General features: G+C 72.0%; 51 protein-coding genes, 1 tRNA gene and 1 riboswitch (1 of these 53 cut by a window edge). Of the genes, 21 read left to right on the top strand and 31 right to left on the bottom strand.

The features are described 5' to 3' along the window. Positions 1–317, top strand: partial view of a glycosyl hydrolase gene (locus ACIPJI_RS17590; RefSeq protein WP_402247107.1) — the 3' portion only. Its footprint begins 742 nt before the window's first position; the window shows 317 of its 1,059 coding nt (coding positions 743–1,059); the start codon falls outside the window, past its left edge; the stop codon is at positions 315–317. Between the two features lie 13 nt (positions 318–330). Here the strand turns inward: ACIPJI_RS17590 and ACIPJI_RS17585 are convergent, their stop codons facing one another. From ACIPJI_RS17585 to ACIPJI_RS17570, 4 genes are all read right to left on the bottom strand, one after another. After that, positions 331–1,128: a polysaccharide deacetylase family protein gene (locus ACIPJI_RS17585; protein WP_402247105.1), complete on the bottom strand. Its 798-nt coding sequence runs from the start codon at positions 1,126–1,128 to the stop codon at positions 331–333. A gap of 1 nt (position 1,129) precedes the next feature. After that, the gene (locus tag ACIPJI_RS17580; RefSeq protein WP_402247186.1) at positions 1,130–2,437 is read right to left on the bottom strand and encodes a glycosyltransferase; all 1,308 of its coding nucleotides are present in this window, start codon (positions 2,435–2,437) and stop codon (positions 1,130–1,132) included. Between the two features lie 121 nt (positions 2,438–2,558). Continuing rightward, positions 2,559–3,638, bottom strand: a complete 1,080-nt coding sequence (locus ACIPJI_RS17575) for a GNAT family N-acetyltransferase (RefSeq protein WP_402247184.1) — start codon at positions 3,636–3,638, stop codon at positions 2,559–2,561. Between the two features lie 192 nt (positions 3,639–3,830). After that, on the bottom strand, positions 3,831–4,520 hold the full coding sequence (locus tag ACIPJI_RS17570; protein WP_402247103.1) for an aspartate/glutamate racemase family protein: 690 nt from the start codon (positions 4,518–4,520) through the stop codon (positions 3,831–3,833). A gap of 123 nt (positions 4,521–4,643) precedes the next feature. Between ACIPJI_RS17570 and ACIPJI_RS17565 the strand changes: the two genes are divergently transcribed. Next, the gene (locus tag ACIPJI_RS17565) at positions 4,644–5,525 is read left to right on the top strand and encodes an NmrA family NAD(P)-binding protein (protein ID WP_402247102.1); all 882 of its coding nucleotides are present in this window, start codon (positions 4,644–4,646) and stop codon (positions 5,523–5,525) included. Positions 5,526–5,582: 57 nt separating this feature from the next. Here ACIPJI_RS17565 and hutI read toward each other — a convergent pair whose 3' ends face one another. From hutI to hutU, 4 genes are all read right to left on the bottom strand, one after another. Further along, positions 5,583–6,830, bottom strand: coding sequence for an imidazolonepropionase (hutI, locus tag ACIPJI_RS17560; RefSeq protein ID WP_402247100.1), 1,248 nt, complete (start codon positions 6,828–6,830; stop codon positions 5,583–5,585). Positions 6,831–6,847: 17 nt separating this feature from the next. After that, positions 6,848–8,185: a formimidoylglutamate deiminase gene (locus ACIPJI_RS17555; protein ID WP_402247098.1), complete on the bottom strand. Its 1,338-nt coding sequence runs from the start codon at positions 8,183–8,185 to the stop codon at positions 6,848–6,850. Beyond that, positions 8,176–9,366: an allantoate amidohydrolase gene (locus tag ACIPJI_RS17550; protein ID WP_402247182.1), complete on the bottom strand. Its 1,191-nt coding sequence runs from the start codon at positions 9,364–9,366 to the stop codon at positions 8,176–8,178. Before ACIPJI_RS17550 ends, ACIPJI_RS17555 begins: the two co-directional genes overlap by 10 nt. Before the next feature lie 110 nt (positions 9,367–9,476). Then, complete coding sequence (gene hutU / locus ACIPJI_RS17545; protein ID WP_307706772.1) at positions 9,477–11,135, bottom strand: urocanate hydratase; 1,659 nt, start codon at positions 11,133–11,135, stop codon at positions 9,477–9,479. 109 nt (positions 11,136–11,244) lie between these two features. On the opposite strand from hutU, the gene ACIPJI_RS17540 reads away from it, so the two are divergent. The 6 genes from ACIPJI_RS17540 (at position 11,245) to ACIPJI_RS17515 (ending at position 15,411) form a co-directional block, all read left to right on the top strand. Next, entirely contained in the window at positions 11,245–12,561 is a 1,317-nt protein-coding gene (locus tag ACIPJI_RS17540; protein WP_402247097.1) for a diaminopimelate decarboxylase, read from the top strand. A 46-nt stretch (positions 12,562–12,607) separates the two neighbouring features. After that, the gene (locus ACIPJI_RS17535) at positions 12,608–13,072 is read left to right on the top strand and encodes an SRPBCC family protein (protein WP_402247096.1); all 465 of its coding nucleotides are present in this window, start codon (positions 12,608–12,610) and stop codon (positions 13,070–13,072) included. 218 nt (positions 13,073–13,290) lie between these two features. Then, a complete protein-coding gene (locus ACIPJI_RS17530; protein ID WP_307706775.1) occupies positions 13,291–13,692 on the top strand; it encodes a hypothetical protein in 402 nt (133 codons plus the stop codon). Next, entirely contained in the window at positions 13,689–14,462 is a 774-nt protein-coding gene (locus ACIPJI_RS17525; RefSeq protein ID WP_402247095.1) for a transcriptional regulator, read from the top strand. Before ACIPJI_RS17530 ends, ACIPJI_RS17525 begins: the two co-directional genes overlap by 4 nt. 79 nt (positions 14,463–14,541) lie before the next feature. After that, entirely contained in the window at positions 14,542–14,928 is a 387-nt protein-coding gene (locus ACIPJI_RS17520) for a roadblock/LC7 domain-containing protein (RefSeq protein ID WP_307706778.1), read from the top strand. A gap of 111 nt (positions 14,929–15,039) precedes the next feature. Beyond that, positions 15,040–15,411 (top strand): hypothetical protein, encoded by a 372-nt coding sequence (locus tag ACIPJI_RS17515; protein WP_307706779.1) that lies wholly within the window; start codon positions 15,040–15,042, stop codon positions 15,409–15,411. An 8-nt stretch (positions 15,412–15,419) separates the two neighbouring features. Here ACIPJI_RS17515 and ACIPJI_RS17510 read toward each other — a convergent pair whose 3' ends face one another. From ACIPJI_RS17510 to ACIPJI_RS17500, 3 genes are all read right to left on the bottom strand, one after another. Then, entirely contained in the window at positions 15,420–15,983 is a 564-nt protein-coding gene (locus tag ACIPJI_RS17510) for a hypothetical protein (RefSeq protein WP_402247094.1), read from the bottom strand. 101 nt (positions 15,984–16,084) lie between these two features. Continuing rightward, positions 16,085–16,921 carry a MurR/RpiR family transcriptional regulator gene (locus ACIPJI_RS17505; protein WP_356618350.1) on the bottom strand — a complete coding sequence of 279 codons (837 nt, stop codon included), beginning with the start codon at positions 16,919–16,921 and terminating at the stop codon, positions 16,085–16,087. A gap of 103 nt (positions 16,922–17,024) precedes the next feature. Next, complete coding sequence (locus tag ACIPJI_RS17500) at positions 17,025–17,429, bottom strand: glyoxalase (protein ID WP_402247093.1); 405 nt, start codon at positions 17,427–17,429, stop codon at positions 17,025–17,027. 151 nt (positions 17,430–17,580) lie between these two features. On the opposite strand from ACIPJI_RS17500, the gene ACIPJI_RS17495 reads away from it, so the two are divergent. Further along, on the top strand, positions 17,581–17,997 hold the full coding sequence (locus tag ACIPJI_RS17495; RefSeq protein WP_307706783.1) for a hypothetical protein: 417 nt from the start codon (positions 17,581–17,583) through the stop codon (positions 17,995–17,997). 355 nt (positions 17,998–18,352) lie between these two features. Here the strand turns inward: ACIPJI_RS17495 and ACIPJI_RS17490 are convergent, their stop codons facing one another. Then, positions 18,353–19,738: a cystathionine beta-synthase gene (locus ACIPJI_RS17490; protein ID WP_307706784.1), complete on the bottom strand. Its 1,386-nt coding sequence runs from the start codon at positions 19,736–19,738 to the stop codon at positions 18,353–18,355. A gap of 182 nt (positions 19,739–19,920) precedes the next feature. On the opposite strand from ACIPJI_RS17490, the gene ACIPJI_RS17485 reads away from it, so the two are divergent. The 3 genes from ACIPJI_RS17485 to ACIPJI_RS17475 all read left to right on the top strand — a co-directional run bounded on the left by ACIPJI_RS17485 (position 19,921) and on the right by ACIPJI_RS17475 (position 23,790). Beyond that, positions 19,921–20,937: an SGNH/GDSL hydrolase family protein gene (locus tag ACIPJI_RS17485; protein WP_307710382.1), complete on the top strand. Its 1,017-nt coding sequence runs from the start codon at positions 19,921–19,923 to the stop codon at positions 20,935–20,937. A gap of 316 nt (positions 20,938–21,253) precedes the next feature. Next, entirely contained in the window at positions 21,254–22,474 is a 1,221-nt protein-coding gene (locus ACIPJI_RS17480; RefSeq protein WP_307706785.1) for an acetyl-CoA C-acetyltransferase, read from the top strand. Between the two features lie 422 nt (positions 22,475–22,896). Continuing rightward, positions 22,897–23,790 carry a hypothetical protein gene (locus tag ACIPJI_RS17475; RefSeq protein ID WP_402247180.1) on the top strand — a complete coding sequence of 298 codons (894 nt, stop codon included), beginning with the start codon at positions 22,897–22,899 and terminating at the stop codon, positions 23,788–23,790. A gap of 52 nt (positions 23,791–23,842) precedes the next feature. Here ACIPJI_RS17475 and ACIPJI_RS17470 read toward each other — a convergent pair whose 3' ends face one another. Next, positions 23,843–24,166: a hypothetical protein gene (locus ACIPJI_RS17470; protein WP_307706786.1), complete on the bottom strand. Its 324-nt coding sequence runs from the start codon at positions 24,164–24,166 to the stop codon at positions 23,843–23,845. 98 nt (positions 24,167–24,264) lie between these two features. On the opposite strand from ACIPJI_RS17470, the gene ACIPJI_RS17465 reads away from it, so the two are divergent. After that, complete coding sequence (locus ACIPJI_RS17465) at positions 24,265–24,495, top strand: DUF4287 domain-containing protein (RefSeq protein WP_307706787.1); 231 nt, start codon at positions 24,265–24,267, stop codon at positions 24,493–24,495. Between the two features lie 87 nt (positions 24,496–24,582). On the opposite strand, the gene ACIPJI_RS17460 is transcribed toward ACIPJI_RS17465, so the two are convergent. Together ACIPJI_RS17460 and ACIPJI_RS17455 are read right to left on the bottom strand one after the other, a co-directional pair. Then, the gene (locus ACIPJI_RS17460) at positions 24,583–25,458 is read right to left on the bottom strand and encodes a Bax inhibitor-1/YccA family protein (protein ID WP_159691284.1); all 876 of its coding nucleotides are present in this window, start codon (positions 25,456–25,458) and stop codon (positions 24,583–24,585) included. Between the two features lie 166 nt (positions 25,459–25,624). Beyond that, positions 25,625–25,706 (bottom strand) — tRNA-Leu (locus ACIPJI_RS17455). A gap of 365 nt (positions 25,707–26,071) precedes the next feature. On the opposite strand from ACIPJI_RS17455, the gene ACIPJI_RS17450 reads away from it, so the two are divergent. Both ACIPJI_RS17450 and ACIPJI_RS17445 read left to right on the top strand, forming a co-directional pair. Continuing rightward, positions 26,072–26,842: an ABC transporter ATP-binding protein gene (locus tag ACIPJI_RS17450; RefSeq protein WP_307706788.1), complete on the top strand. Its 771-nt coding sequence runs from the start codon at positions 26,072–26,074 to the stop codon at positions 26,840–26,842. Positions 26,843–27,054: 212 nt separating this feature from the next. After that, positions 27,055–29,592 carry an ABC transporter permease gene (locus tag ACIPJI_RS17445; RefSeq protein WP_402247092.1) on the top strand — a complete coding sequence of 846 codons (2,538 nt, stop codon included), beginning with the start codon at positions 27,055–27,057 and terminating at the stop codon, positions 29,590–29,592. 86 nt (positions 29,593–29,678) lie between these two features. Here ACIPJI_RS17445 and ACIPJI_RS17440 read toward each other — a convergent pair whose 3' ends face one another. Together ACIPJI_RS17440 and ACIPJI_RS17435 are read right to left on the bottom strand one after the other, a co-directional pair. Then, positions 29,679–30,977 (bottom strand): cyclopropane-fatty-acyl-phospholipid synthase family protein, encoded by a 1,299-nt coding sequence (locus ACIPJI_RS17440; RefSeq protein ID WP_356618360.1) that lies wholly within the window; start codon positions 30,975–30,977, stop codon positions 29,679–29,681. A gap of 272 nt (positions 30,978–31,249) precedes the next feature. Then, entirely contained in the window at positions 31,250–32,629 is a 1,380-nt protein-coding gene (locus tag ACIPJI_RS17435) for an NAD(P)/FAD-dependent oxidoreductase (RefSeq protein WP_356618362.1), read from the bottom strand. 470 nt (positions 32,630–33,099) lie between these two features. Between ACIPJI_RS17435 and ACIPJI_RS17430 the strand changes: the two genes are divergently transcribed. After that, positions 33,100–33,900, top strand: coding sequence for a VOC family protein (locus tag ACIPJI_RS17430; RefSeq protein ID WP_356618364.1), 801 nt, complete (start codon positions 33,100–33,102; stop codon positions 33,898–33,900). A 7-nt stretch (positions 33,901–33,907) separates the two neighbouring features. On the opposite strand, the gene ACIPJI_RS17425 is transcribed toward ACIPJI_RS17430, so the two are convergent. From ACIPJI_RS17425 to ACIPJI_RS17385, 9 genes are all read right to left on the bottom strand, one after another. Continuing rightward, entirely contained in the window at positions 33,908–34,849 is a 942-nt protein-coding gene (locus ACIPJI_RS17425; protein WP_402247088.1) for an exopolyphosphatase, read from the bottom strand. 20 nt (positions 34,850–34,869) lie between these two features. After that, on the bottom strand, positions 34,870–35,400 hold the full coding sequence (locus ACIPJI_RS17420) for a DUF501 domain-containing protein (protein WP_307706793.1): 531 nt from the start codon (positions 35,398–35,400) through the stop codon (positions 34,870–34,872). Positions 35,401–35,419: 19 nt separating this feature from the next. Further along, positions 35,420–35,902 carry a septum formation initiator family protein gene (locus ACIPJI_RS17415; RefSeq protein ID WP_356618367.1) on the bottom strand — a complete coding sequence of 161 codons (483 nt, stop codon included), beginning with the start codon at positions 35,900–35,902 and terminating at the stop codon, positions 35,420–35,422. Positions 35,903–36,037: 135 nt separating this feature from the next. Then, entirely contained in the window at positions 36,038–37,333 is a 1,296-nt protein-coding gene (gene eno, locus ACIPJI_RS17410) for a phosphopyruvate hydratase (RefSeq protein ID WP_307706795.1), read from the bottom strand. A 309-nt stretch (positions 37,334–37,642) separates the two neighbouring features. Beyond that, positions 37,643–38,326: a transglycosylase family protein gene (locus ACIPJI_RS17405; protein WP_356618371.1), complete on the bottom strand. Its 684-nt coding sequence runs from the start codon at positions 38,324–38,326 to the stop codon at positions 37,643–37,645. 4 nt (positions 38,327–38,330) lie between these two features. Further along, a riboswitch (cyclic di-AMP (ydaO/yuaA leader) is annotated at positions 38,331–38,466 on the bottom strand. 351 nt (positions 38,467–38,817) lie between these two features. Next, a complete protein-coding gene (locus ACIPJI_RS17400) occupies positions 38,818–39,795 on the bottom strand; it encodes a transglycosylase family protein (protein WP_356618373.1) in 978 nt (325 codons plus the stop codon). A gap of 141 nt (positions 39,796–39,936) precedes the next feature. Further along, a complete protein-coding gene (locus ACIPJI_RS17395; protein WP_402247085.1) occupies positions 39,937–41,190 on the bottom strand; it encodes a cytochrome P450 in 1,254 nt (417 codons plus the stop codon). Next, on the bottom strand, positions 41,187–42,182 hold the full coding sequence (locus ACIPJI_RS17390) for a nucleoside triphosphate pyrophosphohydrolase (RefSeq protein ID WP_402247083.1): 996 nt from the start codon (positions 42,180–42,182) through the stop codon (positions 41,187–41,189). The genes ACIPJI_RS17395 and ACIPJI_RS17390 overlap by 4 nt, the downstream gene beginning before the upstream one ends. Before the next feature lie 22 nt (positions 42,183–42,204). Continuing rightward, positions 42,205–42,855, bottom strand: coding sequence for a SurA N-terminal domain-containing protein (locus ACIPJI_RS17385; RefSeq protein WP_402247082.1), 651 nt, complete (start codon positions 42,853–42,855; stop codon positions 42,205–42,207). A 273-nt stretch (positions 42,856–43,128) separates the two neighbouring features. Here ACIPJI_RS17385 and ACIPJI_RS17380 point away from each other — a divergent pair, with 273 nt between their 5' ends. Further along, on the top strand, positions 43,129–44,079 hold the full coding sequence (locus tag ACIPJI_RS17380; RefSeq protein ID WP_402247080.1) for a glycosyltransferase family 2 protein: 951 nt from the start codon (positions 43,129–43,131) through the stop codon (positions 44,077–44,079). Then, complete coding sequence (locus ACIPJI_RS17375) at positions 44,076–45,386, top strand: polysialyltransferase family glycosyltransferase (protein WP_402247078.1); 1,311 nt, start codon at positions 44,076–44,078, stop codon at positions 45,384–45,386. The genes ACIPJI_RS17380 and ACIPJI_RS17375 overlap by 4 nt, the downstream gene beginning before the upstream one ends. A 73-nt stretch (positions 45,387–45,459) precedes the next feature. Here ACIPJI_RS17375 and ACIPJI_RS17370 read toward each other — a convergent pair whose 3' ends face one another. Further along, positions 45,460–45,879, bottom strand: coding sequence for a GtrA family protein (locus tag ACIPJI_RS17370; RefSeq protein WP_356618380.1), 420 nt, complete (start codon positions 45,877–45,879; stop codon positions 45,460–45,462). Then, positions 45,876–46,865 (bottom strand): glycosyltransferase family 2 protein, encoded by a 990-nt coding sequence (locus ACIPJI_RS17365; RefSeq protein ID WP_402247076.1) that lies wholly within the window; start codon positions 46,863–46,865, stop codon positions 45,876–45,878. Before ACIPJI_RS17365 ends, ACIPJI_RS17370 begins: the two co-directional genes overlap by 4 nt. A gap of 124 nt (positions 46,866–46,989) precedes the next feature. Between ACIPJI_RS17365 and ACIPJI_RS17360 the strand changes: the two genes are divergently transcribed. Beyond that, complete coding sequence (locus tag ACIPJI_RS17360; RefSeq protein WP_402247074.1) at positions 46,990–49,503, top strand: YfhO family protein; 2,514 nt, start codon at positions 46,990–46,992, stop codon at positions 49,501–49,503. A 49-nt stretch (positions 49,504–49,552) separates the two neighbouring features. Then, positions 49,553–50,455, top strand: a complete 903-nt coding sequence (locus ACIPJI_RS17355; protein WP_402247072.1) for a class I SAM-dependent methyltransferase — start codon at positions 49,553–49,555, stop codon at positions 50,453–50,455. Positions 50,456–50,492: 37 nt separating this feature from the next. Here ACIPJI_RS17355 and ACIPJI_RS17350 read toward each other — a convergent pair whose 3' ends face one another. From ACIPJI_RS17350 to ACIPJI_RS17340, 3 genes are all read right to left on the bottom strand, one after another. After that, entirely contained in the window at positions 50,493–52,001 is a 1,509-nt protein-coding gene (locus ACIPJI_RS17350; protein WP_402247070.1) for a serine/threonine-protein kinase, read from the bottom strand. Continuing rightward, the gene (locus ACIPJI_RS17345) at positions 51,998–52,726 is read right to left on the bottom strand and encodes a hypothetical protein (RefSeq protein ID WP_402247068.1); all 729 of its coding nucleotides are present in this window, start codon (positions 52,724–52,726) and stop codon (positions 51,998–52,000) included. The genes ACIPJI_RS17350 and ACIPJI_RS17345 overlap by 4 nt, the downstream gene beginning before the upstream one ends. Before the next feature lie 100 nt (positions 52,727–52,826). Further along, positions 52,827–54,857, bottom strand: a complete 2,031-nt coding sequence (locus tag ACIPJI_RS17340; protein ID WP_402247178.1) for an N-6 DNA methylase — start codon at positions 54,855–54,857, stop codon at positions 52,827–52,829. A gap of 261 nt (positions 54,858–55,118) precedes the next feature. Between ACIPJI_RS17340 and ACIPJI_RS17335 the strand changes: the two genes are divergently transcribed. Beyond that, positions 55,119–55,919: a DUF4190 domain-containing protein gene (locus tag ACIPJI_RS17335; protein WP_307706808.1), complete on the top strand. Its 801-nt coding sequence runs from the start codon at positions 55,119–55,121 to the stop codon at positions 55,917–55,919. The last annotated feature ends 129 nt before the right edge of the window (positions 55,920–56,048 follow it).

Genomic DNA, 56,048 nt, shown 5'->3' with positions numbered 1-56,048 from the left:
CGTCCTGGAAGAGCTTCGAGGAGACGCAGACCGCGTCCCACCGGTGGATCAGGGAACACATCTCCCGCGACAAGCCCCTGATGCTCTCCGAGTTCGGCACGGCCGACGATCCGGCCCGCCCCGGCGCTCAGGCCGAGTGGTACGCCGCGGTCCCGGGCGTGGTGAAGGAACTGGACGGGGTGCGGGCCGCGCTCCAGTGGAACCATCGCGATCCCGGGCCCGCCTGCGACCTGTCGCTCGCGCGGGAGTCCTCTTGGCAGGGCCTGCGCCGCGCCGTGTCCGACCCGTACTTCGGCCAGCCCGTGCCTCGGGGCTGAGCCGCCCCTGGGGTCAGCCCGCGAACCGCCGCCCCCGCACCACCGCGCGGGCACGCCGGTACAGCCGCCAGCCCACCGTCGGCAGCCCGTCGCGGAACGGCGCGACGGGCACACCGCCCCCTGCGTCCATCCACGCCTCGACGTCCGCCACCGTGTGGGTGCGGCGCACGATGAGGCGGGCGATGCGGTACGCCTCGTCGGCCGGGGAGCTCAACGCGTGCCGCACGGCGGCGGCCGACGTGTAGCCCGCCGCGACCGCCGCCCTGCGAACGGCACGGCTGTTGTAGCCGTGCGGATAGGCGAGATGCGTCACCTCATGGCCCAGCACGTCCTCCAAGTCGTCCTTCGCCTCCCGCAGTTCCCGGTCGAGTTCGGCGGGCGGCAGGGTGTCGAGCTGCGGATGAGTGACGGTGTGCGCGCCCACTTCCATGCCGTACTGCTCCAGCAGCGGCGCCCGGGACAGGGTCATCATCGGCGCGGGCGGCAACAGGCTGGTCCGGCCGGGTGTGAGCGCACCGGTGGTGAGATACGCGGTGGCCGGCATGCAGCGGCCGGCGAGCGCTTCCGCGGTCGGCCCGGGCAGATCGGCGAAACCGTCGTCGAAGGTGAGGACGACGGGCCGCTCCGGCAGCGGGCCGCCGCCGGTGAGCGCGTCCACGAGCGTGCCGACGGTGACCGGGGTGCGGCCGCTCGCCGCGACGGCGTCGAGGTGCGCCCCGAACTGCGCCGGAGTGACGGTGAATTCGGCGATCCAGGCGGGGGGATCGTCCATGACGGCGTGGTAGAGCAGCACCGGGACGGCGTCCGGCATGTCAGTGCCTCCCCGCCGCGACGTCGGGCAGTTCGAAGCCGCGCAGCCGCAGCCGGGCCCGTAGGTATCCGAGCGGGCCGAGGAGCATCCCGCGGCGTTCCAGCCGGGACAGATGGCGCGGCCACGGATGCTCCGTGGCCCCGTGCAGCCCCGGCACCCCGCCCGTGCCGGCATCCCGGGATGCGGTGATCGCACGGGCGTGGGCGAGGCCGGCCGGCAATCTGCGCAGCAGTGCGGGCAGCAGCGACGGGCGGCGGACCAGCAGGGCGGTCAGGGCGGCGGTCAGTCCGGCGCCGTAGCCGTACGCCTGCCCGGCCAGGTCCCGCCACGTCTCACGGTGGTGGTGCCACACCAGCGCCTGCGGCGTGTAGCGCAGCCGGTGCCCCGCGGCGAGGACGGAGACGAACGCGTACAGGTCGTCGCCGCCGCGCGCGGGCGTGCCCGTGCCGGTGGCCGGGTCGAAGCCGCCCAGCCCGCGCAGCACGGCGGCCCGGAAGGCCATGTTGGCCCCCGACCCGAAGCTGCCCGCGGTGAACGGGAACAGCGGCTGGTCGGCGGGCGGGCGCAGCGGGTCGTACGTCCGCGGCGTGAACCCCTTGGCGAAGCCGCCGTGGCTCTCCAGCAGGATCTGCGCCGGGGTGCTCAGCCGGGCGGGAAGGATCAGGCCGGTCGTGCAGCCGAGCCGCGGGTCGTCGGCGAACGGCGCGGTGAGCGACGTGAGCCAGTGCGGGTCCGCGACCACGTCGTCGTCCGTGAACGCGAGCACCGCGCCGTCGGCGACGGCGACGCCCCGGTTGTGGGCGACGGCGAGGCCCGGCACGGGTTCGCTGACGTACCGGACGCGTACGGTCCGCAGGCCGCCGTACTTGTTCTCGACGAGCTCGCGGGTGGCGGTCGTGAGCGGGGCGTTGTCGACGACGACGATCTCGTACTCCGGGTGGTCCTGGGCGAGCAGCGAGTCGAGGGCGCGGGCGAGCCGCCCGGCGCCCTCGCGGGTGGCGACCACGACGCTGGTACGCGGCAGGTCGCCGTGCGGCGGCGCGGCCGGCGGCTCCCGGCCGGCGAGCCGCGCGCGGGCGGCGACGGCGACGGCGTCGACCGCCCTGCGCCCGGGCGGTACGCGGCACACCACGGTGGCGACGGGCCGCCCGCGGAGGCGGACCAGCGCGAAGACGTCGTCCGCCGCAGCGGACGCCGACTCGGCCTGGAGCGGGGTGCCCGGCAGTCCGCGAGCCTGCCCCGGCGGGGCCGGACCGAAGGCGAGGACCCGCCCGTCGGGGCCGTCGAGGTCCAGTTCCGCCACCCGCATCGGCGCCGGCGGCCGCGGCAGGCCGGGCGGGGCGGGCCGTAATGATCTGCTCAGCATGCGTGTCCCCCTGGTGTGCGTACGTGCGCTGCCGGGCCGTGCCCCTGGGGGGCCGCGTCCGGCGTCAGGGGGTCCCCCGCAGCCGGCCCACCCGGTTCAGCGTCCGCCTGACCTGCGCGGCGAGCGGCGGGTGGTCGCGGACGAATCCATGGGCCCGACGCACCGGTTCGCGGCCCAGCCAGTACAGCGCGGCTCGTGGCCCCGGCCGCAGGGTCGCACCCTCGTGGACGCGCAGTTCGCCGGTCTTCAGGGCGTCCTTGTACTCGGCGGCCCCCCGGCCGAGGTCCAGCAGCGCGATGCCCTCGCCGGCCGCCGCCTCCGCCATTCTCAGATGCAGGATCAGGCCGGGTGAGAACTTGGCGAACCCGGGCTCGTACGCCGGGAACCAGCAGGACAGCACGGTGCGCGACCGCAGCCCGAAGTGCGCGGCGACCGGCCGGTCACCGGCGTACAGCACCGAGAGCGTCCCCCGGCAGCCGGCCGCCCTCGACTCGTGCAGCTGCCGCACGAGGGTGCTGATCCACCGCTGCGAGAAGCGGTCCCTGCGGCCGGTCCTGCGGTACTGGGCGGACTTCCAGGACATCAGCGTCCGCAGCGCTCCCGGGTCCCGCTCGTCCAGGACGAACCGGAGCCCGCCCGCCTGCCGCCCGAGCCTGCGCTCCTTCGCGAGCGTGGTCCGCAGGAACTTGGGCGACCGCTTCCGGAGCTGCTCCTCGTACGCGGCGTATCCGGCGGCGACGTCGACGACGGGCGAGCCGAACGCGTCCGCCGCGTCCGGCTCGAACAGTTTCTGGCCCGCCTCGAGGTTGTCGAACTCCCAGGCCGCCAGGGAACACGCCCGCAGCAGCTCGCGCGGATCGATGCCCAGACCGGGCCGCAGGACCGCTCCTTGGCAGTCGGACACCCCGAGGCCGATGGCCCGGCCACGGCCCAACGGACCCCGCTCGTAAGGGAAGAAGCCGACCGGCTCCCCGCCTTGCCGCAGCACGGCCACTCTCGCCGGCGCCCGCACCCGGCCGACCGCGAGGGTGAACTCCGGCTCCATGAACGGGTTCGCGGGCGCTTCCGCATCCGCCCGCATCTGCCGCCACGCCTCCGTCTGGCTCGCGCCCAGCTCCCCCGGCGTCACGACACTGATCCGCACATCGCTCAACTCGACCCCCCCGCCCTTGCCCTTGAGCTTTCAACAAGCTCGCCCCCAGGAGAGCGACGGTACCGGCCGAAATACCGACACGGTAGGGAGCGTCACGCTTCTTCTGACGCGTGCCGGTTCGCCCGCGCGCCCCCGCGGTCCGTCGCCCGGAGCGGGGCCGGTCCTCCTGGCTCCCGTCCGGGATCAGGCCAGCGCGGCCTCGACGGCCGCCAGCGCGTGCAGCCTGGTCGTGGGGAACACCGGCACAGGGCTGTCGCCGGGGCCGATCAGCAGCTCGATCTCGGTGCAGCCGAGGACGACACCCTCCACTCCGGCGTCGACCAGCTCGCCGATGACCTTCTGGTAGCGGACGCGGGACTCGTCCCGTACGACGCCGAGGCACAACTCGTCGTAGATCACCCGGTGGACCAGCGCGCGCCCCTCGGCGTCCGGGGTGAGGACCTCGAGCCCGTGCCCGGCGAGGCGTTCTCGGTAGAAGTCCTGCTCCATCGTGAAGGCGGTGCCCAGCAGGCCGACGCGGGTGAGGCCACGGGCCCTGACGGCGTCCGCGGTGGCGTCGGCCAGGTGCAGCAGCGGCACCCGGACCGCTGCCTCGACCTGGCCGGCGACCTTGTGCATGGTGTTGGTGCAGATCAGCAGCAGGTCCGCGCCGGCGGCCTCGAGACCTCGGGCGGCCGCGGCGAGGATCTCGCCGGCACGCTCCCACTCACCGGCCGTCTGGAGCTCCTCGATCTCCGCGAAGTCGACGGAGTGGAGCACACATCGCGCCGAATGGAGCCCGCCGAGCCGGTCCCGTACGAGCTCGTTGAGCAGCCGGTAGTACTCCGCGCTGGATTCCCAGCTCATGCCGCCGATCAGCCCGATGGTTCGCATCCGCCCACTGTCGCATGTCGCGCACCAGCGGGCCGCCGGCGCCCGCGAGACTGGTGGGCACACCGGCCGGACCGCGCGTCACGGGCGGAGAGGCCGCGCATCCCAGCAGGAGAGGACACCGTCATGCTCCCAGTCATCGCAGTCACCGGAGCGAGCGGCCGCATCGGCGGCCGGGTGGCTCGCCGGCTCTCCGGCGCGGACGCCGCGACGCGGCTGATCGGCCGCGATCCCACCCGGCTGCCCGAACTGCCGGGCGCGACAGTGGCCCACCCCGCCTCCTACGGCGACGGCGAGGCGATGCGGCGCGCCCTCGACGGGGCGCAGACACTGTTCATGGTCTCCGCGCACGAGGCTCCGGACCGGGTGAAGGAGCACTGCACGGCGGTGGACGCGGCGGTCGCCGCGGGTGTCGAGCGGATCGTGTACGTGTCGTTCGTCGGCGCGGCGCCGGACGCGACGTTCACCTTCGCCCGCGACCACTGGCACACCGAGCAGTACATCCGCTCCTGCGGGGTGCGCCACACCTTCCTGCGGGACAACTTCTATCTGGCCGCGTTCCCTTCGATGACCGGCAAGGACGGGGTGCTGCGCGGTCCGGGCGGCCAGGGCCGGGTGGCCGCCGTCGCCCACGACGACATCGCCGACGCGGCGGCGGCCGTGCTGCTGGACGGGACCCGCACGCACGACAGGGTCGTGTACGACCTCACCGGCCCCGACGCCTTCACCCTCGCCGAGGCCGCGAAGACGCTGAGCGAGGTCACCGGCCGCACCGTCCGCTACCACCTCGAGTCCCACGACGAGGCGTACGCCTCCAGGGCCGGGTACGGCGCGGAGGACTGGGAGGTGACGGGCTGGGTCAGCTCGTACGAGGCGATCGCGCGGGGAGAGATGGCCACCGTCTCCGACGCGGTGCCCCGGCTGACGGGTCACCCCGCACAGGGGCTGCACGACTATCTGGTGGCGCACCCGGGCAGCTGGCGGCACCTTCTGCCCGGGGCGCACTGAGCCGGCCGGCCTCTGCCGCACCGGCCCACGCCTCGCGCGGGCCGGTCCGGTTGCGGCCTACGCGACGCGACGGCCGGCCCGCCACACCTCGCTCACCAGCGGAACGCCCGGCCGGTACGCCAGGTGCACATGGCTCGGCGCGTCCAGCAGCACGAGATCGGCGCGGGCGCCGACGCCGAGGCGGCCCACGTCCGTGCGGCGCAGGGCCGCCGCGCCGCCGGCCGTCGCCGACCAGAGCGCCTCGTCGGGCGTCATCCCCATGTCGCGTACGGCGAGCGCGACGCAGAACGCCATCGACGAGGTGAACGACGAGCCCGGGTTGCAGTCCGTCGACAGCGCGACCGTCGCGCCGGCGTCGATGAGCCGGCGGGCGTCCGGCCACTCGGCGCGGGTCGAGAACTCGGCGCCGGGCAGCAGCGTCGCGACCGTCGCGCTGTTGACGAGCGCGTCCACGTCCGCGTCGGTGAGGTGGGTGCAGTGGTCGGCGGACGCGGCCTCCAGCTCGACGGCGAGCTGCACGCCGGGACCGTAGGTGAGCTGATTCGCGTGCACGCGGGGAATCAGTCCCCGCGCCTTGCCCGCGGTGAGGACGGCCCGCGCCTGGTCCGCGTCGAACGCGCCCTTCTCGCAGAAGACGTCCACCCAGCGGGCGTACGGCGCGCAGGCGTCGAGCATCTCGCCGGTCACCAGGGCGACGTAGGCCGCCGGGTCGTCGGCGTAGTCCGGGGACACGATGTGCGCCCCGAGGTAGGTGACCTCGTCGGTGTGCGCGGCCGCGATCCGCAGGGCCCGCGCCTCGTCCTCGACGGTGAGCCCGTAACCGGACTTGGTCTCCATGACGGTGGTCCCCTGCCGGAGGGCCTCCGCGAGATAGCGGGCGACGTTGGCGTCCAACTGGGCGTCGCTCGCCGCCCGGGTCGCGGCGACGGTGGTCCGGATGCCGCCCGCGGCGTACGCCTGCCCGGACATCCGGGCGTTGAACTCGGCGGTGCGGTCACCGGCGAAGACGAGGTGCGAGTGCGAGTCGACGAAGCCGGGGACGACCGCCCGGCCGCCGGCGTCGAGCCGGTTGTCAGTGGCGGGTGCTTTGCTCTTCTCACCGATCCAGGCGATGCGGTCGCCGTCGATGACGACGGCCGCGTCCTGGATCAGTCCGAGGGGGGATCCGTCACCGAGGGAGGGGTCGTTGGTGACCAGGCTGGCGATGTTGGTGATGACGGTGGCCGTCGCCGCGACGGCGCTGTTCGTCGTCGCGGGGGCGGGCGTCGCCGGGGCGTTGTTCGTCGTCTCGTGGCCGCTGTTCATGATGCGAGGTGCCTCCTTCAGCCGTGCAGTGCGGCGATCGCGTCCGTCAGAGCTCGTGCCGCGTCGGGGACGGCGGCATGGACCCCGTCCCGTACGACATGGCGACCGCCGACGACCGTATGGCGCACATCCGCTGCCGACCCGGCGAATACCGCTGTCTCAGCTGCCAGACGCGGTGGCGGCCCCGCTGTCCTGACGGTGTCCAGCGCGACGGTCGTGAAGTCCGCGAGCGCGCCCGGCTCGAGGCGGCCCGCCTCGTGCCAGCCCAGTGCGGCGTGTCCGTCGGCGGTGGCGGCCCGCAGCAGCGCGGCCGCCGTCCAGTGGCCCCGTGTGCGCGAACGCAGGCGCTCGTTCAACTCCATGGCACGGGCCTCCTCGAACAGGTCGATCACCGCGTGGCTGTCGCTGCCGAGGGACAGCGGCGAGCCGGCCGCCTGGAGGGCGGGGGCGGGGCCGATGCCGTCCGCGAGGTCGCGTTCCGTCGTCGGGCACATGCAGGTGCCCGTCGTCGTGCCGCCGAGCAGCGCGATGTCGTCGTCGGTGAGGTGGGTGTTGTGGACGCCGGTGGTGCGGGCGCCGAGCACACCGTGGTCGGCCAGCAGCCGGGTCGGGGTGCGGCCGTGCGTGGCGAGGCAGGCGTCGTTCTCCGCCGTCTGCTCGGACAGGTGGACGTGCAGGGGCGCGTTGCGGGCGGCGGCCCAGGACGCGACCGTCGGCAGCTGCTCGGCGGGCACGGCCCGTACGGAGTGGATCGCGGCGCCGATCCGTACGTGTCCGCCGTCCTTCAGCGAGTCGGCCCGCTGGGCCCAGGCGTCCGCCGTGCCGTCGGAGAAGCGCAGCTGGTGGCTGGTGGGGGGCTCCCCGAAACCGGCGGACAGGTAGGCGGTGTCGAGCAGGGTGATCCGGATTCCGGCCTCGCCGGCCGCCGCGATCAGCGCCTCGCCCATCGCGTTGGGATCGGCGTACGGGACACCGCCCGGCGCGTGGTGCAGATAGTGGAACTCACCGACCGCGGTGATACCGGCCAGCGCCATCTCGGCGTAGACCGCGCGGGCCAGTGCGAAGTACGAGTCGGGGGTGAGGCGAACGGCCACGTCGTACATCACCTCCCGCCAGGTCCAGAAGGTCCCGGAGCCGACCTGCACCGTGCCGCGCAGCGCGCGGTGGAAGGCGTGCGAGTGGGCGTTCGCGAGGCCGGGAAGCGTGAAGCCGCGCAGCACCTCAGCGCCCGGCGGCGGCGTCTCGACCCCCTGCCGTACGGCGGTGATCCGGCCGTCCGTCACGTCGAGGGCCACGCCCGGCTCGGCGCGGGCGCCGAGCCAGGCGTGTTCCAGCCAGTACGTGGTCACCTGCACGCCAGGCCCTCCAGTACGTCGGCGAGTGCGAGAACCCCGGCCACGCAGTCGTCCTCGTCAGCCGACTCGGCCGGGGAGTGCGAGACACCGGTGGGGTTGCGTACGAACAGCATGGCGGTCGGGACGGACGTGGAGAGGATCCCCGCGTCGTGTCCCGCGCCTGTTCCGAGGACGGGGACGGCGCCCCCGAGGATCTTGTTCAGCTCGTCGCGCAAGGCGTGCTCGAACTCGATCACCGGCGTGAACGACTCCTGTACGACCGAGAGATCCACGCCGTCGCGCTCGGCGCGCTCCCGCGCCGCCTGCTCGACGGCGGCGACGACCGTGTCGAGGGTGGCCTGGTCGGGAGCGCGGGAGTCCAGCCAACCGCGCACCAGGGACGGGATGGCGTTGACGCCGTTCGGCTCGACGGAGATCTTTCCGAACGTGGCCACCGCGCCGGCGAGTTGCGCCTCCTGGCGCGCGGCGAGAACGGTCTGCGCGTACGTCAGCATCGGGTCGCGCCGGTCGGCGAGCCGGGTGGTGCCGGCGTGGTTGGCCTCACCGGCGAAGTCGAACCGCCAGCGGCCGTGCGGCCAGATGGCGGACGCGATACCGACGGCGTCACCGGACAGGTCCAGGGCACGGCCCTGCTCGACGTGCAGCTCCACGAACGCGCCGATCCGGGCGAGGCGTTCGGGGTCGGGGCCGATGGCGGCCGGGTCGTATCCGGCCGCCTCCATGGCCTGCGGAAGGCTGATGCCGTCCGCGTCACGGAGTTCGTACGCCTTCTCCCGTGTCAACTGCCCGGCACTCAGCCGGGAGCCGACGCAGGCGAGCCCGAACCGGGCGCCCTCCTCGTCACCGAAGTTGGTGACGGCGAGGGGCCGGGTGAACTCCACTCCCCTGCGGCGCAGCTCGTCGAGTGCGGCGAAGGAGGTCACGACGCCGAGGGGGCCGTCGAAGGCTCCGCCGTCCGGTACGGAGTCGAGGTGCGAACCGGTGACGACGGCGTCGCCCTGGGCGGGGTCGCCGAGCCAGGCCCACTGGTTGCCGTTGCGGTCGGTCTCGTAGGCGAGGCCGCGGGACTCGGCCTGCGCCCTGAACCACGACCGGCAGTCTGCGTCGGCGGCGGTCCAGGCGTACCTGCGGTACCCGCCGGTGGACGCGTCGCGGCCGATGGGGCGCAGGTCGCGCCACATCTCGTGGAACGACCCCGCGGCGGCGCCGCCGCCGGTCCCCGCGGCGCCTGTGCCCGACCCGGTGCCGGTCCCGGCGGCGGGACCGGACGGGCCCAGGCGGCCCTCGCTCGTCACGAGTCCTCCCGCATCGGCACACGGACGCCCTTGGCGTCGGCGACCGACTCGGCGCTCTCGTAGCCCGCGTCCACGTGGCGGATCACGCCCATCCCCGGGTCGTTGGTGAGCACGCGGCGGATCTTCTCGCCCGCCAGCTTCGTGCCGTCCGCCACCGACACCTGACCGGCGTGGATGGAACGGCCCATGCCGACCCCGCCGCCGTGGTGGAGGGAGACCCACGACGCACCCGACGCGACGTTCACCATCGCGTTCAGCAGCGGCCAGTCCGCGATGGCGTCGGAACCGTCGAGCATCGCCTCGGTCTCGCGGTACGGGGAGGCGACGGAACCGCAGTCGAGGTGGTCCCGGCCGATCGCCAGCGGGGCGGCCAGCTCGCCGCTCGCGACCATGTCGTTGAACCGCTCGCCCGCCCGGTCGCGCTCGCCGTAACCCAGCCAGCAGATGCGCGCCGGCAGGCCCTGGAAGTGGACCCGCTCGCCGGCCATCTTGATCCAGCGGTGCAGGGACTCGTTCTCGGGGAAGAGGTCGAGGATCGCCTTGTCGGTCTTGGCGATGTCGGACGCCTCGCCCGAGAGTGCCGCCCAGCGGAAGGGTCCCTTGCCCTCGCAGAACAGCGGCCGGATGTACGCGGGCACGAAGCCGGGGAAGGCGAACGCCCGGTCGTAGCCGGCGAGCTGGGCCTCGCCCCTGATCGAGTTGCCGTAGTCGAAGACCTCGGCGCCCGCGTCCATGAAGCCGACCATGGCCTCGACGTGGGTCGCCATCGACTCACGGGCACGGGTGGTGAAGCCGGCCGGGTCCTTCGCCGCGTACGAGGCCATGTCGTCGAAGTCGACGCCGACGGGCAGGTAGGACAGCGGGTCGTGGGCGGAGGTCTGGTCGGTGACGATGTCGATCGGCGCGCCCTCCGCGAGCATCCGCGGCAGCAGGTCGGCGGCGTTGCCGAGGAGGCCGATGGACAGCGGGCGGCGGGCGTCCCGTGCCTCGACGGCGAGCTGGAGTGCGTGCTCCAGGGAGTCGGCCCTGACGTCCAGGTAGCGGTGCTCGATGCGCCGCTCGATGGCGCGCGGGTCGCAGTCGACGCAGATCGCGACGCCGTCGTTCATGGTGACGGCGAGCGGCTGGGCGCCGCCCATGCCGCCGAGGCCGGCGGTGAGGGTGATCGTGCCCGCGAGCGTGCCGCCGAACTTCTTCGCGGCCACAGCGGCGAATGTCTCGTAGGTGCCCTGGAGGATGCCCTGGGTGCCGATGTAGATCCAGGAACCGGCGGTCATCTGGCCGTACATGGTCAGGCCCAGCTGCTCGAGGCGGCGGAACTCCTCCCAGTTCGCCCAGTCGCCGACCAGGTTGGAGTTGGCGATGAGCACGCGCGGCGCCCACTCGTGGGTCTGCATGACGCCGACCGGGCGGCCGGACTGGACGAGCATCGTCTCGTCCTGCTTCAGCGTCCGCAGCGTGCGGACCATCGCGTCGAAGGAACGCCAGTCACGCGCGGCCTTCCCCGTGCCGCCGTAGACGACGAGCTTGTCGGGGTGCTCGGCGACCTCGGGGTCGAGGTTGTTCTGCAGCATCCGCAGCGCGGCTTCCTGCTGCCATCCCAGGGCGCTCAGTTCGCTGCCGCGCGGTGCCCGTACGGGGCGGGGTCCTGACATGGCGTTGCCTCCTCGCGAAGATGTGTGGATTTTCTATTCACATACTTACTTCCTGAATAGATGTAGTCAACAGCTGCGGCGCGAACCGCCGGGTGATTGGCTGGCGCACATGACTGTCGACCGCCGGGACCGGGCCGTACGAGCGGCCGTGGAACAGGGACTTCTCTCCGAGGACCAGCCCGTGACCGCCCTGATCGACGTGGCGGGTATCCGCTCGTCGGTGGCGGCGCTGCGGGCCGCCTTCGCCGCCGTCACCGACGCGCCGGTGCTGCACGCCTTCGCCGTGAAGGCCGCCCCCTTGGTGCCGGTCCTCGCGCTGCTGCACGCCGAGGGCATGGGCGCGGAGGTCGCGAGCCCGGGCGAGCTGGCACTGGCCCGGGCCGCCGGAGTGCCGGCCGGCTCGATCGTGCTCGACTCCCCGGCCAAGACGGTCGCGGAGCTGCGGGAGGCCCTCGGCCTGGGCATCGCCGTCAACGCCGACAACTGGCAGGAACTGGCGCGCGTCGACGACCTCGTCGCCGCCGGGCACACCGTCCCGCCGCTGGGCCTGCGGGTGAACCCGCAGGTCGGCGGCGGCTCCATCGGCGCCCTGTCGACGGCGACACCGACGTCCAAGTTCGGCGTGACCCTGCGCGACGAGGGTTCACGGGAGCGGGTCGTCCGCGCCTGTCTCGAGCGGCCCTGGCTGACCCGGCTGCACACCCACTCCGGCTCCCAGGGCATGGCTCTGACCCGGATGACAGAGGGCGTCCTCGCGGTGTACGAACTCGCCGAGGAGATCAACGCGGCGGCAGGCCGTCGGCAGATCGACACCATCGACATCGGCGGCGGCCTGCCGGTCAACTTCGCGTCCGAGGAGCACACCCCCGCCTTCGCCGACTACACCGCGCTGCTGAGGGAGCGCGTCCCCGGCCTGCTCGACGGCCGGTACGGCCTGGTCACCGAGTTCGGCCGCTCCCTGCTCGCCAAGCACGGCACCGTCCTCGCCCGGGTCGAGTACGCCAAGTCCGCCGGTTCCCGGCCCATCGCCGTCACCCACGCGGGCGTCCAGGTCGCCACCCGTACCGTCTACGACCCGCTGTCCTGGCCGCTGCGGATCGCCGCGTACGACGCCAAGGGGCTCCCCAAGGCGGGGCCCGGTGTCGAGCAGGACGTCGCGGGGCCGGCGTGCTTCGCGGGTGATCTGCTCGCCGAGAAGCGGGCCCTGCCACTGCTGGAGTCGGGCGACGTGATCGCCGCCCTCGACACGGGCGCCTACTACTTCTCCAGCCATTACGGCTACAACAGCCTGCCCAGGACCGCCGTGCACGGCTTCACCGAAGCGGACGGCGAGGTGCGGTTCGCCACCGTGCGGACGGCCCAGAGCGTCGAATCCATCGTCGCGGAGGCCGGCGGGTCCCGGCGGGACGCGCTGCTCGGCCGATGACCGTGCAGCGGGGGCGGCTGCCGGACCCCGGTGGTTCCATGGACCCATGGCTACCAGCAGCGTCGTCGTCGAGCGTCTGATCCTCGCCCCGCCCGGTCCCGTGTGGCAGGCGCTGACCGACATCCGGGGCTGGGAGCGCACGCTCAGCGGCGTGGAGCGGGTCGAGGTGCTGAGCGAGGGCGACTTCGGAGTGGGCACCCGATGGCGGGAGACCCGGCGGATGCTGGGCAAGGAGGCCACAGAGGAGATGTACGTGACGGCCAGCGAGCCGCCCGAGCGCTACGTGGTGGAGGCCGATTCCCAAGGCACCCACTACGTCTCCGAGTTCAGACTGCTCACCGCGGGCCCGGAGGCGACGACCGTCCGGCTGACGTTCCGCGCCGAGCCGCCCGGCGGCTTCACGGGACTGCTCGCCAAGGTCTTCGGCAGGCTCGGCGCCAGGGCCGTCCGCAAGGCGATCGTGAGGGATCTGGACGACGTCGCCGCCGCGGTGGAGCACCGGACCCGCTGACGGGGCAGCACGGTCCGCCCGCCGGCCTCACCGTCATGACACCGCCCCCGTGCCGCCGCGCGGAGAACGACGACGGAGGGGAGAGAGCGGACTTTATCGGGCGCGCGCATGTTCCGCTGGAAAATGCCAGAAGTCACCCCAGCAGGTGGCACGTTGCGTAACCTCTCCGTCACTGCCGCGTTCGTGCGCGGCACACCGAGGCGGGGAGGGGAGTCCGCGTGCCCGGAATCGACGAGTGTCTGCTGCAGGCCATGGTGGTGCCCGGAGCCCGGGGGGCCGCGATCGTGGACTGGACCAGCGGTCTCGCCCTCGGCAGCATCGGGGAGACCCCCGGCGGTGACCACGAGGCGACCGCGGCGGAGACCGCCGAACTGGCCAGGATGGCCGCCGAGTACCCGACCTTCGCGCCCGAGGAGGAAACGGCACCGGACGGCGTCAAGGGCTTACCCGTCGAGGACCTCATCGTCACCACGCGCACCGGCTACCACGTGGTGCGCTTCGTGGAGACCACGTTCGACAGCAGTGTGTTCCTGCATCTCTGGCTCGACCGGGAGACCGGGAATCTGGCGCTCGCCCGGCTGCGCCTCGCGGACCTCGCAGAGCGGCTGGTCCTCGGATGACCGCAGCGCCCACGGCCGTCTCCCCCATGCTCGTCAGGCTGGCGGAGGAGCGGGCCACCGGCGTCCTGGTCCGTGACCACGGCGCCCTCTACCTCGTGGACGGGCAGGTCGTGCACGCGGAGAGCCCGGCCGCACCCGGCATCGAGGTGCTGCTGACCGCCGGCGGCCGACTGGCCCCCGAGGGCTGGCAGGAGGCCGTGGCGAGGGCCGGCGCCCGCCGCGAGGTCGCCCGCTTCCTCGTCGACAGCGGGCAGGTCGCCGGCGGGGAGATGGAGATCTGCCACCTCGGCGCCCTTCATGACGCGGCGTTCTTCGCCCTGGCGCCCGGCAGCGGGCCGACCCGCTTCCGCTACGGCGTCGCCCACTGGATCGGCGCCGTACGTCCCGTGCCCGCCGTGGCGGTCGCCCGGGAAGCACGCCGGCGGCGCGGTCTCCTCGACTCCGTGTGGCCGCACTCCGAGGTGGACACCGCGCCCCTGCGGTGCCGCCCGCCCGGCCACGGCGCGACGGCCACCCCTCGGCAGCGGGCGCTGCTGGAGCTCGCCGACGGTGTGCGCACCCCGTCGGCGATCGCCCGGGCGGTCGGGCGGCCCGCCTTCAACACCCTGCTCGAGGTACGGCGGATGGCCGCCGCGGGGCTCGTCGAGACACCGTCGGACCCCGCCGCACCCGATCCGGCCCCGCTGCCCGCCTGGGTCGCCGATTTCGCCGTCGACCCGGACATCGCCCTGCTACGCCGGCTCCGCGACGCTCTGGAGGCAAGCCTGTGACCCACCGCACGACCCACCGGGCCCTGTGCACACCGTCATGAGGCGCGCCCTGAGGCTGCGCGCCGAGAGGAGACAGCTCATGACGGCCGAGACCGAGGTGCTCGGTGAACTCAAGAGGCTGCGCGCCCGCGTGCCGCAGCTGACCGGCGGGCTCGCCGCGAGCGTCGACGGCCTGGTGCTGGCGGCGGACACGGCGGAGGCGGAGAGCGTCGCCGCGCTCACCGCCGCCGCGCTCGGAGTCGCGCTGCGGCTGACCGAGGCCACCGGGCAGGGCGGCTTCAAGGAGCTGCTCGTCCGGGGCGAGGCGGGCTACGTCGCCACCTACGCGGCCGGCTCGTCGGCCGTGCTCACCGTCCTGGCCGAGCCACGCATCAACGTGGGCCGGCTCCATCTCGAGGCCCGTCGTGCCGGCGCCCGTATCGGGGCGCTGGTGGACGCCGCCCTCGAACGACCGGAGAACGTCTGACACATGGCCGCCACCCCCGAAGAACCAGCACCCGCACGAGCACCTCGCACCCCCCGTTCCACCCGCACCACCGCGAGAACAACCAACCGACGGAAGGAAAGTGCGCCTGCCATGGCCAACACCGAAACAGCGCTGAAGGAAGCCATCACCATCGAGGGCGCCATCGGCGCCGCACTCGTCGACTACACCAGCGGCATGGCCCTGGGCACCATCGGTGGCGGCAAGGAACTCGACCTCACCGTCGCCGCCGCCGGGAACACGGACGTGGTCCGCTCCAAGGTCCGCACGATGGAGCACCTGGGACTCAAGGACGAGATCGAGGACATCCTCATCACCCTCGGCACGCAGTACCACCTGATCCGCCTGATGAAGGGCCGTGGCTCCAACGGTCTCTTCCTCTACCTGGCGCTGGACAAGGAGCGTTCGAACCTTGCGATGGCCCGCCACCAGCTGAAGAAGATCGAGGCCGAACTGGACATCTGAGCCGTCCCTCAGCGCCGGCGCCGCGCCCCTCCGGGCGCGGCGTCGCCGGCGGCGATGCCGGTGGTACGGAAGCCCTCGACCTGCTTGCCGACCGGTCCCTCGGCCAGCCGGTCCGTACGCAGCCACAGCAGCGTCTCCGTGGCGCGTTCGCGCCGGCCCAGCCACACGGCCTTGAGCCACAGGCCGGCTCCCGCACCGGCGAGCACCGCACCGCCCGCGGCGGGCAGCACCAGGGAACTCGCCACGGCGGCCAGGAAGGCGAGCAGCAGCCACCAGCGCCGGGCCCGCCGCACCACCCGCAGCGTCACCCGGCGGTCCTGGAGGACGTCGTGCCGGCCGGCACGGGTCGCGCAGTCCGCGAGATGCGTGTACCGGCCGCGGCGCACGAGGGCGACCACGGCGGCGGTGATCAGGAACAGCGCCGCCCCGGCCAGGACCCCGATGCGGCGTCCGGTGAGTCCGGGCAGCAGCAGCCCGGTCCCGGCGGCCAGGACCCCCAGCCACCACAGGGGCGCCGCCCCGGCTCTCACGACCACCGCCACCCGCGCCAGCGACTGCGTCCCGCGCCCCACGTCCGTGCTCCCTCCGGCAGATCCGATCCGTGGGCGCGGAGGTTAGCGGCCGTACATGAGTGTCGTCTGAGAAACACCGTCAGAAAGCGGCCAGGCCCGGCTCACTCCGCGAACAGACCGCGTTCCGCCGCCTGCACGTCGAAGTCCTCCAGGCGCGCCTGGGCGTCCGGCAGACCGTCGCACATGGCCTCCAGCAGGACCCTCCCGAGCAGCATCGGCGCACACGCGGTGTCGAAGGCCAGTCCGGTGCCGACGGCGGCCGGGATCAGCAGATCGCTGTGGGCGGCGACCGGGGCGAACGCCGAGTCGGCGACGGTCACCACCGTCAGACCCGCGGAGCGGGCGTACGCCAGCGCGTCCACGACCTCCTTGGGGTGGCGCGGCAGGGCGAAGCAGAGCAGCGCGCTCGCGCCCGCCCGCCGCGCCGCGTCGATCCGGTCGAGGAGCATCGAACCGCCCTCGTCGAGGAGCCGTACGTCCGGATGCACCTTGGCCGCGAAATAGGCGAAGCCCCTGGCCTGCGACGACGCGGCGCGCAGGCCCAGCACCGGCAGCGGCCGTGACGCCGCCAGCAGCCGGCCGGCCCGCTCCACGGGCGCCGGCTCCGCGAGCATGGCGGCCAGGTGCCGCAGATTCTCGATCTCGGCCTGCACGGCCTGCTGGTACTCGTTGTACGTGTCGCCGGTGTCGGGTGTCTCCGGCGGGACGACCTCGCGCAGATGCCTTCTCAGCGCGGGATAGCCGTCGAACCCGAGCGCGACGGCGAACCGGGTGACGGACGGCTGACTGACGCCGGCCAGCTCCGCGAGCTCCACGCTGGACAGGAACGGCACGTCCGCGGCACGGCGGACCATGCAGTGCGCGATGCGACGCTGGGTGGGGGTGAGCCGGTGCCCCTCGAACAGCTGCTGCAGTCGTGCGGCAGGGCTGTCGCTCATGCCATCCCCCTCGTCCGGCCCACTCGTCGGTTGTCCTATTCACTCACCATGAACTCTGCATGACGATATGCAGAGCGGGCAAGGCGAGGCGCACGACAGTCGTTCAGGACGCGGCCCGCGGCTCCATGAACTCCAGCCGGTTGCCGACGTCGTCGTGGGCGTAGAAGCGGTCGTGGCCGGGGAATTCACCGTCCCACGTCACCTCGTGTCCGCACTCCTCCAGCCGCTCGGCGAGGGCGCGCAGCGAACGGACGAGAATGCCGGGGTGCGCCTTGCGGGCGGGGGCGAAGTCCTGCTCGACACCGAGGTGGACCTCGAGACCGCCGCCGCGGAACCAGCAACCGCCGCGGGCGGCGAGCACCGGGGGCTTCTCCAGCTCGGTCATGCCCAGCACATCGCCCCAGAACCGGCGGCAGAGGTCCTCCGACCCCGGCGGGACGGCCAGCTGGACGTGGTGCAGGCCGCCGAGGACGTACTCGGCGGTCGGCGCGGTGCTCTCTGTGCTCATGGTCGCCTCCCCCTGCGAACCGGCCTGCGCCCCACGGCAGTCCGACCGCACATGGTGGCACAGCGCGACGGCCGGCTCCCGTTGTCCCCGGGGTGAAGAGGGGGGCTAACCCCAATGACCAGGCGACCCGCCCGGCCGTAGCTTCGGTCTCATGGAAGCCCGCGACCCTGAGCTCAAGAAGGAGCTCGACGCCACCCTCCACGCCCGGCGCGACCTGGGAGAGGAGTACGACTCCGCGCTCGTCGAATCCTTCCTGGAGAAGGTCGAGGAGCGGCTCGACACCACGGTCGACCGCCGTGTCAGGCGGCAGCTGGCCGAGCAGCGGACGACCGCCGCCCGCAGCCCCGGCCGGCAGCGCTCCGCGGACAACTTCTGGGAGCGTTTCGGCTTCGGCGTCATCACGATGGTTCTGGCCATCCCGCTCTCCGCGATCGGCGTCGCCAACGCCGACCTGCCCGGTCTGGTCGTCACCTGGCTCGGCATCGTCGGAGTGAACGTGGCCCACGCCGCCCACGGGTGGCCGTGGCAGCGCCGGGCGCGGAGCACCGGCTCCGACTGGGAGGACTGAGCGGCCGTCACCGCCACGGCACCGCTGTGCGCGGGCCGGCCCGCGCACAGGGCGCGAAGACTGTGCGCGGGGACCGCCGCACCCCCTGCCCGAGGGCCGGGGGCCGGGACGACGGCGGTCCCCGCGAGGGACACGGGCCGGGTCAGGACCGGTCTCCGTGTCCGGGGCGTCCTGGGAGTCCGGGAGCCGCTCCGGAAGTCCTGTGACGCCGCCAGTGGTGCCGGCCGGGTCACCTGCCCGGTCTCCCTGCCGACGTCCACCAATGTGCCGTACGCGTGTTAAGCGGGTGCTGCGCGTACGTGACGCGCTCGTACCGATTGCGCGACAGACGTCCGCAAACACCTTCCCCGTCGGGCTACTTGGCGCCCTTGGCGAGGAACGCGAGCAGGTCCTGACGGCTCACCACGCCGGTGGGCTTGCCCTCGACCAGCACGATCGCCGCGTCCGCCGTCCCGAGCACCGACATCAGGTCGCCGACCGGTTCGCCGGAGCCGACCTGCGGCAGCGGTGCGGACATGTGCTTCTCCAGCGGGTCGCCGAGCGACGCGCGCTGGGTGAACAGGGCGTCCAGCAGCTCGCGTTCGACGACGGAGCCGATGACCTCCGCGGCCATCACGTCGGGGTGGCCGGCACCCGGCTTGACGATCGGCATCTGGGAGACGCCGTACTCGCGCAGCACCTCGATGGCCTGGCCGACGGTCTCCTCGGGGTGCATGTGCACCAGGCTGGGGATGCCGCCGTGCTCCTTGTCGCGCAGCACGTCGCCGACGTTCGCGACGCCCTCGCCCTCCAGGAAGCCGTAGTCGGCCATCCACTCGTCGTTGAAGATCTTGCTCAGGTAGCCGCGGCCGCTGTCCGGCAGCAGGACGACGACGATGTCGTCGGGGCCGAGCCGCTCCGCGACGCGCAGCGCGGCGACGACCGCCATGCCGCACGAGCCGCCCACCAGGAGGCCCTCCTCCTTGGCGAGCCGGCGCGTCATCTGGAAGGAGTCCTTGTCGGACACGGCGACGATCTCGTCGGTCACGGTCCGGTCGTACGCGGAGGGCCAGAAGTCCTCGCCGACGCCCTCGACGAGATAAGGACGGCCGGAGCCACCGGAGTAGACGGAACCCTCGGGGTCCGCTCCGATGATCTTGACCTTGCCGTCACTGACCTCCTTCAGGTACCGCCCGGTGCCGGAGATCGTGCCGCCGGTGCCGACGCCCGCGACGAAGTGCGTGATCCGCCCGTCCGTCTGGTCCCACAGCTCGGGCCCGGTGGTCTCGTAGTGGGAGCGCGGGTTGTTGGGGTTGGAGTACTGGTCCGGCTTCCAGGCGCCCGGCGTCTCACGCACCAGCCGGTCGGAGACGTTGTAGTACGAGTCCGGATGCTCGGGGTCGACGGCCGTGGGGCAGACGACGACCTCGGCGCCGTAGGCACGCAGCACATTGATCTTGTCCGTGGACACCTTGTCGGGGCAGACGAAGATGCACTTGTAGCCCTTCTGCTGGGCCACGATGGCAAGTCCGACGCCGGTGTTGCCGCTGGTCGGCTCGACGATCGTGCCGCCGGGCTTGAGCGCGCCGCTCTCCTCCGCCGCCTCGATCATCCGCAGCGCGATCCGGTCCTTCACCGACCCGCCGGGGTTGAAGTACTCGACCTTGGCCAGGACGGTCGCCGAAATGCCTTCGGTCACGCTGTTCAGCTTCACCAGCGGGGTGTCGCCGACGAGGCTGATCATCGAATTGTGGATACGCACAATGTTCTCCGGGGTCTCCGTGATGGTTCGCCCAGCGTAAGCGGGCGGCCGCGGGATTGGGCGACGGTCGCTACGGGGCAGTTAGCTCTTGGACGGCAACGACGCCTGCGAGGGCCGCAGCACACGAGGCTGCGGCCCCGGTGGGTTGCGAGGAGGTGGCACGGACTGTGTCGAGAGCGAGGGTGGCACGGCGCATCGCGGCCGGCGCCGCGTACGGCGGGGGCAGCATCGGGCTGCTCGGGGCGGCGGCGGTGGGCCTGGTGCTGGCCGAGGTCCAGCTGGCCAAACGCACGGTCGGCGGGGGCCGGGCACCCATCCCTCCGCGCGGCGACGGTCTCTACGGGCTGGCCTTCGGCCGGGAGAACCCACTTCACCTCGGCGTCCTCGGCGACTCGACCGCGGCCGGCCAGGGTGTGCGCAGGGCGGGCCAGACTCCGGGGGCGCTGCTGGCGTCCGGGCTTGCGGCGGTGGCGGAGCGGCCGGTGGAGGTCCGCAACATCGCGCTGCCGGGGGCACGGTCCGACGACCTCGAGCGGCAGGTGACGCAGCTGCTCGCGGACCGGTCGCGTACCCCGGACGTGTGCGTGATCATGATCGGCGCCAACGACGTCACCCACCGGATGCCTCCCACCGAGTCCGTGCGCTACCTGGCCGCCGCCGTCCGCAGACTGCGGACGGCGGGCGCGGAGGTGGTCGTCGGCACCTGCCCCGACCTCGGGACGATCGAGCCGGTCTACCAGCCGCTCCGCTGGATGGCCCGCCGCGTGAGCCGCCAGCTTGCCGCGGCCCAGACGATCGTGGTGGTCGAGCAGGGCGGGCGGACGGTCTCGCTGGGTGATCTGCTCGGCCCCGAGTTCGCGGCGAACCCGCGGGAGATGTTCGGGGTGGACAGCTACCACCCGTCGGCGGAGGGCTACGCGACGGCGGCCATGGCGATGCTGCCGACGTTGTGCGCGGTGCTCGGCCTGTGGCCGGAGACCGACGTGCTGGACGCGGACCGGGACGAGGACATGCTGCCGGTGGCCCGGGCGGCCGCGACGGCCGCTTCCGAGGCGGGCACGGAGGTCACGGGCGCCCGCGCGCCCTGGGCCCTGCTCAAGCACCGCCGTCGCCGCCGCCTGCCTCCTGCCGCGGAGACCGTGTCCCCCGCCACCACGCACGCGGAGCCCGCCAGGGGCCACGCGGGCCCCACGCACTGACGCTCCGGCGCCAGGACCTGCCGTACGCGCTGCCTCAGCGGTGTACGGCAGGTCCTGGCGTACGCGCGCGTGCTGCCTGTCGCCAGGCCCCGCGGCGGCCGGGCCGACGGGGCTGAGAGCGGGCCGAGGGGTCGGGAATCCGGGCGTAGCACTGGTTTCAGGGCCGCCCCGGGTGGGGAAGGGCAAGCCGGGAGGGAGCATAAGCAAGCGCCCGCTTAGAAAAGAGGCCCGCATCACACCATCCGCGCAGTGACCCGCGCGGTACGTACGGGTAACTTCCCAACCAGCCCTTCCGTCTTCCCCTCATGGAGCCGTGATGCCCGAAGCCGTGATCGTCTCTGCCGCCCGTTCCCCGATCGGCCGGGCCTTCAAGGGCTCGCTCAAGGACGTCCGCCCCGACGACCTGACCGCCGAGATCATCAAGGCGGCGCTCGCCAAGGTGCCCGAGCTCGACCCGCGTGACATCGACGACCTGATGCTCGGCTGCGGCCTCCCCGGCGGCGAGCAGGGCAACAACCTGGGCCGCATCGTGGCCGTGCAGATGGGGATGGACCACCTCCCTGGCTGTACCGTCACCCGCTACTGCTCCTCCTCGCTCCAGACCTCCCGGATGGCGCTGCACGCCATCAAGGCCGGCGAGGGCGACGTCTTCATCTCGGCGGGTGTCGAGATGGTGTCCCGCTTCGTGAAGGGCAACTCCGACAGCCTGCCGGACACGCACAACCCGTTCTTCGCCGAGGCCGAGGCCCGCACGGCCGCCGTGGCGGAGTCCGAGGGCTCCACGTGGCACGACCCGCGCGAGGACGGCCTGGTGCCGGACGCGTACATCGCGATGGGGCAGACCGCGGAGAACCTGGCCCGTCTCAAGGGCATCACCCGCCAGGACATGGACGAGTTCGGTGTCCGCTCGCAGAACCTCGCCGAGGAAGCCATCAAGAACGGCTTCTGGGAGCGCGAGATCACGCCGGTGACCACCCCCGACGGCACGGTCGTCAGCAAGGACGACGGTCCGCGCGCCGGAGTCACCCTCGAGGGCGTCCAGGGCCTCAAGCCCGTCTTCCGCCCCGACGGTCTGGTCACCGCCGCCAACTGCTGCCCGCTGAACGACGGCGCCGCCGCGCTCGTCATCATGAGCGACACCAAGGCCCGCGAGCTCGGCCTCACGCCGCTCGCCCGGATCGTCTCCACCGGCGTCTCCGGCCTCTCCCCCGAGATCATGGGCCTCGGCCCGGTCGAGGCGTCCAAGCAGGCGCTGCGGCGCGCCGGCCTGACCACCTCGGACATCGACCTGGTCGAGATCAACGAGGCGTTCGCCGCGCAGGTCATCCCCTCGTACCGCGACCTCGGCTTCGACCTGGACAAGGTCAACGTCAACGGCGGCGCGATCGCGGTCGGCCACCCGTTCGGCATGACCGGCGCGCGGATCACGGGCACGCTGATCAACAGCCTCCAGTTCCACGACAAGCAGTTCGGCCTCGAGACGATGTGCGTGGGCGGCGGCCAGGGCATGGCGATGGTCATCGAGCGGCTGAGCTGAGCCGTAGCGGAGGGTAGGGGTCGCCCGAGGAACGAGGGCGGCACCTGCCCGCAGCGGTGGCGAAGCGAACGCGACCCGACACCGCGAGCGGCTGAGCTGAGCCGTAGCGGAGGGTAGGGGGCGCCCGAGGAACGAGGGCGGCACCTGCCCGCAGCGGTGGCGAAGCGAACGCGACCCGACAACGCGAGCCGCTGAGCTGAGCCGTCGCGGATCTCAGTTCGTGACTGAATCTCCCCCAGGATGTGACCTATCTCCTGGGGGAGACCCCTTTTTGCAGGTCAGGGCCGATCCGCCGGTAAACGCCGGGCTCAAAGTCCTGTCCAATTGGTGACGTAATGCACTGACAGAGTGCGCGGGTTCATCGCAAGCTGATGTAGAAGTCGGGGGATCCGATTGAAACCGGGAGTAAGTCAGTGAGCGCCATGTCTCTTGCCCTGCTGCTGACCACGGCCGCCGCCACGGCCGTGGGCGCCGCTGCCCTGCACGCCGCCCACGGGCTCCGTAAGCAGGTGGCCGCCCTGCGCAGCGAGCTCGCCGAGGCGTCCGGGCCCGCCCGCACCGCCTCCGTGCCCCAGGCCCGCACCAGCGACGCCGCCGAGATACGCGCGGCCGTCGCCGAGGCGCTCGCCGAGGAACGGGAGCGTGAGCTGGCCGAGGCGCGGGCCTTCTGGGCCGCGCAGGAGGCGCGTGACGCCGCGGACGCCTCCGCCCGCTACTCCGGCGACGGCTCCGGTTCCGGTTCCGCGTCGGGGTCCGGCCTCGGCGGCCTGTCGGGCATCGGCGACGAGATCCCGCCGTTCTACGTCCCGCGCCAGGCCGACTTCGTGGGCCTGGAGTCCATGGGCCTCGAGTCGACGGACCTGGAGTCGCTGGATCTGGACGGTGTCGACGGGTTCGACGAGATGGCCGACCTGCCCGAGGTCACCGAGTTCGCGGAGGACTCCCCCGAGCTGGCCGCCGCCCGCCGCCGGCACCCTTCCCACCCCGACTTCGTGCCGGTCCAGACGCCTGTCGTCACCGACCATGAGCGCACCGTGTCGAAGCTCGAGGAGCTGGCGGAGACCGGCACCGAGCTGGCCGACGTCCGTCCCGGCCCGCTGGGCACCCTGGACGTGTACGTCTTCGCCGACGGCACGACCCTGTGCATGACCCCGGGCCACCGGGAGACCGCGGAGCGCCTCGCTGACGCGCTGCGCGCGGGCACCGCGCCGGTGCTGCTGGGCGGTTCCGGTGTGTCGGGCGCGTACGCCCTGACGTTCTCCTGCGGAGACGAGAGCGTGTACATCCTCGCCGACCGCGTGATCGCCTCCCACTGAGCCCGGCCGCTCGGCCTGCCCGCCCCCGGATTCCGGGGGCGCCGCCCGGGGGCTACAGCCCCGAGCGGTCAGCGGCGGACCGCACCAGCGCGGTCGCCTCGTCCATTTCCTTCGACGCGTCCGGCGTCGGCCGAAGCGCTTCGGCCAGATCGTGAGCGGCGACCATCAGCTGGTCCGCGACCGCGAACACCCCGGCGTCGGGCATGGTCCTCGGCTCCCGTCCGGGCTCCTCGATCCGTTGCGCCCTTTTCGCGAGTTCCCTGGCCAGAGCCAGTGCCTCGGCCGCCGCACCCCGCTGGAGCCGGCTCTGCGGCGCGGCCCGCAGACGGTCCGCGAAGCGGTCCGCCGCGGCGATCAGTCCCGTCGTATCAAGCACGCCGCGACCCTACGCGCCCTCCCGGGACTGTTGCCAATACGCGCACGCTCAGGCACGGTGGCGTGAAGAGCACACGCGCAATGCGTCCGGAGGCGCCGATGTCCCAAGTCTTCTCCGAAGAGACCCACCGAAATCTGCTCTCCCGAATCCCCGAGTGCACCGGTCGTGAGATCTCCGACTGGCTCCGCACCGTCGACGAAGGACCGTCTCTCTTCAATTTCGAGGAGAAGGTCAGCTGGCTCAGGGGCGAACACAACCTCGCGTACGGCCATGCGAAAGCGATCATCCACGAGTACGACCTGAGGCGGGCCGCGCGCAAGCTGCTCTAGTGGCCTCAGGTGCCGCACACGAGGAAGGGCCCGCAGGCAGTGCCTGCGGGCCCTTCGTGCGACCGGTGGTCCCGGCCGCCGCGCCGACTAGTCGTCGCCGCTGAAGATGGCCACGAGACGCAGCATCTCCAGGTAGATCCACACCAGCGTCACGGTCAGGCCGAAGGCGGCCAGCCAGGACTCCTGGCGCGGCGCGCCGTAGGTGATGCCGTCCTCGATCTCCTTGAAGTTCAGGGTGAGGAAGAAGCAGCCGATCAGGATGGCCAGGATGCCGACGATCGCACCGAGCGGACCGAAGCTGCGCAGGCCGCCGTCCTCGGCGACACCGAAGACCACGAGCAGCAGGTTCACCGCCATCACGGCGATGAAGGCGATCGCGATGGTCATACCGATGCGGGCGTACCGCGCGGTGACCCGGATCCAGCGCTGCTTGTACACGAACAGCATGGCGCCGGTGACGGCCATGGTGCCGAGCACCGCCTGGAAGGGCGCGCCGTCCCAGCGGCTGTTGTACATCTCGCTGATCACGCCGAGGAAGATGCCCTCGAAAGCCGCGTAGCTCAGGATCAGCGCGGGTGACGGGGTGCGCTTGAAGGACTGGACGATCGCCAGGACGAAGGCCACGAGGGCCGAGCCGATGGCGATGCCGTAGCTGCTGGGGGAAACCGGCAGGACGGCCCAGGCGAGGACCGCGCCGAGAACCACGGTGCCCAGCGTCATGCCGGTACGCGTGACGACGTCGTCCATCGTCATGGCGTCCGTGCGGACGGGCGCCGGGGCGCCGTACTGGGTGTCCGCGGGGGCGTAGGGGTTGGTCGCGTAAGGGTTGCCGGCGCCCTGTGCGTAGGGGTTGGTTCCTACGGCGGGGCCCCCGGCCTGCGGCTGCTGCTGCGCGTTGAAGCCGGCGTAGCCGTTGTCGCGGCTGAACCCCCGTCGCGAGAAGACCGGGTTGCTGCTCCTCATCTCACTCCTCCTTGGCCACCGTGCGCGGCCTAGAAGTCAAGAGTAATGCGGAAGCAAAGCGAACACTCTAGTGCTCGGGGAGGATCTTTCCGGGATCGTGACGATGGAGCACGGCACGGGGCTCCCGCAGAGGGTGGGTCGCGTGCCGGGCGGTGGGGCGTCGAGGTGCCCGGAGCCGGACTTGAACCGGCACGCCCCGAGGGGCAGCGAGGTTTAAGCTCGCCGTGTCTGCATTCCACCACCCGGGCGTGGCGCGAGGGCTCCGCGTTGGCACCCGAGCCTATCGGTGCAGATCGACTCGCCATCGGGGCGATGGCCCGATCTTGTCTGGTTCCATTGGCTCCTGAGGGAGCGTCAGGCCAGGTAGGTGGGTGTTCGCACCCCCCTCGTACCGCCCTCGGCCACTGCCCCGAGCCTCCGGGAATGACGGAAAAGCGCCCTCTGCGGTCCCCCTCGTCCCTCAGGGGCGCCGTCATACCCAAGGAGGAGGAGCGGGCGGCCCGGTCCGACCGGAGAGGGCCCCGGGAACGGGCACCGGGACTGACGATTCCCGGCGCGGGCGCGGACAGGATGGTGGAGTCAGCACGGCACACCCCCGACAGGAGCTCCCCTCGTGACCACCACCCCCATCGCTCACCGCGCCACCGCAGTGGCCGCCCGCGCCACGGACCTGTCCAAGGTGTACGGACAGGGCGAGACCCAGGTGGTCGCGCTGAACCATGTGAGCGTCGACTTCCGGCAGGCCGAGTTCACCGCGATCATGGGCCCGTCCGGCTCCGGCAAGTCGACGCTGATGCACTGCGTCGCCGGTCTGGACTCCTTCAGCTCCGGCTCGGTGCGCATCGGCGAGACCGAGCTCGGCAGCCTGAAGGACAAGCAGCTGACGCAGCTGCGCCGCGACAAGATCGGCTTCATCTTCCAGGCCTTCAACCTGCTGCCGACGCTGACCGCGATGGAGAACATCACGCTGCCCATGGACATCGCGGGCCGTAAGCCCGACCGGGAGTGGCTGGAGCGGGTCATCGACATGGTGGGCCTGCGTGACCGGCTCGGTCACCGGCCGACCCAGCTCTCGGGCGGCCAGCAGCAGCGCGTCGCCGTCGCCCGCGCCCTGGCCTCCCGGCCGGAGATCATCTTCGGTGACGAGCCGACCGGAAACCTCGACTCGCGGTCCGGCGCCGAGGTGCTCGGCTTCCTGCGCAACTCGGTGCGCGAGCTCGGCCAGACCGTGGTCATGGTGACCCACGACCCGGTGGCCGCCTCCTACGCCGACCGGGTGATCTTCCTGGCGGACGGCGCGATCGTCGACGAGATGCTCAGCCCCACCGCCGACGGCGTCCTCGACCGGATGAAGGCCTTCGACGCCAAGGGCCGCACGAGCTGACGTCTGCGGGCCCGTCCCGGCCCGTTCCTCGCCCAGGGCCGGCGCGCCCGCCCCGGGCGCTTCCGCGGCACGACCCGGCGCCCCGGGCGGCCGCGCAGCACGCGCCCCTGCCCCGCGCGCCCCCTCAAGACCTCACCTGTCACCGCCCGGCCCACGGCCGGCCCCGCCGGGCCGCCCGCGAGGACGCCGGTGCCCGTTCCCAGGACACCCACATGTTCCGTACCGCCCTGCGCAATGTGCTCGCGCACAAGGCCAGGCTGCTGATGACCGTGCTCGCCGTGATGCTCGGCGTGGCCTTCGTCTCCGGCACCCTGGTCTTCACCGACACCCTCGGCAACGCCTACCGCAACCAGTCCGCCAAGAGCTACGACAAGGTCGCGGTCGCCGTGACGAGCTACATCGACCCGAGCGAGGCCACGAAGGACGCCGGCATCGACGAGAAGACCCTGGAGAAGATCCGGGGCATCGACGGCGTGGCCTCCGCGGCCGGCCGGGTCTCCGGCTTCGCCGGCGTCGCCGACCAGGACGGCAAGCTCATCGGCAACGGCTGGTCCAACACCGGTGCGAACTTCGCCCCGGGCAAGGACGGCAAGGACGCCGCGTACACCTTCACCGCCGGCGAGGGGCCGCGTGAGGACGGCGAGATCGCCCTCGACAAGGACTCCGCGGCCAAGGGCGGGTACAAGGTCGGCGACACCGTGCGAGTGGCCACCAACGGCCCGGTGAAGGAGTACACCCTCGCCGGTGTCTTCACCACCGAGGACGGAGCGGTCAACGCGGGCGGCAGCCTGGTCCTGTTCGACACCGCCGTGGCCCAGCAGCTCTACCTCCGGCCCGGGTACTTCTCCGACGTCACCGTGACCTCCGAGGCCGGCGCCTCCGACACGAAGATCCTCGCGGCCGTGAAGCCGCTGCTGCCCAAGGACTCCGAGGCACGGACCGGCAAGGAGCTGGCCGACGAGCAGGCGAAGCAGATCGAGAGCGGTCTGTCGAACATGAACACGATGCTGCTCGCGTTCGCGGCCATCGCCCTGTTCGTCGGCGTCTTCCTGATCGCCAACACCTTCACCATGCTGGTCGCCCAGCGCACCAAGGAGCTGGCACTGCTGCGTGCCGTCGGCGCCTCCCGCCGGCAGGTCAAGCGCTCGGTGATCCTCGAGGCGCTGGTCGTCGGGGCCGTCGCCTCGGTGGTCGGCTTCGTGCTGGGCCTCGGTCTGGCGACGGGCCTGCGCTCGGCGATGAGCACCTTCGGCGCCAAGGTGCCCGCGGGACCGCTGGTCGTCTCGCCCACCGCGGTGGCCGCCGCCCTGGGCGTCGGTGTGCTGATCACGGTGCTGGCGGCATGGCTGCCCGCCCGCCGGGCCGCGAAGATCCCGCCGGTGGCGGCGATGAGCAGCGTGCACGCGGTCGCGACCACCAAGTCACTGGTGCTGCGGAACACCATCGGCGGTGTGCTCACCCTGCTCGGCGCGGCCGCGATCGTCGCCGGTGCCGCGGCCGGCTCCGACGGCCGGATGATCATCGGCGGCGGCGCGTTCCTGGCGCTGGTCGGCATCATCGTCCTGATCCCGCTGCTGTCCCGCCCGGTGATCGCTCTGGTGCGGCCGCTGCTGCACCGTCTCTTCGGGGTGTCGGGCAAGCTCGCCGGGCAGAACGCGGTGCGCAACCCGCGCCGTACGGGCGCCACCGCCTCCGCGCTGGCGATCGGCCTCACGCTGGTCACCGGGATCTCGGTGCTCGGCGCCACGATGGGCCGTGCCGTCGACCAGATGACCACGGACAACATCAGGGCCGACTACATGGTCACGATGGCCGGCGGCGGCGCGCTGGACAAGTCGGCGCTCGACGCGATCGAGAAGGCCGAGGGCGTCAGCGCCGTCTCCCCGCAGCAGGCGTCCTCGCTGGAGATCAAGGGCAACTGGCACTCGGCGTCCGCGGTCACCCCGGGCGACGTGGAGAAGGTCTTCGACCTGGAGACGGTCTCCGGCTCGCTCGCCACGCTCGGCAAGGGGCAGATCGCGGTCGACGACGACACCGCGAAGTCGAACGGCTGGAAGACCGGTGACACCCTGCCCGCCGAGTTCGGCCCGGAGGGCAAGAAGGAGACCAAGAACCTGACGGTCGGCGCCGTCTACAAGGGCAACGAGTTCCTCTCCCCGATCCTGGTCGCCACCGACGTCGTCGCCCCGTACGAGCCGAAGCCGTACATCCCCGAGATCTGGGTGACGATGGACGGCGGCGCGAGCGCGGCGAACGAGCAGGCGCTGGTCGACGCGCTGGGCGACAACCCGGCGATGAGCGTCATGGACCAGCAGGACATCCGGAACATGTTCGGCGGGTTCATCAACACGGCCCTGAACATCATGTACGGGCTGCTGGCGATGGCCCTGATCATCGCGGTGCTCGGCGTCATCAACACCCTGGCGATGTCCGTCTTCGAGCGTCAGCAGGAGATCGGCATGCTGCGGGCGATCGGCCTCGACCGCGGCAAGGTGAAGCGGATGATCCGGCTGGAGGCCGTGGTGATCTCGGTCTTCGGCGCGGTGGTCGGCATCGGTCTCGGCTCGTTCCTCGCCTGGGCGATCGGCGAGACGATCCGCAAGGAGATCCCCGGCTATGTGCTGGTCATGCCGTGGGACCGGATCGGGATCTTCCTGCTGCTGGCCGGTGTGGTCGGTGTGCTGGCGGCGCTGTGGCCGGCCCGGAGCGCGGCGAAGCTGAACATGCTGACGGCGATCAAGACCGAGTAGACGTTCCCTGGGGCGGGGCCCCGTGGGCGCGTGCACAGCACACGCCCACGGGGCCCCGCGTCGTTCGTAGGCCCGGCGCCGGTCGCTCAGCGCCAGTCGCGGCTCCGCAGCGGCACTCCCGAACTGCCGCTGTCGGGGGTCCGCACGGCGAGGACCTGGTTGACGCCGATCCTGTTGCGCTCGAACGAGAGCGCGGAGGCGGCCATGTAGAGCCGCCACACCCGGGCCCGGCCGGCCGACGTGGACCGCGCTGCCTCGGGCCACGCCTTCTCGAGGTTGGTGACCCAGGCGCGCAGGGTGCGGCCGTAGTGCTCGCGGATCGCGTGGACGTCCCGGACCTCGAAGCCCGCGTCCTCCAGGGTGGCGACGGTACGACCGAGGGGCGCGAGCTCGCCGTCCGGGAAGACGTAGCGGTCGATGAACTCGTCGACCCGGTAGGCCGATTCGTTCCTCTCGGGGCGACGGGCGATCTGGTGGTTGAGCAACCTGCCACCCGGCACGAGGAGCGAGAACAACTGGTCGGCGTACTCGCGGTAGCGGACCCGGCCGACGTGTTCCGCCATGCCGATGGACGAAATGGCGTCGTACGGACCGTCCCTGACGTCCCGATAGTCCTGGACCCGGATCTCGATCCGGTCGGTGAGACCCTCGTCGGCGATGCGCTTGCGGGCGTAGACGGCCTGCTCGCGGGAGAGTGTCACGCCGGTGACCCGGGCGCCGTACTCGCGGGCGGCGTGTACGGCCATGGAACCCCAGCCGCAGCCCACGTCGAGGAGCCGGTCGCCCTCCTTCAGCCCGAGCTTGCGGCAGACCAGGTCGAGCTTGTCGCGCTGGGCCTCCTCCAGGGTGCCCGCCTCGTCCCAGTAGGCGCACGAGTAGACCATGGACGGCCCGAGCACGAGCTCGTAGAAGTCGTTGCCGACGTCGTAGTGGTGGCTGATGGCTTCCTTGTCGCGCCGCTTGGTGTGCAGCGGGCCGGTACGGCGACGCACCTCCTCGGCGGGCGGGGGCGGCGGGGGCAGCGGCCCGCCGAGCTTCAGCAGACCGAGAGCGGCCGCCCGCAGCCTCGGGTCACGCGCGGCGCGTACCGCACGTACGGCGCTCTCCCGCTCGTCGCCGCGCTCCCAGAAGATCCCGGAGAGCAGATCCAGGGCCTCGTACAGGTCGCCGTCGACATCGACCTCCCCGGCGACCCAGGCCCGAGCAAGCCCCAGCTCGCCCGGCCGCCACAACAGCCGCCGCAGGGCGCGCCGGTGCCGTACGACGAGGGTGGGCGCGCCCGGCGGCCCGGCTTCGCTGCCGTCCCAGGCGCGGATGCGGACCGGGAGCGGTGCCCCCAGCAGTTCCTCGGCGAGAGTGGTCAGCCGCAGTGCGGCGTCGGCCATGGCGCACACCTCCGTGACGGTGGTTCCCACGAACGCCCCGCCAGTCCCGCGCCGCGGGACTGCACGGTTTCATTCCCTCAACAACGTGACCACCGTGTGTGCTTCCCCGCACTACGCAATGCACAGGCAAAAAGGCCGGAAACGGCACCTGGTCGGAGTCAACCCGCCCGTGGCCGGGCGAGCCCTCGGCCACGCCGAAGGGTCCTGGGGAACGCCGAAGGGGCCGCCCGCACCACGGATGGCGGGCGGCCCCTTCGGGGACAGCGGTACCGCTAGGAGGCCTTGGCCTTCTCGGCCTCCGGCTTGGAGACGGCCGGAGCCGGCTTGGCGGCCTCGTAGAACTCCTCGCGGGGGCTCTCCATCGCGCCGAGGGAGACGACCTCGCGCTTGAGGAACATCGCCAGCGTCCAGTCGGCGAACACCCGGATCTTGCGGTTCCAGGTCGGCATGGCCATGCCGTGGTAGCCACGGTGCATGTACCAGGCGAGCCGGCCCTTGAGCTTGATCTTCATCTTGCCCATGACGATCATCGCGACGCCCTTGTGCAGGCCGAGACCGGCGACCGCACCCTTGTTCGCGTGCTCGTAGTCCTTCTGCGGGAAGCCGCGCATCCCGGAGATCACGTTGTCGCCGAGGACCTTGGCCTGGCGCAGCGCGTGCTGGGCGTTCGGCGGGCACCAGGCGTTCTCGACACCCGCCTTGCGGGCGGCCATGTCCGGGACCTGGGCGTTGTCGCCGGCGGCCCAGATGTAGTCGGTGCCCTGGACCTGGAGCTTCTCGCTGCAGTCCACGTGGCCGCGGGGGCCGAGCGGCAGGCCGTAGCGGGCCAGCGCCGGGTTCGGCTTCACACCGGCGGTCCACACGATCGTGTTGGAGTCGACCTCGAGGCCGTTCTTCAGCACCACGTGGCCGTCGACGCACGAGTCCATGGAGGTGGAGAGGTAGATCTCGACCCCACGGCCCTCGAGGTGCTCCTTGCCGTACTTGCCCAGCTTCGGGCCGACCTCGGGAAGGATCTTGTCAGCGGCGTCGACGAGGATGAACCGCATGTCCTCGCGCTTGACGTTGCTGTAGTACTTCGCCGCGTCACGGGCCAGGTCCTCGACCTCGCCTATGGTCTCGGCGCCGGCGAAGCCACCGCCGACGAAGACGAAGGTCAGCGCCTTGCGGCGGACGTCCTCGTCCGTGGTCGAGTCGGCCTTGTCCAGCTGCTCGAGCACGTGGTTGCGCAGGCCGATGGCCTCTTCGATGCCCTTCATGCCGATGCCCTGCTCGGCGAGGCCGGGGATCGGGAAGGTACGGGAGATCGCGCCGAGGGCGATCACCAGGTAATCGAAGGGCAGCTCGTACGCCTCGCCGACGAGCGGCGAGACCGTCGCGACCTTGCGGTCCTGGTCGATGGTCGTGACCCGACCGGTGAGAACCTCAGCCTTGGGCAGCACGCGTCGCAGCGGGACGACGACATGCCGAGGCGAGATGCTGCCGGCAGCAGCTTCGGGGAGGAAGGGCTGGTACGTCATGTACGACCGCGGGTCGACGACCGTGACGGTCGCCTCGCCGTAGCGCATCTTCTTGAGAATGCGCCGAGCCGCGTACAGGCCTACGTACCCACCGCCTACAACGAGGATCCTGGGACGCTCCGTGGTGCTCATGCCATCGAGTATCCACCCCCCTCGGAGGGGACGCTCGTGAGCCCCTTCACAAGGTGTTGCCGCCACTCTGCTACACTCCGCCGCCCACGTGACCCAGGTCATGGTTCCCAGGGGGAACCACAGGGTGTCCGGGGACGTTGATCACCCCTCTGAGCTGGCCCCTAGGGCTGCGGGGCCGTTGGACCGCCCTTCCTTCCCCTCTGGGGGCGCGGTCCGCCGACCGCCTTCGAATGTGCCCGTCCGGGCCCAACAGGCGCGCACAAAGGGCCTCCAGGAGCCTCCACGGGCCCGTCAGGGCGCTTTTCCTTGTGAAGAACTTCACGAACTTTCTCGCGAGCACCCCTCCAGGTCGGTCCGGCGGGCCCTTCGGACGGCGGCCGGAGCGTCGTCGGGCGGGGGCCGACGCTCGGTGCCAGGCTGAAGCGCAGACCCCGGGAGAGACCGGGGAAGTCCCGGAGAAAGGGAATCGCGTGATCACCACTGACTTCGTGCCCGGCTCCCCCTGCTGGCTCGATCTCGGCGCCCCCGACATCGACGCGGCGGCCGCCTTCTACGGCGCCGTGTTCGGCTGGCAGGCCCAGTCGTTCGACCAGGAGACGAGCGGCTACAAGTCGTTCCGGCTCGACGGCAAGGTGGTGGGAGCCGTCGGGCAGCTCACCGAGGAAGGCGCCCGCCCCGCCTGGATGGTCTACTTCCACACTCCCGACATCGACTCCACCGTCAAGGCTGTCGAGCAGGCCGGCGGCTCGGTGCGCACCCCGCCCTCCGAGGTGTCGGACGAAGGGCGGTTCGCCCAGCTCACCGACCCGCAGGGGGCCCAGTTCGCGGTCTGGCAGCCGGGCTCGTACCCGGGGATCCAACTGGCCGACGCCCCCGGCAGCCTCGGCTGGGTGGAGCTCTACACCACCGACTCGACCGCCGCGCAGACCTTCTACGGCACCGTCTTCGGCTGGTCCGGCCAGGACATGGAGCTCCCCGGCGACGGTGGCACGTACACGATGGTCACGCCGAAGGACCAGCCGGCCGAGCGGATGTTCGGCGGCATCATGGCCGTCCCCCAGATGTTCTCGTCGGGCGAGAACCGGCCGTACTGGCACCCCGTCTTCGGCACCGCGGACTGCGACGCCACGGTCGCCCTCGTACGGGAGAAAGGCGGATCGGTCTCGATGGGCCCCGAGGACGCGGAGGGCGTGGGCCGGCTGGCGGTCTGCAACGACCCGGCCGGGGCGGAGTTCGTCGTGCTCACCCCGTCCCCGGCACCGACGTCCTGACGCGGACTCAGTCGCTCGTCCCGGCGGCGACGCTGTACGCGATGCCGTCAAGGATGTCGTGCTCGCTGACGACCACCTCGCGGGCCCCGGTCCGCCGCATGACCGTGAGCAGGACGAGCGCCCCGGCCGCGATCACGTCGACGCGGCCGGGGTGCATCACGCCGATCGCCGCGCGCTCGTCGTGCGTCGAGTTCAGCAGCATGGTGGTGACCTCCTCGACCTGCTCGTAGGAGATCCGCGAGTGGTGGATGGCCTGGGAGTCGTACTCCTCGAGGCCGAGCGCGATGCCCGCGACCGTGGTCACGGAGCCGGCGAGCCCGACCAGGGTGTGCGCCTGCCGGATGGGCACGGTCTTCTCGACGTCGTCGAGCGCCGCCTCGATGTCCGCGGTGATCGCGGCGATCTGCTCCGGCGTCGCCGGACTGCTCGGCGCGTGCCGTTCGGTCATCCGTACGCAGCCGATGTCGACGGACCGGGCGGCCCGGGCGTGCTCCTCGCCCACCACGAACTCGGTGGAGCCGCCGCCGATGTCGACGACCAGATAGGGGCGGCCGAGGTCGGAGCGGCCGTCGAGCGAGTTCGTGGCGCCGGTGAAGGAGAACTCGGCCTCCTGGTCACCGGTGATCACCTCCGGCTCCACGCCGAGGATGTCGAGCACGCCGGCGACGAACTCGTCGCGGTTCTCCGCGTCGCGCGACGCGGAGGTGGCGACGAAGCGGACGCGGCGGGCGCCGTGTTCCTCGATGGCGGCGGCGTACTCACGGCAGGCGTCGAACGTCCGCTTCAGCGCCTGGGGCGCGAGCCGCCCGGTGCGGTCGACGTCCTGGCCCAGCCGGACGATGGTCATCCGGCGGTCGAGGTCGACGAGCTTCCCGGTGGCCGGGTCGACGTCCGCGACCAGGAGCCGGATGGAGTTGGTGCCGCAGTCGATCGCGGCGACGCGGGTCATGTCGGCGGTCTCCTCGGTGCTCAGGCTTCGGGCGTCACGCAGGGCGTCACGCACGGTCCCTTGGCCCACCACTCCGGCAGCATCGCGATCGCCTCGTCGCCCAGGGGGTTCACGCCGGGGCCGGCCGCCAGCGAGTGGCCGACCAGCACGTGCAGGCACTTCACCCGGTCCGGCATGCCGCCGGCGCTGGGGAAGCCCTCCAGCACCTCGATGGCGTCACGGCGCCGGATGTAGTCCTCGTGGGCCGCCCGGTAGGCGGCGGCGAGGTCGGGATCGGTCGCCAGGCGCTCGGTCATCTCCTTCATGACGCCGTTCGCCTCGAGCGTGCCGATCGCGGAAGCCGCCCGCGGGCACGTCAGGTAGTACAGCGTCGGGAAGGGGGTGCCGTCGGGGAGCCGCGGGGCGGTCTCGACGACATCGGGCTGCCCGCAGGGGCAGCGGTGCGCGATCGCGCGCAGACCGCGCGGGGGCCGGCCGAGCTGATCCTTGAACGCGGCGATGTCCGCGTCGGTGGGCTCGGTGGGTTCGGTGGTGGGAGGAGGGGTTTCCATGCCTGCCTTGTTCGCTGACTTAACCGTGCTGCGGGCCATCGGCGCTGTCCACGCCGTTCCATACGTTCGAGTACCAGGGCCGGTCGGCCGCACCGCCCTCTTCGTGCTGCTGCTCGGCGGCCTCCGGGTCGATCATGGTGTATCCGGTCTCCCCCGGCAGGACGTAGTGCAGATGCTCGCGGGCCAGGCGCCGGATGTACATGTCGTCCTTGAGCCGCGCTTTCTCGTCCTTGAGCTGCTCGACGCTCGTACGGGCCTCTTCCATCAGCCGTTCCTGCTCGGCGATCTCGGCCCGCTGCGAGACGTACTGGCGCATCGGGTAGGCGAGTGCGACGACGAGCGAGCAGACGACGAGGGCGAGGAAGGCCGCACGTCCGGTGAGGCGGGAGCGGCGGGCCTGGCGGCGGTTCTGGGACCGGTAGACACGGGCGGCGGTCTGCTCGCCGAGCAGCCGCAGCCTGGTCGCGGTGGAGAACCGGTCCGCCTCCGGCGTGCGTGCCATTCCTCTCGCCTCCCCTTCACACGCGTACGTCCCCGGACACGGTACGGGACCGCGGCCGGGGACGTACGGACGACAGGGCGTCAGCCGGTGATCGGGCGACGATCAGGCGAAGGTCGGCCCTCGTACTCGCTGTGCTTACTGGTCCGCGAAGCGGAACCGCGGGAACGCGCTGCGGCCCGCGTACACCGCCGCGTCGTCGAGGATCTCCTCGATGCGCAGCAGCTGGTTGTACTTGGCGACGCGCTCGGAGCGGGCCGGGGCGCCGGTCTTGATCTGACCGCAGTTGGTGGCGACGGCCAGGTCGGCGATGGTGACGTCCTCGGTCTCGCCGGAGCGGTGGGACATCATGCACTTGAAGCCGTTGCGCTGGGCGAGCTCGACGGCGTCGAGGGTCTCGGTCAGCGAACCGATCTGGTTGACCTTCACGAGCAGGGCGTTCGCGGCGTTCTCCTCGATGCCGCGGGCCAGGCGCTCCGGGTTGGTGACGAACAGGTCGTCGCCGACGAGCTGCACCTTGGCGCCGAGCTTCTCGGTGATGGCCTGCCAGCCGGCCCAGTCGTCCTCGAACAGCGGGTCCTCGATGGAGACCAGCGGGTAGGAGTCGACGAGCTCCGCGTAGTACTCGGTCATCTCGGCGGCCGAGCGGGACTTGCCCTCGAACTCGTACGAGCCGTCCTTGTAGAACTCGGACGCGGCGACGTCGAGCGCGAGCGCGATGTCCTTGCCCGGGGCGTAACCGGCCTCCTTGATGGCCTCGAGGATGAGGTCCAGGGCGGCGCGGTTGGAGTCGAGGTTCGGCGCGAAGCCGCCCTCGTCGCCGAGACCGGTGGACAGGCCCTTCTGCTTCAGGACCTTCTTGAGGGTGTGGTAGACCTCGGTGCCCCAGCGAAGAGCCTCGGAGAAGGACTCCGCGCCGATCGGCGCGATCATGAACTCCTGGATGTCCACGTTGGAGTCGGCGTGCGAACCGCCGTTCAGGATGTTCATCATCGGAACGGGCAGCAGGTGCGCGTTCGGACCGCCCAGGTAGCGGAAGAGCGGCAGGTCCGAGGCCTCGGAGGCGGCGTGCGCCACGGCGAGGGAGACGCCGAGGATGGCGTTGGCGCCGAGGGAGGACTTGTCCGGGGTGGCGTCCAGGTCGAACATCGCCTGGTCGATCAGCCGCTGCTCGGTGGCGTCGTAACCGACGAGCTCCGGGCCGATCTGCTCGATGACGGCGAGGACGGCCTTCTCGACACCCTTGCCCTGGTAGCGGTTCTGGTCACCGTCGCGAAGCTCGAGAGCCTCGAACGCACCGGTGGAGGCGCCGGACGGAACTGCAGCACGACCCGTGCTGCCGTCGTCGAGGCCAACCTCGACCTCGACCGTGGGGTTACCTCGGGAGTCCAGGATTTCCCGGGCTACGACGACGTCGATGGACGGCACGAGCATCTCCTTCTGGGATGTGACGCGAGAAAAAGTGCAGAGGTCTGCTTGGCCTTGCGGCAAGAGCCTAACCGCCTCGGGGGCAAAGGCCGGCCGATGCCCGCCCCCTGGGACGAAAAAGGGCATCAAGACCCTTGAGGCCGGACAAACAGGGCGGTATCTACCTGCGAGTAACCGGCATTCGGGTCCCGACCCCTCGACGGACCGAACCCCGGCCCGGCGCGTACGGGGGAAGGTGCGCCGGACCGGGGTGCTCGGGTCCCGTTCGAAAGACGGGTGGCCTCCCACGACCGCCGGACCGTGGGAGGGGGAGGGTCAGCTCAGATGGAGCTGCTGACCCGGGTGGATCACGTCGGCGTCCTCGACGATGTCCTTGTTCAGCTCGAAGAGCTTCTCCCAGCCGCCCTTGACCTTCTCGGCCTCGGCGATCTTGCTCAGGGTGTCGCCGGCCTTGACCTTGTACTCGCCGTCGCCCTTCTTGAAGGCCTTGGCCTCGGGAGCGGCGGCGGGCTTCTCGGCCTTCTTGGCCGGGGCCTCGGCGCGCTCGGAGCGCGTGGTGGGGGCCTCGGCGCGCTCCTGGGCCGGCTGCGTGGGCTCGGCCTCGGCGGAGCCGCCGTCGTAGGAGGCGCTGGACAGGCCGACGCCGCAGCTCGGCCAGGCACCCTTGCCCTGGCCGGCCAGGACCTTCTCGGCTATCTCGATCTGCTGGGACTTGGACGCCTGGTCGGCGGTCGCGGCGTACGCGGTGCCGCCGTACGCGGCCCAGGTGGAGGCGGAGAACTGCAGGCCGCCGTAGTAGCCGTTGCCGGTGTTGATGGACCAGTTGCCGCCGGACTCGCACTGGGCGACTGCGTCCCACTCGGAAGCGGTGGCGGCGGAGGCGGTGCCCGCGCCGAGCAGCGGGGCGGCGACGGCCGCACCGGTGATGCCGACGAAGGCGGCGATACGGGTCGCCCTGGAAGCGCGGCGGTGCTTGGCGTTGCCGGAAGAACGCAGCATGGAGCTATCTCCTCACCGACGCCTGCGAGGTGAGCTGTCGGGTTCGGGCCTGTGAGTTGCCCGGCCGCACGTCACTGACGCGCGGACTTCACCCCCAGCCGGCTCCGTCCGCCGGTCTCACGGTCCGGCCGACCTCGACGTACGGTCGGCCTCTCGCGATCTCGACTCACGGGCCCGGCACTTACCTGGGTCCCCCGCTCCTGCCTTCGGCGCTCTGAGCGACGACTGTTCCCCCCGACCGACGGCAGGATTCGGCGTATCGGTCGACGGTGCCCGCGATGGCGAACGGTTCCGACGGTAGACACACGACTCCCCGATGTTCAAAGTCGAACATCGGGGAGAAATCGCCCGAACCGGCCGCCTGCACGTGTCCGTTTTCGCAGGTGAGGGGCGGAGTGGGCGAATTAGCGGGGACTTTGCTCCAGTTGCAGCAAAGAGACCCTTGTCTCACTCGCACACAACGGACATAAGCCCGCGAAAGCCTACGCGAACTAGCCCCGGTTCAGGCCCAGATCGAGGCTCTGACCGGGCAGGATGAGGTCCGGGTCGGCCCCGACGGTCTCCTCGTTCGCCTCGTAGAGCGCCGGCCACCCGCCGGGCACGTCCTTCTCGGCGGCGATGTCGCACAGACTGTCGCCGGGCTGAACGGTGTAGGTGCCAGGGCCGGTTGCCTCGTCGACCCCGTTACGGCCTGAACTGTCACCGCGTGAGGCATGACGGCCGCTTTCGCGACCCTCTTCCGTATTGCCCGTTTCCGCCTCGTCGTCGGCGGGGGCGCCGCGGTGCTTGCCGCCGCCGCTCGTCGCATCGTCGGAGGGAGCCGCACCCGCGGCTCCGTCGGCCGCGTCGGGAGCGGTGGTGGCCTCGTCCGTGGGGTCCGGTGCGCCGTCGGCCTCACGGGTCGGCTCTGAGGTGTCAGCGCCGTCCGACGCTCCGGTCCTGCCCGAACCGCCGGAAGAGTCCTCCAGGGTTTCGCTGTCCCTGGGGTCGGTCGGCGCGTCCTCGCCGGAGGCGTCCTCGGACGGCTCGGCGGCCGGCGCTTCGCTCTGCTGCGGCAGCGGCAGGATGCCGGGGTCGACGCCGGTGTCCGTGCCGTCGTCGACGAGCCCCGCGAGCGGACCACAGGCGGGCCACGCCTGCGGCCCCTCGGCGGCGAGCACCTTCTCGGCGACCGCTATCTGCTGCGAACGGCTGGCGAGGTCGGCGCTCGGCGCGTACGCGGTGCCGCCGTACGCGGCCCAGGTCTCCTCCGAGAACTGGAGTCCGCCGTAGAAGCCGTTACCGAAGTCGGCACTCCAGGCGCCGCCGCTCTCGCACTCCGCGACACGGTCCCACGTGCTCGCGTCCGCGGCGGAGGCCGAGCCCGCGCCGAGCAGCGGAATGGCGATGGCCGAACCGGTCACGCCTGCCGCGACGATGAGGGCCGGAGCCTGGCGGGGTCGGCGGTGTCGTCCGTTCCCGGAGAGCATGCGGTTGCCTTTCGCGTGACAGCTGGGAAGCCTGCGGCCTGCTGTTGCATGCCGAGTCGACGGTGAACGTAGCCGTATTCGAACGCGAGTCACAAGTCGATGCAGCGGAGATCACGTGAAAGTCACAGAATTGACGGAACGTCAGTTTGTTTGCGGCGTGAACTCAACGGGCAGAGTGCGCAATCCACGCATGATGAGTCCCCCACGCCACCGCAAATCGGCCGGATCTCCCGCAAGCCGCAAGTCAGGCATTCTGCGGAGCAGCGTGCCGAGCGCGGTCTGCCCCTCGAGCCGGGCGAGCGGCGCGCCGAGGCAGTAATGGATGCCGTGCCCGTACCCCAGATGCTGGTTGTCACGCCGGGACAGGTCGAGCGTGTCCGGCGCGTCGAAGCGTTCGGGGTCGCGGTCGGCGGCCGCGAGCACGACGAGTACGGGGTCGCCGGCCGCGATCCGCTGCCCGCCGACGGTGAGCGGTTCGGTGGCGAACCGCCATGTCGCGAGCTCCACCGGCCCGTCGTAGCGCAGCAGTTCCTCGACCCCGGTGGCCAGCAGTTCGCTCTCGCCCGCGGCGAGCGAGGCCTGGAGGCGCTCACGCTGGCCGGGGTTGCGCAGCAGGGCGTACACACCGTTGCCGATGAGGTTCACGGTGGTCTCGAAGCCGGCGAAGAGCAGGATGAAGGCCATCGCCGCGGCCTCGTTCTCGGTGAGGTGCTCGCCGTGGTCGGACGCCTTGATGAGCCCGGAGATGAGGTCGTCCCCCGGCTCCTCGCGCTTACGGTGGATCAACTCCGCGAGGTATCCGCGCATCTTCTTCACCGAGCGGGCGACGCCGCCGCGCGGACCGCCCCCGTGGCGGATCATCATCCCCGCCCAGTCACGGAAGTCGTCCTGGTCCTCGCGCGGGACGCCGAGCATGTCGCAGATGGCGTAGATGGGCAGAGGGAAGGCGAACTCGTGGATCAGGTCCGCCTCCCCCTTCTGAGCGAAGGAGTCGATGAGCCGGTCCGTCAGCTCCTGCACCCGCGGCGCGAACTCGGCCACACGGCGCGGTGTGAACGCCTTGGAGACCAGCCGGCGCAGCCGGGTGTGGTCCGGCGGGTCGATGTTCAGCAGATGCGTCATCAGCTCCGCCTTGCGCTCGCCCGGGATGCCCGTCTTCCCCTTGGCGTGCGCCGGTTCGTCGTGATGCGCGGGGTTCTTGGAGAGCCGCTGGTCGGCGAGGGCCTGCTTGGCGTCGGCGTACCGGGTGACCAGCCATGCCTCCACGCCGCTGGGCAGCCGGGTCCGGTGCACCGGCGAGTGCTCGCGCAGCCAGGCGTAGGCGGGGTAGGGGTCGGTCGCGAACTCCCAGGTGAAGAGTTCGGGAGCGGCGTTCCGGTCGGTCGGGTCGTTCACCCCTCGACGTTATCGGGGTGACCCTCCGCCGCGCGGATCGCGTCCCGGTACGCGCGGGCCGCGGCACGCAGCGCGGCCTCGGGGTCGATGCCCGCCGCCTCCGCGCGTGCGGCGAGGGCGAGCAGCTCGTAACCGACGCCCTGTCCGGCGGGGAGCGGGACGTCGAGGCCGGCCGTACGGACCCTGGAGGCGAGCTTCGCCGCCAGCGCGAGGCCCGGCTGGCCGAGCGGAACACCGTCGGTCATTGAATCGCGCCGCTTCTCGATCGCCTTGGTGCGCAGCCAGTGCGCCTTGACCTCCTCGGGCGTCGAGGCGGTCTCCTCACCGAAGACATGGGGATGGCGGTGGATCAGCTTCTCGACGATCGTGCCCGCGACGTCGTCGATCGAGAACGGCTCGTCCTCTTCCCCGGGGCCGCCCTCCTCGGCGATCCGCGCGTGGAAGACGACCTGGAGCAGTACGTCCCCCAGTTCCTCGCGCAGCTCGTCCCGGTCACCGTCCTCGATGGCCTCGACGAGCTCGTACGCCTCCTCGATCCCGTACTTGGCCAGGCCCTTGTGGGTCTGCCGCGACGACCAGGGGCACTCGCGGCGGATGCGGTCCATGACCTCGACGAGGTCGAGCAGCCGCGCGCCGGGCAGGTCGTACGCACCGGGCAGCAGCTCCAGGTCCGGCATCGCCACCCGGCCGGACCCGCCGAGGCGGGCCAGACCGTCGGTCAGGGCCGGCTCGCCCTCGCCGGAGGCCAGCACGACGATCGTGCGGCCTCCCGCGCAGGCGTCCACGAGCTCCTGCGCGCTCGGCGCGAGGTGCTCGACGGTCACACCGGCCTCACGCAGGTACGACAGCTGCCGGTGGTGCGGATCCGCGCACAGCACCCGGTCCGCCGCGTGCAGCGTCCGCCACGCGGGCCAGGACAGCAGTCCGGGCGCGACGCGGTGGCTGGCGGTGAGCAGGACGATACGGCCGACGGCGGGTGCTTCGGTGGTCACACCCCGAACCTACCTCCCGCCGCTACGCACCCGCCTCGACGGGCTGTGCCTCCTGCGAGACCTGCGTGATCCAGGGCGCCTTGTAGTTCCCGAGCTCCAGCTTCGCGTCGTCCCAGGCGCCGTAGCGGGGGTTCACATCGATGTCGAGGTCCTTCGCGGCGGCGGTGAATGCCTCGTTCAGCTTCTGCTGGCCCTCCGGGCTGTTCGCCGCGCCGATCGCGGTGGCGATCTTGCCGACCAGGATGTCGCGGCGCACCGCGTTCTCGACCTGGTCGGGGGCGACGCCGCGCTGCTGGAGATACATGGCGGCGAGCTGCTCCTCACCGCCGGACTGCTCCACGAGCTCGTCCCGCCCGTCCTGGATCTCCTTGCGGTTGACGCTCACCCCGGCGTCCTCGGCGGCCTTCGCGACCACCCGGTCGACGATCAGGTCGTACAGCTTGGCCCGGCCGAGCTGCCCGCTGTCCTTGATCAGCTGCGCGGACTGCGGCGAGGCCTGCTGCGCGTCGCGAACGTCCTGGACCTTGGCCTGGACGGTGGACATCTCGATCCGCTGCCCGCCGACGACGGCGGCGGTCCCGGGGTGCGCGTCGGTGCCGCAGGCGGCGAGGAGCGGCGCGGCGGCGAGGAGCGCGGCGGAGACGGTGAGCGCGGTGCGACGACGGCGGTGCAAAGGGGCCTCCCGGCATGATTGTGCTTCGGTGCACAAGGCCTTGCGGTGATCGATGTTAGGCACTGGGAGTGGCGTGGGCCACTGATTCGCCAAACGATTCGGCCCGAGCCCGGGATGCGGGCGGCACTCTCCCTCCTCCCACGGCGGACCGGCCCGGCGGATCCGGGCGCTGCCAAGGGCACCCGTCCGCCTCCCCCGACGCTCATCCGGCGTTCACCTTCCGCTCACGCCGGCGTCAAAAGCCGCTCCCTCGGCCGCGCGTACCCTCGCCCGGTGACCACGCTCTCCGTCATCGTCCCCTGCTACAACGTCTCCGCGTACATAGCCGATACGGTGGCCGGCCTGGTGAACAACGCCCGGGACGACTTCGAGTTCATCTTCGTCGAGGACCGCTCGACGGACGACACCTTCGAAGCCCTCACCGGGCTCACCCGGCGCCTGCCGAACAGCGCCGTCGTCCGCCACGAGGAGAACCGGGGACTCGCGTCGGCGCGCAACACCGGCATCGACCGGGCCGACGGCCGCCTGATCACCTTCCTCGACGGCGACGACTGGCTCGGGCGGGGTCACCTGGCGGCCCTCGTCGACGCGATCGACCGGCTCGGCGTGGACTTCGTACGCACCGACCATGTGCAGGTGACCGGCAGCCGTCGGACCCTCCAGCGGGCCCCGGAGGGACGGCGGGACACGCCGCTGGACCCGCGGTCGTCGATCCTTCCGGTCGGCGAGTCGAGCATGGTCGACTACCCGTACGCCTGGGCCGGTGTCTACGACGCCTCCCTCCTCGACCGGGGGATGCTGCGGTTCACGGACGGACTGCGCACCGCGGAGGACCGGCCCTGGATCTGGCAACTGCACCGGAACGCCGAGTCCTACGCCGTGACCTCGTTGCACCGGATCTTCTACCGGCGGGGCGTCGCGAGCTCGCTCACCCAGATCGGCGACGTACGGCAGCTGGACTTCGTGAAGGCGTTCGACCAGGTACTGGCCGAGCTCGCCGACGACCCGCAGGCGGACCTCCTGATGCCGAAGGCGATCCGCGGCTACTGCGTCGTCATCGCGCATCAGCTCCGCGACCGGCAGCGCTTCAGCCGTTCCGTCGCCCGCGAGCTCAAGGCCCTCACCAGCGGGGCACTGCGGCGCATTCCGGGTGCCGAGCTGGAGCGGGCACTCGCCGGGCTCGACGACGAACGGCGCACCATCATCAGAAAGGCCGCCGCATGACCGTCCAGATCTTCTGCGCCGCCACCCAGTACGCGGCGGCCACCGTCACGGCCGCGATCCGCTCCGGCCTGTTCGGTCCTCGGTCGGAGCACCGCCGGATCCTGGTGGTCAGTGACACCTCGGCCGTTCCCGAACTGGGCACCCCGCTGGACCGGATGTCCGGTTTCGAGGCGCTGCGCCCCGAGTTCGACGAGGTGCGCTCCTGGAACGCGACGATCCGTCCGCACCACCCGGCCGGCTGGTCCCCCCGGGCCCAGGACGTCCTGCTGTGGGAGAGGAGCCTGCGGCTCGCCTGGGGGCTGGGCGACGACAAGGTCGAGATCGCCTGCGAGTCCATCCAGGCCAACCCCTCGCGGGCCGTCGCGGCGATCTTCGCGGACAGTCCGCTCCATGTGTACGCGGACGGGCTGATGAGCTACGGGCCCACCCGCAGCCAGATCCCGCTGCCGATGAGCAGCCGCATCAGCCGGCTGATCCATCTCGACCTGGTGCCGGGCCTGCGGCCGATGCTGCTGTCCGAGTACGGCGTCGAGCCGGTCGCCGTGCCCGACGCGGAGTTCCGCGCCGTGCTCGGCGACGTCGGTTCGGCCGCCCAGACCGGTCCGGAGCGTCCCACGGCGCTGCTGCTCGGCCAGTACCTCTCCGCGCTGGAGCTGATCAGCCGGGACGAGGAGGAGGAACTGCACCTGGGCATGATCCGCGGGGCCGCGGCCCTCGGGCACCGCGTCATCACCTTCAAGCCGCATCCCAGCGCCCCCGCGGACTCCACGCGCGCCCTGGAGGAACTCGGGTCCGAGCTCGGCCTCGATCTGCACATCCTGCGGACGCCCGTGCTCGCGGAGACGCTCTACGAACGGGCCCGCCCGGAACTGGTCGTGGGGTGTTTCTCCACCGCGATGATCACGGCTGCGGCCTTCTACGGCATCCCCGCCGCCCGGGTGGGCACCGAACTGCTGCTGGAGCGCATCGCCCCCTACCAGAACAGCAACCGCGTCCCGCTGACCATCGTGGACGCCCTCGTCCCCGACCTGAGTGACACCGCACGGGCGGGCGGGCCGGTGGACCTCACCGCCGATGTCGGCGGCCTGGTGCGCGCGGTCGGGTACTGCATGCAGTCCGCGTCCCACCCGGGGCTGCGGGAGGAGGCGGTGTCCTTCCTCTCCGCGCTGCCCGAGGAGAGGCTGACCCGCTACTTCAAGCGGCGCAGGCTGACCAGCCTGGGCCTGCCGGGGGCCACGCCGCCCGTCCGTGGCGAGGCGCTGCGCCGTAACCCGGTGCTCCGCAAGGTGGCGCGCCGGATGCGCTGAGCCGCCCGAGCCGCGCGTGTCCGTGCCCCCGCCGATCCTGGACCGGCGGGGGCACGGACATGTGCGGCGCTCGTCAGCGGACGGTGGCCTGCTCCGGTTCCGCGTCCGGCCGGACCGGGGAGCGGTCCGGGCCGAGCATGATGAACCGCGACAGGACGAACGTCAGCGGGATGGCCGCTGCCGCCGCGAGCAGCGGCGCACCGGTGCTGCCGAAGTGCAGCACGTCGACGAGCAGGTACACCCCGCTCGTCGTCACCACGAAGTTCGCCGCGTTGGTGAGCGGGAACAACAGGAACTTCCGCCATGTCGGAGGCGTGCGGTACGTGAAGTACGAGGTCAGGAAGAACGACCCGACCATGGACAGCAGGAAGGCGACGACGTGGGCCGCCACGTACGGCAGGACCGTGAGCAGGGCCAGGTACAGGCCGTAGTACGTCCCGGTGTTCACCAGCCCGACCAGGCCGAACCTGACGATCTGGCCCCGTACCGTCATTTCCCTACCAGTTCCCCCGCGCGCCTGTTCCCGTCACGGTCCCGTCGGCCCTCCTCCTGTCGGGGAAGGCCGGCGTTGGTCGCCTTCACCAGGAAGTGCGGCCGCCGCTTCACCTCGTAGTAGATGCGTCCGACGTACTCGCCGACCACACCCAGCATCAGCATCTGCACGCCGGCGAGCGCGATGACCGCCACGAGCAGGGTGACATATCCAGGGGTGTCCACGCCGTTCGCCAGGGCGACACCGACGATCCAGGCGGCATACACCATCGCGACGGCCAGCAGCAGCATTCCCAGATAGATCGCGGCCCGCAGCGGTTTGTTGTTGAAGGAGAGCAGCCCGTCGAGACCGTAGTTGAGGAGCTTTCCGAAGCTCCATTTGGAGCGGCCCTGCTCACGCACCGCATTCTCGTACTCGAATGTCGTCGTGCGGAATCCGACCCAGGCGAAAATGCCCTTGGAGAAACGGTTGTACTCGGTCAGCTCCAGCACCGCGTCGACGGTGCGCCGTGACAGCAGCCGGAAATCGCCGACGCCGTCCACGAGTTGCACGTCGACCAGCCGGTTGATCAGCCAGTAGTAGGCGCGCGCCGTGACCGTGCGGGAGACCCGGTCGCCCTTGCGGGTGCGCTTGGCGATGACCTGGTCGAAGCCCTCCTCGTACAGCTGGAGCATGCGCCGCACGAGCTCCGGGGGATGCTGGAGGTCGGCGTCCATGATGACGACCGCGTCCCCCTCGGCGTGCCGGAGGCCGGCGAGCATCGCCGCCTCCTTGCCGAAGTTGCGGCTGAAGGAGACGTATCGGGTACGGGAGTCGGCCTCGGCGATCTCCCGGAGGAGATCGAGCGTCCGGTCCTGGCTTCCGTCGTCCACGTATACCAGCTCGAATTCCTGCCCGAGCAGGTCCAGTTCGGCGGTCACATGGTCATGGAAGCGGCCGATGATCTCCTCTTCGTTGAAGCACGGGACAACTATCGAGATCAGCACCAGAGAACAACATCCGCCGTGAATGTCGCAGACGGGGTCACGACATGGCGTAGAGGCGACCCTTCGGTGAACTGGTCTTCCCTCAGGGTGATTTCACGATCACTACTGGCATATTCGACACATCATGTGGACTCTGCCCCCCGCGCGCGGCCGTGCTGCCGGTCTCGCCGCGCTCATCACCGCCGGCACCGTGTGCGCCGGCGACGCCGTCGCCCGCAGCTACCCCTTCGGGCCGCACACCCGCAGCGTGAACGACCTCGGCAACCAGTTCGTCCCGTTCCACACCCGGCTGTGGGACCTGCTGCACGGGCGGGCCGACGGCGGAGTGCTGCTCAACTGGCAGTCCGGGTACGGCACCAGCTTCCTGCCCGACCTCGGCACCTACCTGGCGAGCCCGTTCTCGGTGCTCGTCGGGCTGTTCCCGCGTGACGAGATCGACCTGGCCGTCTACGTGGTCACCCTCGTCAAGATGGCGGCGGCCGCGGCGGCCATGACCTGGCTGCTCACGGCGCTCCGCCGGGGCACGGACCGACGGTGGGCGGCCGCGGTCCTCGGCGCCTCGTACGCCCTGTGCGGCTGGTCGGTCGTCGAAGCCTCGTACAACCCCATGTGGCTGGACGGGCTGATCGCCTTCCCGCTGCTGTGTCTCGTCGGCGAATGGGCCCGCAGGGGCAGGCGGCCCGTGCTGGGTCCCGTGATCGTCGCACTGGCGTGGACCGCGAACTTCTACACCGCCTACATGGCGACCCTGGGCGCCGCACTGGTCCTCCTCCTGCGGCTGCTCCTGGAGGAGCCCGAGCGCCGGGAGCGGATACGGGCCCTGCTGCGCGCGGTGCGGGCCGTGCTGCTCGGCACAGCGCTCGCGGCGCCCGTGCTCGTCCCCGTCTTCCTCGGCACCCGGCACGCCTATCCCGGGTGGAAGCGGGAGTTCGCGGCGGCCTCCTGGGCGGACATGTCCGCACGGCTGCTGCCGGCCACCTACAGCTTCTTCACCCCGGCGCTGTTCCTCGGCACGGGCGCGCTGCTGCTGGCCTGCGCGCTGGCCTTCCACCGCGCGGTGCCCGGTCGTGAGCGGCTGGCCTGGACCGGTCTGGTGGCGGCGGTGGCGCTGTCGCTGCAATGGGGCCCCACACATCTGCTGTGGCACGCCTTCGCGACGCCCAACGGCAGCCCGTACCGGCAGACCTTCGTTCTCGCCGGTGTCATCGTCATCGCGGCGTGGACCACCGTCGCCCGCGCCTGGCCCGGCCGGCGGGCTCTGCTCGGCGGTTGCGCCGTGCTCCTCGCGATCATCGCCGCCGCGTCGTGGAGCCCCTTGGTCACCCGGTGGACGTACCCGCTGTTCGCCGCCGGGCTGCTCGCCGTCGCGGGCGGGCTGCTGTTCGCCCGCCGCGGCAGGCGGACGGCACCGCTCGCCGCCGTCCTGCTGATCGGCGCCCTGGTGGGCCAGGCCGCGGCGACCACCGCCTACGCGGACCGGCAGCGCCTGAACCGCCTCGACGACTACGCGCCCTGGGGAACGCGCCAGCAGGTGCAGGCGGACGCCGTCCAAGAGGCCGACGGCTGGCCCCGCTACCGCACGGACCCCGGCCGTGAGCAGACCACCGCCAACGACCCGATGGCCGTCGGCGGCCAGGGCGCCGCCTACTACAGCAGCCACACACCCGCCGTGCTGACGCGTACGTTCCTCGCCCTCGGGAGCGGGTGGACCTCGGGCGGCCGGGCTATGCACAGCCTCGACAACCCCGTCACCGACGCGGTCTTCTCCGTCGGCGCCCGTGTGCACGTGCCCCGAGACCCGCACCAGGGCTGGACCCGGCCCGACGACAGGCCCACGACGGTGACCCGGCAGGAGGTCCCGCCGCTGGTGACCGTGCGGCCGGTCCTTGCGGACGGCCCACGCCTCGGCCGCTCCCCGTACCGCAACCAGGAGAAGCTGCTCGGCTCGGCCGTCTACACGGTCCCCGCGACCCGGCTGCGCACCGAGGCAGGGGCGGCCGTCCCCGACCAGGACCGCTTCGACCACCGGCTGGCACCCGGCCGCTACACCCTGACGGCCCGCTGCCCCGCCGGCAGCGGGGTCTTCCTGTGGGCGCCGGACCTGTTCGGCACGGCCCGCGTCGGGGCGGGCGAACTCGTCGACTTCCGCGGCGAACTCCCGGGACGGCGCGCCGCGATGGCGGGCCTCGGACGGACCGGCGACGGGCAGGTGACCGTGTCGCTGCGCGCCGCGCGGGCCGGGACCCTGCCCCACGAGGCGCTCGGCTGCCTCGACCGGCAACGGCTGTCGGCGGCGGTGGAGCGGCTGCGGAGCACCGGCGCGGTGTCCGTCGACGTCGACGGCAGCGGTGTCCGCGCCGAACTGCCCGCCGGTCCGGGCGGAACGGCCGTGCTCGCCGCGCCCCGGATCGCGGGCTGGAGCTGCGGGGGCCGGCCGGCGGACTCGTACCTGGGCCTGGTGGCGACCCCCGTGGCCGCCGGACAGACGTCCGTGGAGTGCGCGTTCCGGCCACCGGGGCTGCGCGCGGGCACGTTCGCGGCGGTGGCCGGTCTGATCGGGCTGATCGTCGTCGGCCCCGGCCGCCCGATGCTTTCCCGCCTGCGTCGCCGGGGGGACACCAAGACTTCATCTGCCTAGCACTGGAGCTTGGTGGGCCCGGGGGTTGTTCACGCGTACGTTCCCGGGCATGCCCATTCTCCGCAACCGTCTGACGAAGCGCGCCCTGCGTCCCGCCCTCACCCTGCTCGAACAGCGCGTGAGACGTGGCGTGCAGCCCGACCTCGACACCTTGCGGCGGGAGGTGGCCGAGATGCGGCGGCAGCAGTACGCGGTCGGGTTGCTGCTCGACGGCACGGGCAGAGGCGCGCACCGCATCCCGCCCGCCGCGGAGATCGACCGGCTGGTGCGCGAGGTGGGGGACGTCAGCGGACGCGGCGAGCACGCCCGGCGCAGTGTCGTCGTCGCCTTCCGCACGGTGGTCGCGCTGGAGGCGCTCGGGGTGGGGCGGCTGGCGGGCTCCACGTCCAACATCTGCGGCAAGCTCGCGACCGTTCCGCTGCTCTCGCCGCCGAACGGCAACATCCTCGAGATCGGCACCCTGTACGGGCTGTTCGCCTCCGCCCTGGTGCGCATGGTGCACCGGGCGGGCATCGAACCGGACCTGACGATCGTCGACCCGCTGGCCGGCTCACAGCTCCAGCCGGGGACCTCGCAGCCCGCCGACCCGACCGGCACCCCGGTGCGCGAGGACGTCGTACGCGCCAACCTGGCGCTGGGCGGCAGCCGTTCGGCCCTCCAGGCCCGTGTCCAGCAGGGCTTCTCGTCCGACCCGGAGGTCCGTGAGGCCGTCTCCGACCGGGAGTACGGCGTGATCGTCGTGGACGGCGACCACTCCATGGAGGGTGTGGCCGCCGACCTCGAATGGGTCGAGAAGATCATCGCGCCGGGCGGGATCGTGGTCCTCGACGACTACGGCGACAAGGCCTGGCCCGGGGTCCAGGAGGCCCTGGACAAGCACCTGGCCGGCGGAACGTCCCGGCTGCGGATGCTGGGGAGGGTGTCCACCTCGGCGTTCCTGCGGGCGGACTGAGCCGGCGTCGGCCCCGCAATCCTGTCCTGCCCGGCCGTCAGCCCATGCGGAACTGCTGCTGGCGCTCCAGCGCCCGCCGCACCTCCGCCGGCAGGGGATGGTAGGGGCCGTACGCGCGCTCCGCGTCGTACAGCAGCGACTGGAACTGCTGTTGCGCCGCCGTGTGGTCGCCCACCGCGAGCAGCAGATGGCCGATGCGGTGGCGCACCTGGAGCGCGCGGTCCGGCTCCGAGCTCTCGAAGTACGGCAGGACCGCGCGGTACTCGGCCACCGCGGCGGCCGCCTCGCCGAGCTGCTCCAGGCAGTGGGCCGCGTCGTAGCGGTACTGCAGCGTCTGGGCGTCCGACGGGCCGGCCTCCGCCGTCCTGTCGTCGGCGAGGCGGCGCAGCTCGGGCAGGGCCCGGCGGTACTGGCCGTCGTCCATCAGGGTCGCCGCGTACTGCTTGCGCAGGATGCGGACGACGGGTGAGTGCTCGCCGTGCTCGGCCGCCGCGGCCGGGAGGATGCCACCGAGGATGTCGACGGCCTGGGTGATGCCGCCCTCGCCGAGGAGACGCTTGACCTCGTCGACGGCGCCCGCGACATCGGGCCTCGGCGCGGGCGCCACCGGCGGCGTGGCGGGGGCCGGCGCGACACCCGCCCGGTCCGGCCAGGGGGCGTGCGGGCGCAGGAACGGGCGCGTCGGGTCGAGCGGCCCACGGGGCTCGCCGCGCTGCGGCAGCAGCGGAACCAGCGCCTCGTACACCTCCTGGGCCCCGGAAGGACGGTGCTGCGGGTCCTTGGCGAGAAGGCGCAGCACGAGGGCCTCCAGCGGCTCGGGAACCTCCGGGCGCAGTTGCCGGACCGGCAGCGGCGGCTCATGGAGGTGCCGGTGCAGCACGCCGAGGGCCGTGGAACCGGCGAAGGGGACGTTGCCGCTGAGGAGTTCGTGCAGCAGGACGCCCAGCGCGTACAGGTCCGTGTACGGACCGACCGCGCCGCCCATCGCCTGCTCGGGGGCCATGTAGGCGGGGCTGCCGATGGGCGAACCGGTGTGGGTGAGCCGGGTGGTGTCCGTGTCGATGACGGAGGCCACGCCGAGGTCGAGGACGGTGAGCGTGCCGTCGGGCTTCACCATCACATTGCGGGGCTTGAGGTCGCGGTGGACGATCGGCACGGCGTGCACCGCGCCGAGCACCGCGCACAGCTGCGCGGCGACGCCGACGGCCCACTCCCACGGATACGGGTCGTGCTCCGCGAGATGGTCGGCCAGGTCGGCGCCCTCGACGTACTGCATCACGAGGTACAGGTCGTCGCCGTCGCTGCCGGCGTCGTGCACGGTGACCAGACCGGGGTGGCACACCTGGGCCGTCACCCGGCACTCGCGCACGAAACGCCGGCGCATCTCGTCGGCGGCGGTCGCCGCGGCCATGTGGTCGGGGCGCAGCAGCTTGACGGCGACGCGGCGGTCGAGACGCCCGTCGTAGGCCGTCCACACCTGCCCCATGCCGCCCTGGCCGACGAGCGCGGACAGTTCGTAACGGCCCCCGACGACCCGTCCGTTCACTTGCCCTCTTCCTTGCGGAGCAGGTCGCTGAGCTCGTCGAGCTCGGCGCGGACCTGGTCGATGCGGGGTGTGGCTCCTCCTCCGGACCCTGCGGGGGTCGCCGGCCGTCCGGCGGCGGCGGACGGGGCCGCGGGCGGGAACACCGGAGGGGACGTGGGGGGAGACGTGGGCGGCGACACGGGTGCGGCAGGCGCCGCCGGCGCCGGCGGATAGCCGTACGCCGGGGCAGGGGCGGCAGGAGCGCCCGGCGCGGGCGGGTAGCCGTACGCCGGGGCCGGCGGCGCCCCGTACGGCCCGGGGCCCGCGCCCGCGACCGGCGGGCCGTAGGGCGAGCCGGCGACGGCGGGTGACCAGCCGGGGCGCGGCTCCTGGTAGTGCCGTATCTCGGCGACCAGATAGTGCGTCGGCACCCCGATGGCGAGCCCGAACAGCACACCCAGGCAGACGAAGTCGAGCGCCGTCGGGTCCTCCTCGGCGACGGGCGCCGTGCCCGTGGTGCTGAACTCGCCGATCACCACGAAGACCATGACGGTGAGGGCCAGCGACAGCCAGAACAGCACCCAGTCCGAGCGGCGCCGGCGCACCACGGCGAGCCGGAGCATCGCTGCCCAGGCGAGGAATCCGATGCTCAGCAGCGCGAGCGCGACGAAGACGATGCGCAGGACCACGAGCACCGCTGTCGATGGGCGCGTGGGCTGCGGCGGCGCATAGCCGTGGCCGTGCATTCTTGTGCTCCTGATGCCTGGGGACGAGGCGTAGGGGACCGAGCGTATACACCGACACCGACAAGGGGTTACGGGTTGTACGGAACGGCCGTCCTCTTGGTCACTCCGGCCGGAGGCTGCCGTCCGTCAACCCGTCGTACATGCCCTGGACGAGCCGTTCGCCGAGGCGGCCCGCGAGGCGGAGCGCCTCCTCGAACTCGGCGAGCGTGCGGAACCGCTCCCCGTAGCGCCGCTGCTCCGCGAGCGGCAGGCGCGGCAGTTGGAGGCGGCGGACGTCGAGGCGGGTCGCGGTGGAGGCGTAGCTGCTGGCCTGGCGCTGGTTGGCGCTGCCGCGCAGGAAGCCCGCGAGGAACCAGGGGTCGAGCGTGTCCGGGTCGGGGCGCAGCAGCTGGAGGTTGCGGCCGAGGGCGGCGCCCGCGGTCGCCTCGTCCACGACGCGGACGACCGTGCCGGCGCCGAGCACGGGAACCACGACATCGCCCGCCTCGACGCGCACCGGCTCCTCGTCCGGTCCGTCGGGAAGCGTGCCCGTGGGGGCCTTGCCCGACAGGACGTCCTGCTCCGTGAGGACGGGCACGTCCTCACCCGGGGCGCCGCCGCCGGTGCCTCCGGCGTGCATGACCAGTGCGCCGGCCCGCGCCAGTTCGCCCACGGTGGTGGCCGGCCGGTGGACGGGCGCGACGGCCGGCGACGCCGCCGGGAACGGTGGGGGCGTGAGCTCACCGGTGCGGCGCAGGGTCTGTGTCAGGCGTTCGCGTACGGCGTCCAGTCCGGCGGCGCCGCCACCGGCGGCCGGGGGCGGCAGATGGCGGGCCGGGGCCAGGTCGACGTCGTCGTCGAGCAGTTCGATGACCGGGACGCACCGGCTCACGCCGGGGGTCTCCGGCACGGATCCCTGCCGTTCGAACGGCTGCCAGGCATCGAGCACCGCGGCGCGGATGGCCTGCCAGTCGAGCCGGTCGCGGCCCGCCGCGGCCGGTTCCGCCGTCGCGGTGTCGACCAGGAGCAGCTCCGGTGACGGGCGTTCTGCGGGGCCGGGCCTGCGCAGCACCCACAGGTGGAGCGGGATGCCGTAGGGGGGCGCGGCCCCGGCCGGGAGGGCGACGACGGCCCGCAGCGCGCCGCGGCGCAGCAGTCCGGCGCGGACACGGCGCCCGGACCGGCGGGAGGCGGCGGCCGGGGGCATCAGCAGTACGGCGGTGCCGCCTGGGCGCAGCCGGGCGAGCGCGTGCTGCACCCAGGCCAGTTCGGATTCCGTGCGGGCGGGCAGGCCGTACTCCCAGCGCGGGTCGTAGGCCAGTTCGTCGTGGCCCCAGTTGCGCTCGTTGAACGGCGGATGGCACAGGACGGCGTCCGCGGCGAGCTCCGGGAACGCGTCCGCGCGCAGCGCGTCGCCCGCCGCTGCCCGCACGTCGGCGTCCGTGTGCAGGGCGAGACGCAGGGCGGTGAGCGCGGCCAGGTCGGGGTCGGACTCCTGGGCGTGGAGCGCGCCGGGGCGGTCGACGGCGCGCAGGAGGGTGCCGGTGCCGGAGGCGGGGTCGAGCACGGTCCCCGCGGGCCCGATCAGCGCGGCCATCAGCGCGGCCGGTTCGGCCGGCGTGAGCGTGTACTGCCGGGGGTTGGCGTCGAGATGCCGCCCGAGCAGGAACTCGAAGGCCTGGCGGGCCCCGGTCTCCGCGGCGAGCGCGACGGCGCCGCGCAGCAGCGGCACGGAGGGCGCGAGCTCGTCGGGGAGCGGTGTCCGTACGGCCCGCGGGGTGCCGAAGCGGAACGTCAGCACCTCCTCGAGCGCGCCGGGCAGCACCACCGCCAGGCGGGCGTCGGAGACGGCGCCGAGGGCGGGCCAACCGGACGGCCGGTGATGGACGAGGAGGAGTGCGCAGCCGGCGTGGACGAGGGCGGTGAGGGCTCCGGCCGGGTGGGCGGACAGCTGCTGCCAGACCCGTTCACGGAGGGGCACCTCGGCCAGTTTCCCCTGGTCGCGCAGCCAGCGCTCGACGTCGGCGAGGGCGAAGGAGGGGCTGGTCTCCGTCCCTCCGACGGGTTTGGGGAAATCGGCGTGCCGACGGCGCCAGTTGCTCACGGCGGCACGACCGACGCCGGCGAGCCTGGCGATCTCGGCCGCGGTCACCTCTGCGGCGGTCACCTCTGGGGGCGTCCCGTCTGCTGCGGTCACCTCTGCTGCGTTGTCCGGCACCCGGCTGTCTCCCCCCACAGTTCCGCTTGCTGTGTCCGGCACTGTACTCGGGTTCACGGTCACAACGCGCTTCACAGGGGAAGATTGAAGAACGGAACACTTTCTTGTTGACTCGGTTCACAGCCTCTGCTGTTATTGACCCATGCAGAACGGGCCACGGAAGATCGGGCCCGCCACAATCAATGGGGGGGACCCATGTCGCAGTACACCCAGCCGCAGCCGGGCCAGTTCGCAGCGCCCAACCCACCGCGCAACGGCCTCGGTACGGCCGCCCTGGTGCTCGGAATCATCGGCCTCGTCTTCGCGGTCATCCCGTTCCTCTTCTGGATCGGCACCATCCTCTGCCTGATCGCGCTGATCCTCGGCATCGTCGGCCGGGGCCGCGCCAAGCGCGGCGAGGCGACGAACAAGGGCGTGGCCCTCGCCGGAACCGTGCTGGGCCTGCTCGGGATCATCGTCAGCGTGATCATCGGAATCGTCACGGTGATGGCGGTGGACGACGCGGTCGACGAGATCAACAAGGCCGTCGAGAACACCGCGCCCAAGGACACCTCCGCCGGTGGCACCGACGGTGCGGCGGAGGGTGACGCGCCGAAGGCCGAGGGCAAGTCCCTCGCCGCGGACGAGACCTCCGTCTACGACGACGACGTGCAGGTCACGGTCTCCGCGCCCAAGCCGTACACGCCCGGCGAGTTCGCGATCGGCCACACCAAGGGCAACAAGGCCTACCAGGTCACGATCACCATCGAGAACGCCGGCAAGGAGAAGTTCGACACGAGCCTCGTCACCGCCGACGCCCGCGCCGGCAAGGACGGTGTGACCGCCGAGCAGATCTTCGACGACAAGGCGGGCACCGGCTTCGAGGGCACGATCCTGCCCGGCAAGAAGGCCACGGTCACGTTCGCCTTCGACGCCCCCGCCGACGCGAAGGACCTGACGGTCGAGGTCTCCCCGGGCTTCGACTACGACGCCTCGCAGTGGGAGCTGAAGCTCTGACACCCGCGGCAGACGCGGTACGGACAAGGAGCCGGGGGGGGGCCCCCCCCCCGGGGGGGCCCCCCCCCCCCCCCCCCCCCCCCCCCCGGGCGCCCCCGGCGGGTAAGTTGAAGGGGACCCCACAGCCGG

The organism is Streptomyces sp. NPDC086835 (assembly GCF_044745705.1).
In the GTDB taxonomy this organism is placed as follows: Bacteria; Actinomycetota; Actinomycetes; order Streptomycetales; family Streptomycetaceae; genus Streptomyces.
The sequence above is the reverse complement of the archived record's forward strand: the minus strand, read 5'-3'. Positions and strand labels throughout refer to the sequence as shown.

Excerpts from the sequence above, each read along its gene's own strand:
- ACIPJI_RS17400 (WP_356618373.1), bottom strand. The coding sequence starts at position 39,795 with ATGCTCTCCGGGAACGGACGACACCGCCGACCCCGCCAGGCTCCGGCC.
- ACIPJI_RS17370 (WP_356618380.1), bottom strand. The coding sequence starts at position 45,879 with ATGACGGTACGGGGCCAGATCGTCAGGTTCGGCCTGGTCGGGCTGGTG.
- ACIPJI_RS17460 (WP_159691284.1), bottom strand. The coding sequence starts at position 25,458 with ATGAGGAGCAGCAACCCGGTCTTCTCGCGACGGGGGTTCAGCCGCGAC.
- ACIPJI_RS17540 (WP_402247097.1), top strand. The coding sequence starts at position 11,245 with ATGACTGTCGACCGCCGGGACCGGGCCGTACGAGCGGCCGTGGAACAG.
- ACIPJI_RS17475 (WP_402247180.1), top strand. The coding sequence starts at position 22,897 with ATGTCTCTTGCCCTGCTGCTGACCACGGCCGCCGCCACGGCCGTGGGC.
- ACIPJI_RS17505 (WP_356618350.1), bottom strand. The coding sequence starts at position 16,921 with ATGAGCGACAGCCCTGCCGCACGACTGCAGCAGCTGTTCGAGGGGCAC.
- hutU (WP_307706772.1), bottom strand. The coding sequence starts at position 11,135 with ATGTCAGGACCCCGCCCCGTACGGGCACCGCGCGGCAGCGAACTGAGC.
- ACIPJI_RS17405 (WP_356618371.1), bottom strand. The coding sequence starts at position 38,326 with ATGCTGCGTTCTTCCGGCAACGCCAAGCACCGCCGCGCTTCCAGGGCG.
- ACIPJI_RS17580 (WP_402247186.1), bottom strand. The coding sequence starts at position 2,437 with ATGCGGGTGGCGGAACTGGACCTCGACGGCCCCGACGGGCGGGTCCTC.
- ACIPJI_RS17535 (WP_402247096.1), top strand. The coding sequence starts at position 12,608 with ATGGCTACCAGCAGCGTCGTCGTCGAGCGTCTGATCCTCGCCCCGCCC.
- ACIPJI_RS17425 (WP_402247088.1), bottom strand. The coding sequence starts at position 34,849 with ATGACCCGCGTCGCCGCGATCGACTGCGGCACCAACTCCATCCGGCTC.
- ACIPJI_RS17550 (WP_402247182.1), bottom strand. The coding sequence starts at position 9,366 with ATGTGGCGCGACCTGCGCCCCATCGGCCGCGACGCGTCCACCGGCGGG.
- ACIPJI_RS17500 (WP_402247093.1), bottom strand. The coding sequence starts at position 17,429 with ATGAGCACAGAGAGCACCGCGCCGACCGCCGAGTACGTCCTCGGCGGC.
- ACIPJI_RS17585 (WP_402247105.1), bottom strand. The coding sequence starts at position 1,128 with ATGCCGGACGCCGTCCCGGTGCTGCTCTACCACGCCGTCATGGACGAT.
- ACIPJI_RS17525 (WP_402247095.1), top strand. The coding sequence starts at position 13,689 with ATGACCGCAGCGCCCACGGCCGTCTCCCCCATGCTCGTCAGGCTGGCG.
- ACIPJI_RS17495 (WP_307706783.1), top strand. The coding sequence starts at position 17,581 with ATGGAAGCCCGCGACCCTGAGCTCAAGAAGGAGCTCGACGCCACCCTC.
- ACIPJI_RS17465 (WP_307706787.1), top strand. The coding sequence starts at position 24,265 with ATGTCCCAAGTCTTCTCCGAAGAGACCCACCGAAATCTGCTCTCCCGA.
- ACIPJI_RS17355 (WP_402247072.1), top strand. The coding sequence starts at position 49,553 with ATGCCCATTCTCCGCAACCGTCTGACGAAGCGCGCCCTGCGTCCCGCC.
- ACIPJI_RS17335 (WP_307706808.1), top strand. The coding sequence starts at position 55,119 with ATGTCGCAGTACACCCAGCCGCAGCCGGGCCAGTTCGCAGCGCCCAAC.
- ACIPJI_RS17415 (WP_356618367.1), bottom strand. The coding sequence starts at position 35,902 with ATGGCACGCACGCCGGAGGCGGACCGGTTCTCCACCGCGACCAGGCTG.
- hutI (WP_402247100.1), bottom strand. The coding sequence starts at position 6,830 with ATGAACAGCGGCCACGAGACGACGAACAACGCCCCGGCGACGCCCGCC.
- ACIPJI_RS17420 (WP_307706793.1), bottom strand. The coding sequence starts at position 35,400 with ATGGAAACCCCTCCTCCCACCACCGAACCCACCGAGCCCACCGACGCG.
- ACIPJI_RS17565 (WP_402247102.1), top strand. The coding sequence starts at position 4,644 with ATGCTCCCAGTCATCGCAGTCACCGGAGCGAGCGGCCGCATCGGCGGC.
- ACIPJI_RS17570 (WP_402247103.1), bottom strand. The coding sequence starts at position 4,520 with ATGCGAACCATCGGGCTGATCGGCGGCATGAGCTGGGAATCCAGCGCG.
- ACIPJI_RS17480 (WP_307706785.1), top strand. The coding sequence starts at position 21,254 with ATGCCCGAAGCCGTGATCGTCTCTGCCGCCCGTTCCCCGATCGGCCGG.
- ACIPJI_RS17360 (WP_402247074.1), top strand. The coding sequence starts at position 46,990 with ATGTGGACTCTGCCCCCCGCGCGCGGCCGTGCTGCCGGTCTCGCCGCG.
- ACIPJI_RS17345 (WP_402247068.1), bottom strand. The coding sequence starts at position 52,726 with ATGCACGGCCACGGCTATGCGCCGCCGCAGCCCACGCGCCCATCGACA.
- ACIPJI_RS17440 (WP_356618360.1), bottom strand. The coding sequence starts at position 30,977 with ATGGCCGACGCCGCACTGCGGCTGACCACTCTCGCCGAGGAACTGCTG.
- eno (WP_307706795.1), bottom strand. The coding sequence starts at position 37,333 with ATGCTCGTGCCGTCCATCGACGTCGTCGTAGCCCGGGAAATCCTGGAC.
- ACIPJI_RS17515 (WP_307706779.1), top strand. The coding sequence starts at position 15,040 with ATGGCCAACACCGAAACAGCGCTGAAGGAAGCCATCACCATCGAGGGC.
- ACIPJI_RS17375 (WP_402247078.1), top strand. The coding sequence starts at position 44,076 with ATGACCGTCCAGATCTTCTGCGCCGCCACCCAGTACGCGGCGGCCACC.
- ACIPJI_RS17445 (WP_402247092.1), top strand. The coding sequence starts at position 27,055 with ATGTTCCGTACCGCCCTGCGCAATGTGCTCGCGCACAAGGCCAGGCTG.
- ACIPJI_RS17435 (WP_356618362.1), bottom strand. The coding sequence starts at position 32,629 with ATGAGCACCACGGAGCGTCCCAGGATCCTCGTTGTAGGCGGTGGGTAC.
- ACIPJI_RS17520 (WP_307706778.1), top strand. The coding sequence starts at position 14,542 with ATGACGGCCGAGACCGAGGTGCTCGGTGAACTCAAGAGGCTGCGCGCC.